Raw genomic sequence first — 57,443 nt, 5'->3', positions numbered from 1 at the left:
TACGATGTGCATTTAGCCAAAATGTTTGAAGTCGCTAATCTCTACTGCGCTACTAGCGATTGGCAGAGTGTGGAGTGGAACTACTTTGCGGGCAATGGCGACATCAACATGGGCCGTTTTGTCATGGGTTGCAACCTGGTGCGAGATGTTGTTAGCGCTTATGGCCAAGGTCGCAAAGAGCAAACATTGATTAGCTTTGGCTATGGCAACAACTCTGCCAAGGAGACTCACAACCTACCTGTGCTCAACATTACTGGAGACAAAATTCCTAAATTCATTAACTTTGCCAAACGCTTCCAACCTGTTGGGGTCGCTCAGCGAGTGGATGCCGAACGGCGTTAAAAGTTGCTTAGCTTTGACAATCAACAAACGATCGAGCGCCGCTGCCAAGGTTTCAACCTTGGCAGCGGCGCTTTCGGAATGCTCTAGGTAGCAGTTTCACCAAGTTAGGCTTTAGCACTTTAGCAAACACTCGATGCTGCAAACTAACCGGAGTGAAGAGCACATTCTCAATACATAGGGTCGGTAGTTCAGACTGACCCAGTACCAGCAAACCACCATTTTCTAGCCCGAAGTGGAAGCGGACCAAGGCTCGAATTTGACCTTCAATATTTAGATAAAACAAAGTATTGCGGCACAGCAACAAGTCAATCTGAGAAAAAGGAGAATTGAGGATCAAGTTGCGTTGGACAAAAACAATAGAACGGCGTAAGTCTTGGCGAAACACATAACTATCATCAGTTCGTTCAAAGTATTTTGCTAAGAAATTAGCAGGCACACCCAGAACCTGCGATTCTGAATACCTACCTCGACGAGCTTGAACCACCGCTTCTTGATCAACATCGGTGGCATAGATACGAACTCGCTGCTTAAACTCTTCTATCCCTAAAGCTTCAGCTAGCAGAATTGCCACCGTATAAGCTTCCTCTCCCGAAGCACACCCAGCACTCCAAACCTTAATCAGCCCATTAGGTGGTTTGCTGCTAATCATGCGGGGAATGACTACAGTTTTTACATAATCCCAAACGAAAGCATCTCTAAAGAAATCCGTGACGTTGATCTCAATCGACTTAAAGAGATCAATAAACTCCTTGGGATGCTTTTTGAGGTAGTTAAGGTAGGCGCTATAGCTTTCAACTTGCACTGCCGACATCCGTAGTTGAGTTCGACGCATCAAACTAGGACGCTTGTAGCCCGAGAAGTCAAACTCGTGATTTTGCCACAGGTAATCCAGCAACTCTTCAAAACTTTTTGCCTCCTCAGTTTCACGGGGCAACTGATTACCCTTCAATCCATCCTCTGACTGTAAATCTTGACGTGTCATAACGATGAGTAACAAACTGGAACAAGAAGTTATAGCTCTTAAGGTAGTTGAAAGCAACAAGAATTTGAAGGGGAGATAACCCTTTGTAAGAATTCTCAGAGAACTGGTGCTTTAGCGCCAAGTTCAAGACGAAAATAGAGAGATTGCCAAAGCTCTAGCCTTCATAGTCACTGTCAATTTCGATGTCCAGCGTGTCTTCATCAATACGCACATAAAGCACATTGGGGCGACAGCAAACTTGGCAATCTTCGATGTAGGATTGCTGTCCCCCAGCGCTAAAGTCTACGAAGGTTAGGTTGGGTTCACCACAAAAGGCGCAAAAGTATTCAGCCGTGTTTTGCATGGATTAGGGCTCAGCGCAAACCCTCATTTTACTGCCGCTGAAACGCTTAACTGTTGCTCTAGTGCGGCTTGGTGCTCCCAGTTAAAGAGCGCTGTGGATGTTGCGAGGTGTTTTAGTAAGGTGGGTTGGGGTAACGGCCCTTTCAAGTGCTGCCACGGTAGCACCAGATCTGGAGTCCAATCCGCATGGACATAAAACTCTAGGTCTGGTAGCTGTCCCCGCAGTTCTTTGAAGGCACGACGATAGCTGCCCAAAGAATCTCCATAGTGGCGAGTGAGTTCTAGCAAATGTGAGAGACGGCGATCGCCCCTGGAGATCAAGGCTTGAATCACTGACCAGTTGTAGCTTTCCGGTCGGAAGTCGATACCTTGCGATCGCAGTTGTTTTTGCAAGAATTGCAGCCGCTTCTCCGCTTGGCGATTTACCCCAAACCACTGGAACGGGGTATGAGACTTGGGCACGAAGGTGCTACAGCCAAAGGTGAGACGCACACCTGGAGCCGCTTTTTTGAGACCACGCAACATCGCCACGGTTTGCTCTAAGTCATCCGGTTCTTCACCGGGAACCCCCACCATACCGTAGAGCTTGAGATTGCTTAAGCCCCCCGCTTTAGCATTAACTGCCGCTTGGGTGATTTCGTCGTTGTGCAGCTTCTTGTTGATGATTTGTCGCAATCGCTCTGAGCCACTTTCTACGGCGATCGTGATGGAGCGAGTGTCGTGCTGAGTTAAGGTTCGCGCGAGTTTCTCGGTGAGAGTATTAGTTCGCACGGACGCAATGCTCAGCCGCACTTGGTCGTATTGAGGTTGGCTGAGGTGATCCAACAAGGCATCAAATTCTGGATGTTGGGTGACAGAAGCTCCTAGCAAGCCCAGGCGATTGGTAACCTTTAACCCTTGCTCGATCGCCGGAATTAAGGATGCTTCCACATCAGCGGTACGGAAGGGCAGCGTTAGATAGCTGGCGAGGCAGAAGCGGCACATTTCGGGGCAGCTCCGCACCACTTCCACCATGTAAATGTTTTCCCAAGCGGCTTTTTCGGTGACAACAGTTGAGGCGGAGAGGGTATTGCCGCGATAAGTTTGCTTTTCGACTTGGGCGGGGATGGTGGAGTCGATTGGCTGAATGGTGGCGATCGCTCCCTCTGGACTTTGGTAAGTTACCTCATACAAGCTGGGAATGTAAATTCCTGGGACTTGAGCTAGGTGTCGGAGTTGAGTTTGGCGATCGCTGCCGCGCACTTCTTTATAAGCGGCAATCAACGCATCCAGTAGAATTTCGCCATCTCCGAGCAGCACTACATCAAAGAAGTCGGCGAAGGGTTCGGGGTTGGCAGTCAGGACGGGGCCACCGCCGAAGACTAATGGGTGGTCATCAGTGCGATCGCTGGCTCGAATCGGAATATCTAAGGATTCTAGCAAGCCCAAAATGTTGACATAGTCCAGTTCCCAAGACACAGAGAAGCCGAGGAGTTCTGGTTGGGCTGGCAGGGGTTCGTGGACATCAGTAAACAGTCGGCTGACTTGCAGATCCGATCGCGATGCCAAAGTTGCCCACACGACTTGATAGCCCAAGCTAGTAATGCCGACGTTGTAGTCGTTCGGGAAGGCAAAGATAGCGGGAATCGCGTCAGGATGGGGGGTGGCAGGGGTGAAGAGGAGGCGTTCGGCGGCGAAGGGTGAATTAGTCACAGAAGGTCGATCGCTTGGATCTGGGTGGGTTGAATCATGTTTGTTCTTTCACTCTAGTCAATTTTGGGTGGCTGGTGAGGGGTTGAATGTTCTACTAAAACCGAACCCTTGGGGGCGCTTGCCCCCAAACCCCCGCTGAGGGACGGTTGCGTCCCTCAGACTCCCTCCAAAAGTGGGTTTAACGGTATTTGATTCACGCGCATTGCTGGGACAGGGGGTCTTTACAGAGGCTTATAGAAGGGGCGATCGCGTTTGGGAAGGTGACTTCAGGGCTTTATGATCAGGTTTGCAAGGAATCAAAGTTTGCGATCGCTGCTAATAGGTATTTGTGATGTCGTTGAGTCCCACTGTTACTGTCACTGTTCCCGCGACAACTGCCAATATTGGGCCAGGGTTCGATTGTTTAGGTGCGGCTTTGACGGTGTACAACCAATTCCAATTTGCCCATCTCTTGGTGGGTCTAGAAGTGGGTGCGCAACAGCGGGTGCAGATCATAGTAGAAGGGTTAGAAGCCGATCGCGTCAAAACGGATGAAAGCAACTTAGCTTACCAAGCTTTTGCCAAACTCTATGAGCACTTAGGCCAAACGCCACCGCCTGTCCAGATCACTATTCAACTAGGGGTTCCCTTAGCTCGCGGTTTGGGCAGCTCTGCCACAGCCATCGTCGGAGGTTTGGTCGGAGCCAATGTGCTGGCTGGTTCACCCCTCTCTGCCACTGAGGTGATGCAACTGGCGATCGCGATGGAAGGCCACCCAGATAATGTGGTGCCCGCGTTGATTGGAGGGTGCCGTTTGGCTGCGACTAACCCGGAAGGTAAATGGGAAATCTGTGATATTCCTTGGCACAGCGATATTGTGCCTGTGGTGGCAATTCCTAATTTTGAACTTTCGACGGCTGAAGCTCGCCGTGTCTTGCCCAGTGACTACAGCCGCGCGGATGCTATCTTCAACACTGCCCACCTGGGTCTGCTAGTTCGTGCCTTAGAAACAGGGAACGGCAAGTGGCTGCGTGCTGCCCTCCAAGACCGTATCCATCAGCCCTATCGCCAAACCCTCATTCCTGGCTACGCTGCCGTACAAGATACCGCGATCGCGGCTGGAGCCTATGGCTTGGTGATCAGTGGCGCAGGCCCTACCCTACTCGCCCTGACCAACAGCCAACAAGCGGCCAATGTAGAAGCCGCGATCGCGAATGCTTGGGTGGAACAAGGGATTACTCCGCTGGTTAAAGCTCTACAAATTGACCTTAAAGGTGCCGTAACAGTTGCCGAACCTGTCAGTTTCTAAGCCACTCTGCTCTAAGTCACTGATGAGACAATAGAGGTGATGAGTTTGCAACCAAATTGTTACATTGAGGCAGGAGGCTAGCCGTTGTTTCGCGGTGAACTCCTACCTAACTGAACCAAAATTGCTTTGATGAGGGTTATGAATTCAGATCCTTTAGCTGTAGAATCGCTATCTGTAGAACCGTCTGCGGAACCGGGAACTGCACCTGCCGCTGACTCTAGCAGTGACTCTGCTCCAACCACTCCCGCAACTTCTCCGCCCCCCAGTTACGTCAAGTTAGCCATGCGGAATATGGTCCGCAAGCGGGGCACATCGCTGTGGCACTTTACTTTAACCACCGTGGGTTTGATCGGGGTTTTGGTTGGCTTGGCCTATTTGACTCGCTAGTCTCGTTAGACAATTGGGTGTGGCTGACTTGATGGTGTGTGGCTGACTAATGGATTGATGAGGAGACTCAAGCGTGCAAGTTGAAGTCAGTGTTCAGGATTGCTTCTACTCATCTCCTGAGGATGAAAGTGTCGATGTAGAATCCGAGCTGCTAGAACTGCCTCTAACTAAGGCGATCGCACCTGGTTCACTTACCTTAGCTCCCATTCCTTTAGAGAAGTGGGAAACCTGGTTTCAGGATTGGCTGGAGTCGCTGAGCCAGATCGCGCCAGAGGAGCAAATTTCTCTGGACTTAGACCAAGCCTACGAGCTGAGCTTGCGGCTCACAGATGACACTGAAATCCAAACGCTGAATGCTCAATATCGGCAGATAGACAAACCAACGGATGTCCTGGCCTTTGCCGCCTTAGAAGTAGACAGTCCCCAAATTGAGGAGCTCCCTTTATATCTGGGAGACATTGTGATCTCTGTAGAGACCGCACAGCGGCAAGCAGACCAGCAAGGCCATGACTTGTCCTACGAGCTAGCTTGGCTGGCAGCACATGGGTTGTTACATCTTTTGGGATGGGACCATCCTGATGATGACCATTTGATGCGAATGTTAAGTCAGCAAGAAGCTCTGCTACAGGTTGTTGGTTTTGCTACTAGAACAGGATAGACTGCTACTCCAAAGGAGAGCCGCTTGCCTAACTTCCCTAACACCTGTGCTTCCGCGCCTATGTCTCCAGATCTCTCAACTCAGACCTCCAACAAAGTGAGTGATAAGGTAATTGCTAAACCAAATCGGGATCTGTCCTGGCGGGTTGCTGGTAACTTGTGGGTCAGCTTTAAATATGCTTGGGCTGGCTTGAGTTACGCCTTCCGCACCCAACGCAACTTCAGAATTCACGTCATCGTGGGCACTCTAGCGGTTGGCTTGGGTGCTTTTTTAAGGCTAAGTGCGGTGGAGATGTCAATTATCAGCCTAACCATTGGGGCGGTGTTGGCAATGGAATTACTCAATACGGCGCTGGAGTCGGTCGTTGACCTGACGGTGAAGCAGTCGTACCATGAACTCGCTAAAATTGCCAAAGACTGTGCGGCGGGAGCGGTCCTTATTTCGGCGATCGCTGCTATTTTGGTCGCGGGTTCACTGCTATTATCCCCACTTCTGACGTTTTTGCAATCTGCTTTACGCTAGAGATTGGCAAACAATTAACAGGTTGGTTCACCAGCCCTAGTTCCTACCTTCTAGGAGTCAATCTTGATTCTTGTTATTGATAACTACGACAGTTTTACTTACAACCTGGTGCAGTATCTGGGTGAACTCGGTGTCGAGCTACCCGTCGCGGCAGAAGTTCAGGTCTACCGCAACGACAAAATTTCTCTAGAGCAAGTGCAGCAACTCCAGCCTGATGGTGTGGTGATTTCCCCAGGGCCAGGTCGCCCAGAAGATGCAGGAGTTTCTCTGGAGCTGATTCGCCAGTTGGGGCCAACTCTACCCATTTTGGGAGTTTGCTTAGGTCATCAAAGTATTGGGCAAGTCTTCGGCGGCAATATTGTCCGAGCCTCAGAATTGATGCATGGCAAAACCTCGCAAGTTCACCACACAGGGCTTGGAGTGTTTCGAGACCTAGAAAACCCGTTCACCGCGACTCGGTATCATAGCTTGGTGATTGAGCCACAAACCTGCCCGGATGCTCTGGAAGTGACCGCTTGGGTAGATGACGGCACGATTATGGGGGTGCGACATCGGAACTATCCTCATATCGAAGGCGTCCAATTTCATCCAGAGAGTATTTTGACTCAGTCAGGTAAGCAGCTATTGCGGAACTTTCTATTGTCGGTGAGCGATCGCCAGTTGGCGGTTAAGGCTTAGTCATTAGCGCTTAGCAGTTAGCGCCGGAAAATCCTGTAGCCTGTTTAGGGGGAGATTGAGCGATCGATGCTCCTCTCAATAGTTAGCGTCAATGGCTAGTGTCAATGGTTAGCGTTGAGCAGTGGCGTTAAGCTTACCCACTCATCGCTAGCAGTTAGCTGCTGGTTACGAGTTGCGCGAGTTGGATGCAAACACAGGGAACGTGAGGAGAAAGATGAAACGGCGACAGTTCATGCGTTACGCGCAAGCAGGTTTGTTGGCTGCTGGGGGTATGGGTCTAGCTTCTGGATTTGAGGCTTATCAAGCTCAGACCAACAATGGCTTGTCAATTAAGTGGTTAGGTCATACTTCATTTTTGTTTACAGGTAGCGGACAGCGCGTCCTCACCAATCCGTTTCGCCAACTAGGCTGCACATCTGGGTATCGTAGCCCCAACGTAAGTACCGATTTAGTTCTCATCAGCAGTCAGTTGCTAGATGAAGGAGCTGTGGAAGAAATCCCTGGCGAGCCTAAGTTGTTGTATCAGCCAGGAGCGTATCAAGTTGCGGGTCTGCAACTCCAAGGCATCAGCATTGACCACGATCGCCAGGGTGGACGACGCTTTGGCACCAATGTAGCTTGGCGATGGCAGCAAGGTGGCATTACTGTGCTGCATCTCGGTGGAGCCGCAGCTCCTATTTCCATTGAGCAAAAGATTCTGATGGGACGGCCTGATGTACTGCTGATTCCGGTAGGAGGTGGCCCTAAAGCCTACAACGCTCAGGAAGCCAAGCAAGCAGTGCAGATTTTGAATCCGAAGGTGATCATTCCGACCCATTACCGGACAACAGCGGCTGATAGCGCGAGTTGCGATTTGACTTCTGTAGATGAGTTTCTTGCCTTGATGGAGGGAGCTAATATTCGCCAAGTGCAAAACGATGGCATCACTATCAAACCGGGTGATCTGCCCCAGGAAGGCTCTGTAGTCCGCGTTCTAAGCTACAAATTTTAGCGTTTCCTCATTTCTGCCAGTCGATTGATAGAGGTGTGATTTGCCACTATACAGGTAAAATCGCAGGTGTAAGCATCGCTGAGGCAGGGCAAGCCTTAGAAGCTCATGCAAACTCTTGATTTTTCTTCCTCCGAGCAGGCAGAGCAGTTTCACCATCTACAGGGTTTGTTGGCCGATCGCTGGCAGGCGATAGAGTCGTTCGATCCGAGCGATGCGGATATTGTCGTGATTCCTTCCCTGAGCTTAGATCAGCGAGAGTTGCTCAAGATTCAGGGGGTACACCACTACGAAGAACGGTTGTTGTTCTCACTGATTCGTCTGCGTAACCCTCGGACTCGGCTGATTTACATCACGTCGCAGCCGCTGCACCCCAGCATCATTGATTACTATCTGCAACTGTTGCCTGGGATTCCCTTTTCCCATGCTCGCGATCGCCTGTTGCTGTTTTCTACCTACGATTCTGCATCCACCTCGCTAACTCAGAAGATTTTAGAGCGTCCGCGCTTGATGGAGCGGATTCGGCAGGCGTTGCGCCCTGACAAGACCTTTATGATCTGCTACAACTCCAGCCCCTTGGAGCGGGATTTGTCTTGTCAGCTCAATGTACCTCTATATGCTCTTGATCCAGATCTGTTGTACTGGGGGACAAAAAGCGGTAGCCGCCAAATCTTTGCTGAATCTGGGGTTCCCTGCCCCGACGGTAGCGAGTTAGTGAAGAGTATAGACGAACTAGCCGAGGTGGCAGCAGAGTTGTGGGAGCGCCAACCTCACTTGCAACGCATGGTGGTGAAGTTGAATGAAGGCTTTTCCGGTGAAGGCAATGCCCTTCTAGATCTCCGTCCCATTCTCAGCTTGGCTCCGGGACAGGCAACTCACGCAGAACGAGTGAGCACTATTGGCGATCGCTTTGAAAGTATGAGCTTTCAGGCGAAGTCTGAGGTTTGGAGTAACTTTAGTAGCCGCATTCCGGAACTAGGAGCGATCGCCGAGGCCTTCATTGAAGGAGAGGAAAAGCGATCGCCCAGTGTGCAAGGTCGCATTACCCCGACAGGCGAGGTAGAAATTCTCTCTACCCACGATCAAATTCTCGGTGGCCCTGATGGACAAATTTATTTAGGTTGCCGCTTTCCCGCCGATGAATCTTACCGTTTAAAACTGCAAGAGTTAGGACGACAAGTAGGCAAGAATCTAGCGGCCAAAGGGGTTCTAGAGCGATTTGGGGTTGATTTTCTCGCGGTGCCACATCACGATCCCCAAACTGAACAAACCCAATGGGACTTGCAGGCGATCGAAATTAATTTGCGTAAAGGGGGGACGACTCACCCCTTCATGACCCTAAAGTTTCTCACCAACGGTCGCTATGACCTCTCTAGTGGCTTGTTCTACAGCCAACAAGGGCGACCTAAGTATTACATGGCCACCGATAACCTACAAAAAGAACGCTATCGCGGGTTGCTCCCCAACGACCTGATGGACATCATCGCCCACCATCAGTTGCACTTTGACAGCAGTACTGAAACGGGAACTGTGTTTCATCTGATGGGAGCGTTATCTGAGTTTGGCAAAGTGGGAGTTACTAGCATTGGCAACTCACTTCAGCAAGCAGAAGACATCTACAACCGAGTGGTCAAAGTTTTAGATGAAGAAACTCAACAGAAACCCTCTGTCAATTGGCCTTCTCAACCGCACGTGCCGATTACTTGGCAGCGATAGGGCAGCGATAGGGCAGCGATAGGGCAGCGATCGCGCTCCGTTAGACTACCCAACCCCTACATAGCCATAGACTTGGCAGATCTTGATGGTTGCACAAACACATCGAGATTCTGCAAGGATTCGCTGATTGGGAGGGCAAAGCCCAGTCCTTCAATGCCTCGACTCACCATTTTTTCGGTCACAATCCCGATGACAGCGCCTTGCTGGTTTAGGAGTGGGCCACCACTGTTACCAGGGTTGATCGCAACATCGGTTTGAATCAGGTCTCGGCTACCAATGGTGCGAATGCCACTGACAATGCCTTTGGTCACCGTGTTGGAATAAGCGATGGGATTGCCAATCGCTACTACTTCTTGCCCCACCTTGACCGCACTAAGATCCGCGATCGCTAAAGCGGGAAGATTGCCAACGTCCCCTTCGAGTTTGACCAGCGCGACATCAAAAGCAGCATTGCGCTTCAGCACTCGTCCCGTTTGGGTTGACCCATCATACAGCTTCACTTTGACTGAGAAAGCGGAACCCACCACATGCTGATTGGTCAAAATCAAGCCAGATGAGTCGATCACAAAGCCCGTACCTCGTCCCGTTGGAGTGCGAATCCAAACTACAGAAGGAATTGTATGGCTAGCAATTTGCTCTGTAGAGAGGGGAAGTTGGGAGCTAGACAGAGCGGCAATTTGGTAAGTCTTGGCCGCAGTTGGCGCTAAATCTCGTCCCACCGCCTGCTGTAGGGAGTTAGCAAAGCTGGGCTGGGCAAGGAGAACCTTAAAGCTGGCGCGAATTGCTTCATAGGTGGCCGCAGGGTTATCAATGCCCTCCACCTCAGCCTGACCTGTAGTTGCCTGTCGCACAATCACTTTATTGGTGTCGCGATCGAAGATTTCCCACTGAATCGTTCTTTGGTCTGAAGTTCTGCTGTTGAAGAAAGAACTGTAAGAATTCAGTTCTACTTTGGTAATCTTGCCCCCCACTAAGAATCTAACGGGTTCAGATTCTTCCATCAGTTGCTCATCAAACACCGAATGCTGCTCTGATCTGCCCACGTTGTAGCCAGCATCCACCAATTCATCCTCAATCGCTTGTAAAGCTGCATCTTCTAGCTGTTCATCTAACTGCCCAGAAGCGGTATAGCGTTGTTGAAGAATTTTGAGAACGCCTTCATGATGCCCGCCAATGACCACACCCGGCAGAATGCGAGAGCGAATGCGAGCGACACCAATACGAGGTAAACCTTCAGGATTGATGCTAATGGCTGCTGACAATGGTTCTGGAGCGATCGCACTTTGGAGCGGTCTAGGGCAATTGCCCTGAGCAAGGCTCTCAGAAGTATTGCTCTGAGCTTGACTCAGCACCGGAGCTGGAGATGCAAAAGCTGGCAACGAAAATGACCAAAGTATGAGTAGCGCAAGTAGTAGGCTCCAAAGTCCTTTCTTCATTGTGATTTTGGCTTACAGGTAGCTGGAGTTTTCCCTAGCGATCGCTCTGGCTCTAGGTTCAATGTGCTCTCGGTTGCAACGACTAAAAAGCAAGATTCACTTCATGCGGTTTCGGTGGGGAAGCAATGGCGCTGAAGTGGCTTTAAGGGGCCGAGAAACAATAACGCTGTGAGTGGTCGCGATCGCGCTAGAGATTTAAGGCGATTCCAAAACTTTTTACACTTGGAAAATCTGGAATGTACTGAGAATAACAAATATTCAAGTCTTTGATCCCATAGCTTTTACGTAATCATCTATCTATAGGTAGAAAAATTAAAATCCTTGCTTCTGCCAAAAGTGAAACCTTAAGAAATTCTTCTTGGAATTAAATCTATCGGAGCAGCCAAACTAAAGAGGTTGTGTTGGATACGCTTTTGCCCCGTACTTGAAGCAGGCTTTTGTTTATGCACGATCGCTCCTCACGCCGTACTTTTCTCCAAGGGTTACTCGCTAGTACTACTGTGATTGGGTTTGATGTTATTAGTCGAGCTTGGGTGACTGCTGCAAACGCCCAATCGAGTCTGAACTTAGCTGAGCTTCCACCATTAGACGGTGCGATCTACACCGATGAGGCAACGCGACAAGCCGCAGCCGATGACTTTGGGCATATTGTGCATCGCCAACCGATCGCGGTCCTCAAACCAGGCTCTAAAACCGACATTGTGAAAGTTGTGCAGTTTGCCCGGACTCATCAACTCAAAGTGGCGGCACGAGGGCAGGGTCACTCCAGCAATGGTCAGGCTCAAGTTGAGGCAGGGATTGTGATCGACATGAGCACCCTCAATCAAATTGTCCAGATTGGCGCTGACCGGGCGAAGGTACAAGGAGGCGTACTTTGGCTCGAACTCTTGCAGGCTGCGATCGCTCAAGGCTTAACCCCTCCCGTTCTCACTGACTATCTAGAACTTTCCATTGGCGGAACGTTGTCAGCAGGTGGCATTGGGGGAGCCAGTCATCGCTACGGCGTACAGGTCGATCAAGTTTTGGAATTAGAAGTTGTCACAGGCCAGGGAAGGCTAGAAACTTGTTCACCTACACAAAATAAACCCCTGTTTGAAGCAGTGCTAGCAGGTTTGGGGCAGTGCGGTATTATCGTGCAAGCAACCGTTCGTCTCATTCCTGCTAGGCAACAAGCCCGCGTTTTCCTGCTCTTCTATGACGATCTGGCAACCTTTACTCAAGATCAACGCCTGTTGATTAGCGAAGAACGCTTTGATTATGTGGAAGGGCAAGTAGTACCGTCCCCGAATGGTGGATGGCGCTACATGATAGAGGCCGTTAGCTTTTATACGCCACCCAATGAGCCGAATCACGTAGCGTTGCTTGCTGGTTTAAGCTACCAAGCTGGTTCAGAGCAAATTACAGATCCCACTTATTTTGACTTCGCCAACCGTCTCGCCCCTGTAGTCGCAACCCTTAAATCGATTGGCGTTTGGTCATTCCCTCACCCTTGGTTAAATCTGTTTGTACCCAGTAGCCAGGTCGATCGCTTTATCGGCGAAGTCGTCTCGACACTAACGTTGGCAGACACAGGTCAAGGCCCAATTTTGCTCTACCCGGTCAAAACCTGGCGCTTTAATCGGCCACTCTTTCGAGTTCCCAGAGAAAACATTGCCTTTCTCTTCGCGATTTTGCGGACTGCGCCACCTGACCCAGCCGTGATTAACCAGATGGTTGCCGCCAACCGTAACCTGTTTGAACGCGATCGCGCTTTGGGAGGCTACCGTTATCCTGTGGGTACGGTTCCGATGACGCCAGCCGATTGGAAGCAGCATTTTCAGCCTAGGTGGGGCAAACTCATCAGTTCCAAGCAAAGCTACGACCCCGACAATATCTTGGCACCTGGACAAGGGATTTTTGTCTAGAGGTTGGTGGGAGCGATCGTTTTGGAGTTAGGCAATTCGCTAAAGTGCGTTTGGATCAATGCCTCGCTCTCGCAACTTTGCTAGCAGGAGATCCTTTTGCCGCCGCTCATCTTCGGCCTGCTGCTGAGCTATCTCTACTTGCTGCTGGGCTACTTCCACCTGCTGTTGAGCAAGTTCTGCGGCCTCCTGGGGACTAGATACGAGTTTCCCGTCGGCAGTGAAGAAGCGCAACTTGTCTTCGTAAATTCCTAGATAAAGTCCAAGTTGCTGGCTCCAGAGCCATCCCTGAGGATTCGGTTCAATGGCTTGATATTGACCACTGGTGAGGAAGAAGCCCGCAAATTCTAGTGTCTCAGGGGCAAACCAAAAGTAGTCTGGTGTACGAAAAGTATCCTGATACAACTGCTTTTTCAAGCCTCGATCGGTTGCAGCAGTGCTACCCGAAAGAATTTCTACAATCACGTTAGGGTACTTGCCGTTTTCTTCCCAAATCACCCAGCTTTTACGAGGCTTACGTTCTGTGCCTAAAACCACAAAAAAGTCTGGCCCTCTAAAATCTCTCGATTTGATTTGCTGAGGGCTGTAGTAGATCGTCAAGTTGCCGCTAGCGTAAAAGTCATTGCGTGCCGTAGGCCCTCCTTCGCGCCACAACCATTCCAAGCACTGAATCAGCAGCACCATTTGCCGCAGATGTAAATCTGTTTCCCAGGGAGGCTCGTCACTCAACAGGTCACTGGGCGGAAAGACAATCTCTTCCCACTCATCATTGGTAGGGGTGAAATCTTTGGCAATGGACATTGCAGTTAGCCAGAGTCCAGTTGATTAGAGTTTAACCTATAGGGCGATCGCGGTTCTATTTTGATTCGGGCGATCGCTCTCGCTAAATAATTTTGTTGAACTGCGTCAAACTTTTGCTTCTGCTGATCAAGTGGGTAACTTAACCGTCTTCAACATCAGTGGAAAGAACTATCGACTGATTACATACATTGACTACCAAACTAAGAAAATTTTTATCCGGCACATCTTAACTCATGCCGACTACGACAAGGGACATTGGAAAAATGACCCGTGGAATCAGTAACACTATTTCCTACATGGAACTACTACAATCTTTTCCTCCTCGACCAATCAAATCTGAGGCGGAAATGTTAGCGGCTCAAACGGTGATTGACTCGTTGATCGATCGCGGAGAGTTAACACCTGATGAACAAGATTACCTCAATCTCTTGGGCACACTTGTGTATGAATATGAGCAAACCCAAGAACTTATTCCTGATATCTATGGAGTAGAGCTGCTCAAGGTATTAATCGAGGAGCAAGACCTTCGCCAGAAAGACTTAGTGCCCATTTTTAAGACAGAATCTATTGTGTCCGACATCCTCAAAGGTCGCCGGAAGCTAACAGTTAATCACATTAAAGGATTGGCAGAATTTTTTCATGTCTCCTCCGCTGTGTTCTTTCCACAATAGAGAGCAGCCGTGAGCTAAGGCTTATCCGTCCAGCCCCAGCGATCGCAGTTCTATTTGCTTCGAGCGATCGCCTCCTCACCCCGTAACTCTCTTGATTACAAAAGACTTAGGTTTCCTGAGATTTGAGAACTCGGTGATCGCGCCAAGACCCAGGTGATACAATCGTTAACCAAGCTAGGGGTGCCTGGAGAGTCAGGCTGAGATCAGACCCTTAGAACCTGAACCTGGGTAATACCAGCGGAGGGAAGCTGTTTATCGAGGAACTCAATATGCGGACAGAATGGATCGCGAAGCGTCGCGGGCAGAGCAATGTGTCTCAAATGCACTACGCCCGTCAAGGAATCATCACAGAAGAGATGAGCTATGTCGCCAAGCGCGAGAATCTTCCAGCCGATCTGATTCGGGATGAAGTGGCACGGGGTCGGATGATTATTCCGGCGAACATCAACCACACCAACCTGGAACCAATGGCGATCGGCATTGCCTCGAAGTGCAAAGTCAACGCCAACATTGGTGCATCCCCCAACTCCTCCAACATGGACGAAGAAGTTGCCAAGCTACACCTAGCAGTGAAGTATGGCGCTGACACGGTGATGGACTTGTCCACTGGGGGCGGCAACTTAGACCAGATTCGCACCGCCATCATTAATGCTTCACCTGTACCAATTGGCACCGTTCCTATCTATCAAGCGTTGGAATCGGTTCACGGCAATATTGAGCAACTCACTCCCGATGATTTCCTGCATATCATCGAGAAGCATGCCCAACAGGGTGTGGATTACATGACGATTCACGCTGGGATTTTGATTGAGCACTTGCCGCTTGTCAGAAATCGGATTACGGGGATTGTGTCGCGTGGTGGTGGCATCTTGGCGCGGTGGATGTTGGCCCATCACAAGCAGAACCCCCTCTACACCCATTTCGACGACATCATTGAGATCTTCAAGCGCTACGATGTCTCTTTCAGCTTGGGTGACTCGCTGCGTCCCGGTTGCACCCACGATGCCTCCGACGAAGCACAACTCGCTGAACTCAAAACTCTGGGTCAACTAACGCGCAAAGCTTGGGAACATGATGTTCAGGTAATGGTGGAAGGTCCGGGTCACGTACCAATGGATCAAATCGAGTTCAACGTCCGTAAGCAAATGGAAGAGTGCTCAGAAGCGCCCTTCTATGTGCTGGGGCCACTGGTGACTGATATCGCACCGGGTTACGACCACATCACCTCGGCGATTGGGGCGGCAATGGCAGGTTGGTACGGCACCGCCATGCTTTGCTACGTCACCCCCAAAGAACACTTGGGCTTGCCCAATGCCGAAGACGTTCGTAACGGTTTGATTGCTTACAAGATTGCAGCTCACGCAGCGGATATTGCCCGTCATCGTCCAGGCGCTCGCGATCGCGATGATGAACTCTCTCATGCTCGCTACAACTTTGACTGGAACCGCCAGTTTGAGTTGTCGCTTGACCCAGAGCGAGCCAAAGAGTACCACGACGAAACCCTGCCCGCCGACATCTACAAAACCGCTGAGTTTTGCTCTATGTGTGGTCCTAAGTTCTGCCCCATGCAGACTAAGGTCGATGCGGATGCCCTCACCGAGCTAGAGAAGTTCCTCGCCAAAGAACCTGTCAGCCCAGGCTAATTAGCCTGTCCAATACATTTATTTGGCCTAATTTTAGGAAAGATGAGAGTCCCTGTGATTTCAGTGGTGATTTCAGTTCTCTCATCTTTTCCTAAATACCAAGGGCGGGTTTAGCTAGAAGAACTTACCGAGGTTGATACGCCATCTACAGAACCTGCCCCTACAGCAACCAGTCATTGACTTGGTTCTGATAACTTTCGAAGGCCATCCCACAGACACAACATGGAAAATACGGCTGGACTGGACTGGATCTTAGGCGGGCTCGCGATCGCCATCCTCGCTGGAGCCTTGCTGATGCTATTTGGCGGTGTCCTGGCAATGAACAAAAAGTAGAACTTCCAAACCACTAAACCACTTTTGGAGGGGGTCTGGGGGACGCAACCGTCCCTCAGCGGGAGTTTGAGGGCAGGTGCCCTCAAGGTCTTGGTTTTCTCAAGCAACCCCTATTTCTCCAAAAACCCCACAAACGGCCTAAAAAACGACACCAACTCCCCCCGACTCACCACCAAAGTTGGAAACGATCGCTCCCCGTAATCTTGGCCTACTTGCAGCGGAAAAATCGACTCCGATTCCAGAGGCACCCAGGTTGCTCCACCCGCCTGTGCGATCGCCCATACTGCTGCAATATCCCAGATTTTTGGAGTTGCCTCTACTGCCCCCAGAGTCGAACCCAGCGCCACAGTCAGCAGATTGTAAGTCGCCACCCCCAACATGCGAATCTTGCAAGGAAAGCGATTTTGCATCACCGCTGTACTACGAGCACACAAGCTAAAAAAGTGATTCCGCGAAGGCTCATCTGCGCTGCTGTGAATTGGCTGACGATTCAGAAACGCCCCAGTCGGCCCACTTAGCCCAGAATCACCATACCAAAACCCATGAAATGATTGCCCTAGTGTCGGCAAATGCACATACCCAAACACAGGTGTCCCGCGATATAGCAATCCCAAAGAAATCCCCCAGAGCGGAATGCCACGAGCAAAGTTGGTCGTGCCATCGATCGGGTCAATAACCCAGCACCATTCTGTTCCCGGAAAAATGTGCTCCACCTCTTCACTCAGCACCCCATGCTCCGGAAAAGCCGCCGCGATCGCCTCTCGCAATTCCTGGTCAGCCCATTGGTCGGATTGCGTGACTAAGCTACCATCAGCTTTTTCTGCCGCTTGCGCTTGACCAAAATCTGCTAGCAACTGTTGACCCACTCTCGCCGTCGTTGCCTCAGCAAAGTCCAGAATCGTCGTCCAAAAATCAGTCATTAATCCAGCTCACCTTCTAGCACCGCTGCGATCGCCTGTTTAGCATTGCTGCGAAATTCTTGCACATTTACCCGCCCCAAAAACCAAACTGCCAACACCATGCCCAAAGCTTGCAGTGCAAACACCAGACCATAAGCAAAAACTAAATTGCTGAACAGTTTCTTGCCTAGGTCGAGTACCGCTCCGCCTGTCACTGTTGCTAGCGCTCTGGCCATTGCCTGAGATAAACCCCAAGCGCCAATAAAAGTGCCTGCCGTTTCTGCTGCCGTGAGATCGAGCATCAAACTGATCGCTCCAGTTGTGGTGATTCCAGAGGCCAAGCCGAACAAGAACAAAGCAGCTTGGAGCAGTTTGGCATTTTGACTAAAGCCCGACGAAATAATCAAAAGAAAACTCAATGCCACCAAAAAGCAACCCCAACGAGTCGTCTTCTGCTTGCCCAGACGCGGCACTACAAGAAAGCCTGTGGAACCAATGCCCAACAGCGTGCCCAGCCCCCAAAAAGCATTCAGCCTCGTGGTTTCTGAGATCTGCATCTGGAATACCTGCGCTCCGTAAGGCTCCAGCACAGGTTCCTGCATAAACAAGCTAATTGTCATTACCAGGAGAAAGGTGAAAAACAGCCCAGTCTGCCGATTGGCGGTCAAAATCTTCAGGGCACGACCAAAGGTAATGCTATCTTCGCGATCGACCAAGCTGGAGCGAGAAGCGTAGCAGGAGTACTTCTTCTCCACCCCCACCGTTGCCAGCAACGCCAAACCAAACACTGCTGCTGGAATAATCATAAATATGCGGTTGATCGACGCTTGTACAGTCGCGATCGGAGCATCCAAGGCCAGTGGTTTCAGCGCCACACTGATGATGATGGCTCCAATCACAATGCCGACCATCAGCATCGACCAAACAATGCCTACTAGCTTAGAGCGGTTATTTTCATCTGAGACATCTACTAATAAGGCGGCAAAGGGGGTCGAGCTAGAACTTAGCGCCAAGCCATAAAGGGCAAAAACTAACCCTAGCAGCCCTACCCAAGCATAGGTTTGAGGAGTCCAGCCTTGAGTTTGCAAGCTAATGCCTAATTGCCACATCACCTGTACTGCTAAGAAAGAGGCGATCGCAAACAAGGCAGCCCCTACCCAGACATAACCTGTGCGGTGATGGCCTAAAAACGGTTTGGAGTCAGACATCTGGCCAAACCAAACTCGCGCTGGAGCCACAAACTGATGCATGGCGATCGCCCCAGCCGTCACTAGAGCGGGAACCTTCAGCTCCTCAATCATCACGCGATTCAGGACGCCCAATGTGAGCAGAGACATAATGCCTAAGCCCATCTGAAACAGCCCTAACCGGAACATGGTCAATAAATTAATCTGAGAGATTGCTGCTGTACTAGCTGATGGCTCTAAGTTTTCGGTTGAAAAATCATCTGTTTCCATATCTGCTAAAAAGTTGATTAGAACAATATTGACCAGCTGGTAACAATAGCTTTCTTTCTCAAGATAGAGGCTTCAAGCTGCCTTTTAGGGGGCGAATACTGAGATCTAGGATTTTTACAGCCCTTAGGTTCTATCTTTAGGCAGAATCAAAACTGTATAGAAATCTTAGAACGCTTACCTCAACGCCCCTCCAGCCTTTTCGTAGAACGTTACACTCTAAGCATGTAACGAAAAGTGAAGGGTTTAAGGGTCAGCGCATGCAAACAATTAAGCTTGGTCCGACCGGACCAGTTGTGCCTGCTTTAGGAATCGGGACATGGGCTTGGGGAGATAAGCTGTTTTGGAACTACGGCAGTCATTATGGCTCGACCGAGGTGGAATCCGCTTTCCAAGCTGCCCTAGAAGCGGGTGTCAACTTCTTTGACACAGCCGAGGTTTATGGGTTTGGTGAGTCGGAAAAGCTGCTAGGGCAGTTTATGCAGCAAACTCAGCAACCTGTGCAGATTGCCACCAAATATGGCCCCGCTCCTTGGCGCATTGGCGGGCAATCTGTCGCTGATGCTCTGACGGAAAGCTTGAAGCGGTTACAAGTAGACCAAGTGGCACTTTACCAAGTTCACTGGCCTTTCGCCTTCCTGATGAGCCAATCCACCCTAATGAATGCCTTAGCCGACGAAGTGCAGCGAGGCAGAATTGCCGCCATTGGCGTGAGTAACTACTCGGCTGAGCAGATGCAGGAAGCACACAGAATTCTGGCTGCGCGGGGTGTCCCTTTAGCCGTGAATCAAGTCCGCTATTCCCTGATCACTCGGCAAATTGAAGCCAACGGCATTTTGGATGCAGCTCGGCAACTGGGTGTGACGATCCTGGCCTATAGTCCCCTAGCTCAAGGCTTGCTGACTGGCAAATACACCGTGGAGAATTACCAAGAGCCTACCGGAGCCCGCCAATGGGATTCTCGCTTTAGCCGCGACGGTCTCCAGAAACTTGCGCCTGTGATCGATCTTCTCCAAGATCTAGGCACCAAGTATGGGCGTACCCCAGCTCAAGTCGCACTCAACTGGCTCATTGCTCAAGGGGGAGTCATTCCAATTCCAGGCGCGAAGAACGCCAAACAAGCCCAACAGAATGCGGGGGCTTTAGGCTGGACGCTCAGCGATGAAGACGTGATGCAACTCAATAAAGTGAGCCATTCTTGGCGCAGTTAGGGACTTAGTTAAGCAGGATCTGGCGATCGCTTTTCAGCCCTGTTTCCAAAGGGAGCGATCGCCCCAATTTCTTTAGAGCTTGGTATCCAATAATACTTTGCCTGACTAACTAATTTGATGGATGTAGGAAAGATCCACTACACCAAAGTTAGTGCTAAGGGCTACATTGAGGTTCTCCAACGCCTGAATTAGCCAATGCACCCCTTCACGAGCACAAGCCTCATAATGATTGAACAAAATAGAGAAGCGCTTCTCAAGATAGGGTCTCACCTTGCGGCAAAGCAACACAATCTTTAGTAGCAAGCCTGTGGCAGTGGTGGCCCCTAAGTTTGTAATTAGATCAACAAACACGAAATGGTTGGGGCGTTGGGCACTTTCTACGACCAAGAAGTTGAGTAAATAAGCACAAGTTCTGATTAGCAGAAACTCATTTAACGGCTGATCATGGTTATCTGGCAAAGTATTTCGCAGATGCAGGTAAAGCTGATTGTTAAATTGCCGCTTGCCATACTCTGGATCAATGGTGTCTACGATGTACTCGTACAAGTCGTCCTTAAAGGTTGCATAGGATCGCGTGTACTTGGTATGTAGCAGAAAGCGTTGAGCTAAATCTCGATAGGAAGCATCCCCATCGACACGACCTGCAAATTGTTGCAGAGCCTGGTAGAGTTCTTCGTCGCTTAATAGGGTGGGATTCTTCACCGCTTGAATTTGGCGGGCTTCTATTAAGGTCGGTGACAAGCGAATGATTTGAGACTGCCGCACTCGATAGGTGACGTACTGCGACAGGTCCACTTCAAATTGTCGCTGCACCTGAGTTTGAATTTGACGGATCGTTTGCTGATGCTCGTAAGAACTATCTTCACTCAGCAAGCAGTGGTCATACAGGTAGGGATAGCGCCGAATCAGCGTTCCTAGAGAGCGGTTATCTTGAGGCTGAGCTTCATTGGTTTGAATAATCACTCGCGCTAAACGGCGCAAGGTAGCACAGTGCTCGCTTTGGCAAAACAAGGCCACGAGTTCCCTTAACCGTCTCACTGATTTGGTGCGAGATACCTCAGTAATCGGGCGGATCGAAGGGGCCTCAAACAGAGCGACCAATTCTAAAATTGCCTGCTGCAACTGCGATCGCGTCTGCCAACGGTTGATCAAAATGTGGCAGCAACGATTTAAGACAAACTTGAATTCTTGTTCTGCCAGCTTAGAGGTAATTAGCTGATCGAGCGCAACGGTAATTTCGCGTTCTGGATAGCCAATGCCATCAATAAAAAGTGACTGAAAGCGCCCTAGTAACTGCTGAGGCGACTCATGCTCAACACAGAAGAGCATGTGGTCATAAAGCTTCTGCTCCTCTGGGGAAATTTCTCGATTGTATTGGCCTATCCAAGTAGTCACGTTAGTTTGCGCTCCCACACCTGGTAAAGGAGGCTAAGCGGGAATTTATGATGCTTGATATTAAGAGCGAATAGAGAATTTCCGTAGATACTGAGGAAAAATCCCGGTTTACAAAAAGGGCTTGTAAACTTCAATACTGCCTTGATCCTAGTACTTTCCCATCCTACTGGGCGAGATCACTGGTCAATGTGACTGAAATCACTAATCGCTTAAAGATTCAGTAAAGTTTTCAGTCCTTTGAAGTCTACAAGTTAACTGCTTTTTTGACCAGACTTCCTGTGTTGTAGCGAGCTACAGGAAGGGCAATTAGCGCTGAAAACCTTGTAGGCACATGATGGAATAGTGATTTTATTTATTCCCATTAGGCAATACATCCACAACTCAGTCTTTTCCGGAAAGATTGACCTAAATTTATCAAAAATTTTTAGAGCCCGGTTGAGGTCACATTATCTGTGGGTAGGAATCTGTGGGTAGGAGCAGGCAACGGTATGATCACAGCTAGTTTAGTTTCAAGCACTGCATCTTATGCCTTGTCGTGTCACCCTATCCCAGCTCGTAGAGATTCTGCACGCCACACCTCTCAACCTCTCTAGCGCAGATTTGGCGCAGCAAGCAACAGGCATTGGTACCGATACTCGCAGTCTTCAACCCGGAGAAGTGTTTGTTGCTTTGCGGGGTGAAAGGTTCGATGGACATAGATTTGTCGGTGCCGCTCTAGACCAAGGTGCGATCGCGGTAATTGTGGATCAAGCTTACGAGGAAACTCCGCCACGGGAAAAGACCGGGGTTTTGCCACTGCTCCAAGTGCCAGATACGTTACAGGCGTATCAAGCGATCGCGCGGTGGTGGCGAGACCAATGTGCAATTCCAGTGGTTGCTGTGACGGGATCAGTGGGCAAAACCACCACGAAGGAACTGATTGGCGCGGTGTTGGCAACCCAGGGACGAGTGCTGAAAACGCAAGCCAATTACAACAACGAAATTGGAGTGCCGAAAACTCTACTAGAACTAGAGCCAGAGCATGACTATGCCGTGATTGAGATGGGCATGCGAGGTCCGGGAGAAATTGCTCTGCTAACGCAAATTGCGCGGCCTGATATTGCGGTGATTACCAACGTGGGGACGGCCCATATTGGACGACTAGGCTCAGAGGAGGCGATCGCGCAAGCCAAATGTGAGCTGCTAGCGGAAATGGCTCCCACGGGAATCGCAATTCTCAATCACGACAGCCCTCTGTTATTGCCGACTGCCGCGACGCTCTGGTCGGGTAAAACTATCAGCTATGGTTTAGCGGGTGGGGATTTTCAAGGACAGTTAGTCGATGTCAATACCCTAACCGTAGAGGGGATAGAGTTTCCCTTGCCCTTACCGGGGCAACACAATGCTCTCAATTATTTGGCTGCTCTCGTGGTTGCCAAATGCTTGAATATTAGCTGGGAAGCATTGCAGGCAGGTTTGGCGGTTGATTTACCCAGTGGTCGTGCCAAACGCCATGAGCTACCAAATGATGTGGTGATTTTGGACGAGACTTACAACGCTGGGCTGGAGTCGATGATTGCGGCTTTGCAGCTGCTGGCTCAAACTCCGGGTCAGCGTCATATTGCTGTGCTGGGCACGATGAAGGAGTTGGGGGAGCGATCGCCGGAGTTTCACCAGCAAGTAGGGGCGATGGCAGCGCAACTGGGCTTAGACTATTTGTTGATTTTGGCTGATCCAGCGGAAAGTGCCGCGATGGTGGCTGGAGCGGTGGGAGTGGCGACGGAAGAGTTTGATGGGCATGAGGCGGTGGTGGAGCGGTTAAGGCAGTTGGTGCAACCGGGCGATCGCTTGTTGTTTAAGGCATCAAGGGCGGTGGCATTGGATCGGGTGGTGGATGGTTTTTGTCAGGAGTTGAAAGTGAATTCTTTGTCGTAGTTAGTTGGTGGTCTGAGTTTAGATTTTGAAATCCGAACCCTTGAGGGCACCTGCCCTCAAACTCCCGCTGAGGGACGGTTGCGTCCCCCAGACCCCCTCCAAACGAAGCTATTTGTGGGTGTTTCGAGCCTGTGTCTTTATTTCTTTTCGAGCTTGTGTCTTTATTTCTGAAGTTGTAACTCTTGGCTCTTGGCTTCTAACTCCTCTCCCCTCACTCCTCTCTTTTCATCCTTCATCCTTCCTCCCTCATCCTTCCTAAATCCCATGACTTTTGCCAATTACCCAATGGCGGCGGAAAAATCGCGATAGGGTGGTTTCTTCTAGGGATAGGTAGATGGGGCGACCGTGGGGGCAGGTGTGGGGGCGGCGGGTTTGTTGCCACTGATCAAGCAGGGTTTGCATCTCTGGCAGGGTAAGGGGGGTGCCGTTGCGGATGGCGCTGCGGCAGGCGGTGGCAATGAGCGCGGATTCTAGGTCGCCGCCTAAGCTAAGTTCCCAGAGGGCGGCGGCACAGTCTTCGCGTTTGGCTAATAGGTCTGGGCCTGTCCGTACTGCCCACAGTTGTTCGCCGAATTGTTCTACTTCTAGCCCTAGGCGTTGTAGTTGTTCGCGCTGGGGGGCTGAGAGTTGGTTAAGAACGACGGGAGGGTCTAGAGGAACTAGATGCCAACGATCGCACAGTTGCTCATACAGGACGCGCTCATGGGCGATATGCTGCTCTATCAACCACATCCCGGCAGGATGCTCGACCACAATATAGGTGTTGCTGACTTGGGCGACGGCTCTGAGTTCTAGAAGCTGCGAAGGGAGGGGTTGCTTGGCTTCGGCTGTATTTGGAGTTTCAGGATTTGAAGTTTCAGGTTCTACAGGAATGGTACGGCTGACTTGATAAACGCCATCGGCTTCGGCTACTTTCAATAGCTGCCCGATTCGCTCTGATTGGTAAGACTCTGTGAGCTGAGCAGGGCTGAAGTGGAGGGCTTGGGCGATCGCTTGGGTGATGGCCTCTTGCCAATTGCTTAAATGATGCAGATATACTTCAGCTTTAGCGGGGTGACGGTTCCAATCGATTTGGTCGGAAGGGACTTGCAAGTGGACGAAGCAAACAGGGTAGCGATCGCGAGGCAGGGTGCGGCGAAAGGCGGCGAGAATGGTTTGCTCTAGTTCTGGAGCCTTGACGATGCGGCCATTGATGGCGACTCGGACCCAATCGGGGCGGCGACGATGGCAACGGTCTGGTAGACCCAGTACGAGTTGGAGGTTTTCTGGGCTGGCAGAATTGGAAGTTGGTGTGTCTAGATTGGGGGCGCTTCTGGGGTTGGTGATCGCTAGAGCATGTAGGTCACTGAGATGGCTACTTCGTAAAATCTGGGCTAAGACGGGCTTGGCATCTTCTCCTGACCAAATCGAGAACCAAGGGCGATCGTTTTGTTCGACTTGCCAGGTGACGTGGGGGTGACAGAGAGCAATCTGCTGAATGGTGAGCTGAATCAGGCGCAGTTGCTGCGTGGGGGAGGGCAGTCCTTCTCGACGGGCGGGCCAGATGCCAAACAAGTTGCTGGCGGTGATGACGGTGCCAGGGGCGATCGCGACAGGTTCGACTCGGACTGGCTCGCCTTGGGTGTTGTAGCTGACTTGCCAGCCTGCTTGATTGCTGTGGAGCCGACTCAAAACTTCTAGTTCTGCCAACTGAGCTAAGCTATGTAATGCTTCACCCCGAAACCCTAAGCTGGTGATCTTCCACAGGTCTTCGCTCACCTGAATTTTGCTGGTACTGTGGGGCGTTGCAGCTTGTTTCAGATCAGTCAAATCCATGCCAGAGCCGTTATCTGCAACTCGGACTCGCCATTGCTCTGGCCAGAGCGCGATCGCGATCCGAGTTGCTCCTGCATCTAGGGCATTTTCGACTAATTCCCGCACAACTGCTGCCAGAGAATCGATCACTTCTCCAGCCGCGATTAAATGAACTACCTCTAGAGGCAGGGTCTGAATTCTGGGTGCCATAGATCCAGTTTAAAGGACAGATTCGTCAGAGTGGAGCTAGGTTTTGAGTACGATCGCCTCGCTTTTGGCGGCATCTGGAAACGGCGCGATCTGCCCAAAGGGAGAACTTTTCGACCTTACTACTCAGGGGGGATCGATTGCTTCTAGCTTGCCATTACAGTTCAAGTGATGTGATTTGATTAAAAAGTTCGTTATGGAAAATATGCAAGATAAAGCTAAAAGTGCTGTAGATAATGCTGCCCATGCTGCGGATAAGGCAACCCACAAGGTAGCAGACGCTATTGACCATGCTAAAGATGCTTTGCCCAATGTCACTCCTACCCCTCCTGGATTGAAAGCTGAGTCTTCGGTGCATGACCTCAAGTCTCGCTTGGAGTGGGGCGAACCTGCTCTGACGATTTTGGATGCTCGCGATCGCGAAAGCTTTAATGCCAGCCATATCACCGGAGCCATGTCTATGCCGATGGACGTGCTGGTAGATTGGGCCAAGTCTAGCCTAGAGCCTAACCGGGACATTTATATTTATGGCAGCAGTGATCAAGAAACCGCTCAAGCTGCACAGGTACTCCAAGGTGCTGGTTTCTTTAACGTTGCTCAAATAAAAGGTGGATTGGAAGCGTGGAAAGCAATAGATGGCGCAACGGATGGCACCATTGATTCCCAAACTCCTCCTGGCCCCGAAGGCTACAACGTGATCTCTGCGATCGCCAACCATACTCAGAAGCAAGAAATCGATTTCCAATAATTAAGCATTGAATCCTTGCTGCGTCTAGGGTCTTGCTTGAAGCGATGGATTGATTCGGGGCTGCCTTTAGGTGATGCCCCATTTTTGATTTTTGGTGCCTGCCTGCTAGATGCAAGGCAATAGATTAAGTCAAGGCTTTAAAGTCAAGGTTTCTACATAAAATTTTGCAGCTTACAAAATCAGTTGTTAGATTGCAAGCAAAGCCACTTGCCATTCACCCTCATGGACGCGTTCTTTAGCCTTCTCCCTCGGCCTCCAGCGCTACGCTCCAAGTCCCGCGTTTACGATCTCAAAGCTCGCCTAGATTGGGGTGAACCCGCACTGACCATTATTGATGTGCGCGATCGCAGCCAATTTAACCTCAGTCACATCACGGGTGCCATCTCCATGCCCCTGCCCGAGCTTCCCGCCCGCACCTTGGATTGCCTAGAATTCAATCGCGATTTGTACATCTACGGCGACATTGACGAAGAAGCCGCCGAAGCCGCCGCTAAGCTGCGAACCGCCGGATACCACAATGTCTCAGAGTTGCGGGGTGGATTGCCTGCCTGGAAAGCAGTAGGTTATCCGATTGAAGCAACACTAACAACCTTTCAAGCTGGAAAATCGTCATAGCCAATAATGTTGACCTCTCCCCAAACCCCTCTCCGACACGGCGAGAGGCTTTGAATTTGGCTCCCCTTCCCTACTAGGGAAGGGATTGGGGGGTTAGGTTTCAATACGATTTGCACTCAGCAAGTCACGCCCCCTAGCTGGCTAGAGGTTAGTGTTCAAACAAATCTTTATATTGCAGCAAATCTAGGGTAACAATGGTTGGCAAACAGTTAAAGCACTGCTGGGCTAACTCCCACCGCTCTTCTCGCTGCAACATGGCTGTGAGCTTTTGACGCACGCTCAAGAGATAGCGCACATCATTGGCAGCGTAGCGCAGTTGAGCGTCAGATAAATTGGCTGCATTGCCCCAATCTGAGCTTTGAGCACTTTTGTCCAATTCCACACTCTCTAACTCTTGCACCACATCTTTCAAGCCATGGCGTGGAGTGTAGGTGCGGGCTAGTTTACTGGCAATTTTGGTGCAGAAAACGGGTGAAGTTTGAATGCCTAAATTATGCTTCAGCGTAGCGATATCAAACCGAGCAAAGTGAAACACCTTTGTCACCGTTGGCGCTTCTAGCAATTGCTGGAGATGGGGAGCCTCAGTTTGGCCCCGCTCGATTCGCACCCCTGCCCCGCGACCTTGTGAATCGCAAAGTTGCACCAAGCAAAGCCGATCACGGTGGGGCAGCAGGCCCATCGTTTCTGTATCGACGGCGATCGCTTCGACGGGTAAATATTGCTGTAACGCTGCTTCAGGTAAATCGCGATCGTAAACCTGAAAGTCTTCAAAATCCATCGCTCAACTGCTCATAAACAAAGTGCCCTGAACCGCAGCAGCAGCAGGGCACCTCATTATTGTATGAGTTACGAGAACTTGAGACTATCCGTTAACGGGAACGGATAAAGATTTGGGTCAAGTAGTATTCGCCTTTGGCGTTTTTGGCGACACCGATGCCGCTGACGTTGTAGTTGCCTTCAATGTTGGTGCGGTGTCCATTACTTTTAATCCAGCCTTGCACTGCTTTACTGGCAGGGTCGTTAAAGCCTTGATTATAGGCCACGTTTTCAGCCGCACCTCTGTATGCCACTGTTTTGGCGATCGCCGCGACTCTCGGCTGAAATCCATTATGGCTAAAGGGCACTTTACCATTAGCCATGCTTTGGCTATGTTTGCGAGATTGCTCCGCGATCGCCGCGTTCCAAGTTAAGGCAGGTAAGCCCTTGGAGGCACGGTACTTGTTGATTTGGTCAAAAGCAGATTTCTCAATGGCACTGAGAGAACTAGCAGTCGTTGGTGTCTGAGCAATTAGTGGGGTGTGTGAGTTCGCAGGCTGAAGCGTGCGACTAATAGGTTTGGTGACAGCAGGGGCAGGATTTTGAGTGGTGAGGGCTCCTGCCAATCCGCCTGTCATCACGACAGCACTGCAAGCAATCCCAGTCAGAAGGGGTCGCATCATGAAACATGGCTCCTATGTGATCTAGAGCAAGTTAAAAAGGGTAGATGAGGTGCGTAGAAACCTGAAAAGTCAAGCTTTGAGGAGAGAAAAGTTTCTCAAGCTGACACCCAATCTATTCGGACTTGCAACTAGAACAATGGTTCCCAAATTAGCGATCGCTTGCGAGGGCGTAGCCCTTATCGCGCCTCTCAAGATAACCCACCGTAGGGGCGAAGCATTCGGGCAAGAGTCTTTGCAGTTGTCCAAAGTACTGTTATCGAATGCTTTGCCCCTACGCCATGCAGAATTGTTGGGTTGTTATTCCCTAGGAATTCTGTTCATCTAGCTTCAAGTATTTGATCACGCTCTGTACGTCCTTGTCACCTCGACCAGAGCAGTTAATCACAATGCGGGGGCTACCTTCGAGTTGAGGGCAAAGGTGCTCTAAGTAGGCGATCGCGTGAGAGGTTTCCAAAGCGGGAATAATTCCTTCTAGCTTAGAAATCAATTGAAAACCTTCCAGCGCTTCTTGATCCGTAATGCTGTAGTACGCTGCCCGACCGCTGTCCTTGAGGTAGCTGTGCTCAGGGCCAACGCCAGGGTAGTCTAAACCTGCGCTAATCGAATGTGGCTCAATTACCTGGCCGTCCTGGTCTTGCAACAGATAGCTCATCGCCCCGTGCAATACCCCTACCCGTCCGCGAGTTAACGTCGCCGCATGTTTCTCCGTGTCCACACCTTCCCCAGCCGCTTCAATACCAATGAAGCGCACACTGGATTCATTCACAAATTCGTGGAATAGACCCATTGCATTCGAGCCACCGCCCACACAAGCCAACAGAATATCAGGCAAGCCACCCCACTTTTCTTGGCACTGCGCCCTAGTTTCTTGACCAATCACCGCTTGGAAGTCGCGCACAATCATTGGGTAAGGATGGGGGCCAGCGACCGAACCGAGGATGTAGTGAGTATTCTCCACATTCGTCACCCAGTCCCGAATCGCCTCCGAAGTCGCATCTTTGAGCGTGCCTGTCCCCGAAGCCACCGGACGCACTTCCGCACCCATCAACCGCATCCGGAACACATTCAGGGCTTGCCGCTCCATATCGTGCACCCCCATATAGATGATGCACTCCAGACCAAACCGAGCGCAGACTGTCGCTGTCGCCACCCCATGCTGCCCCGCGCCAGTTTCAGCAATAATCCGCTGCTTACCCATCCGCTTTGCTAGCAGCGCCTGAGCCAAAGAATTATTGATCTTGTGGGCACCCGTGTGGTTTAAGTCTTCGCGCTTCAGATAAATCTGCGGGCCACTCCCATCCGGGCGGGCATACCGAGTCGTTAACCGTTCCGCGAAGTAAAGCGGGCTGGGTCTTCCTACGTAATCCCGCATCAGTCCTTGTAGCTCCTGCTGGAACTCCGGATCATTGCAATACTGATGAAACGCCGTTTCTAACTCACTCAGCGCTGGCATCAGCGTTTCCGGCACATACTTACCCCCAAACTGACCAAATCGCCCCAGGGCATCAGGCCGCTGAGCAGACGTGATCACTTCAGCAAGATTATCGATCGCAGATTGATGGGTAGAAGAGAGAGGAGTACGTGTCACAGAGCTAGCGCAGTGATGGGATAGGTTTCATTATAGGAAATCCCACTAGTTCTGAAACAGCGATCGCGGGAAAATGGACAAGCGATCGCTCAAGCCTTGAAGCAAGCTGAGATTACTGTTGCCGTTGGTAATCCTCGTCAAGTGTAAAACCTTGCCAAAGCAATCGCAAAAGCAAACTCGCAAGGGGCGATCGCAAGAGCAACAAGCCAGTCCAAAAATGAGAAGCTTGTTTACAAATTCAACACAGGAACCTTCGTCTTTTAGTTCTGTCTCTTGGTAGGGTATAGGACTGGCCTACAGGAAGAGCAAAGGGCTATAGCTCCTACAGTACATTGCAGTTCAAGCAAAATACGGGACGGAAGTACGGAGATCCCCTCCATCTTGTTTCTCCGGAAGTGCCGATGTTGCTTGTATAATTCAGCCATCTTTTCTGAAAAAACATTTCAAAACTTAACACTTGTTCTTGCATTTTTTAACAAAGGATCATAAAAGCAGCTATGGAAAGTAGAAGATTGACCCGATTGATCAAGTTCTTGCGAGAGGAGCTAGCAGTGCCCGCTGCGGCGATCGCCATTGGTTTACGCCATCGGGAGCAAGATATGAGCCAGTTACCCATGATTCTTTGGCAGTACGGGTTAATCACCCTCGACCAGCTCAATCGTGTATTCGACTGGATGGAAACGGCATAGCGGATAACCACCCCTTCAGCAGGTTTACCCAGACGCTCTTTGACTTCTAGAATTCAAGCAATTGCTTTAAGAGAATCAAGAGCATTCACAAATGCCAATTAAAAAAGATCAGCCTCAACCCCCCCGTTCTCGCCAAATTAGCAATATTTTGCTATTGCTATCAGGCTTATTTTTGTTGGCAAACCTAGTTTTTCCCAATTTATTTGCCCCTCAAGTTCCGCGAGTCCCTTATAGCTTGTTCATTCATCAAGTTGATGAGCAAGAAGTTGCCAAGGCAGCGGTGGGCCAAAATGAAATTCGCTATCAGCTGAAAGGAGAAGGCGACCAACAGGGTCAAGTCCTCAGCACAACTCCCATTTTTGACCTCAACCTGCCCAAGCTTCTAGAAGAAAAAGGGGTTGAGTTTGGTGCAACGCCACCGTCTAAAAATGGCTGGATTAGCACCCTCATCAGTTGGGTGATTCCACCGCTGATTTTCATCGGTATCTGGCAATTCTTTATTGCCCGGAGTGCTGGTGGCTCTCAAGGAGGTGTACTCTCCATTGGCAAGAGCAAAGCCAAAGTTTATGTCGAAGGTGAATCTGCCAAAATCACGTTTGGGGATGTGGCAGGCGTCGAAGAAGCCAAAACTGAACTGGTAGAAATTGTCGATTTTCTCAAAAGTCCCGATCGCTTCCTGCAAATTGGTGCTCGCATCCCTAAAGGCGTGTTGCTGATTGGCCCTCCGGGTACAGGTAAGACCTTGTTAGCTAAAGCAGTTGCGGGTGAAGCTGGAGTGCCTTTCTTCAGTATCTCTGGCTCTGAGTTTGTCGAAATGTTTGTTGGCGTCGGTTCTTCTCGGGTCCGCGACCTATTTGAGCAAGCCAAGAAACAAGCCCCTTGCATCATCTTTATTGATGAATTAGATGCGATTGGCAAGTCCCGCGCCTCCGGTGGTTTCTACGGTGGCAACGATGAGCGGGAGCAAACCCTTAACCAGTTGCTGACTGAGATGGATGGCTTTGCTGCGGGTGGAGCCACTGTAATCGTACTAGCCGCCACTAACCGTCCTGAAAGCTTAGATCCAGCATTACTGCGTCCGGGACGTTTCGATCGTCAAGTGTTGGTCGATCGCCCAGACTTATCAGGTCGGGAAGAAATTCTTGGAATTCACGCCCAGAAAGTGAAGCTAGGCCCAGATGTAGACTTACGGGCGATCGCGACTCGGACTCCTGGTTTTGCGGGGGCAGACTTGGCTAACTTAGTCAACGAAGCTGCGCTCTTAGCCGCTCGTCAAAATCGTCAAGCCGTCGCCCAAGAAGACTTTGCTGAGGCGATCGAGCGTGTAGTAGCGGGCTTAGAGAAAAAGAGCCGCGTCCTCAACGAAAAAGAGAAAAAGATTGTGGCCTACCACGAAGTTGGTCACGCTTTAGTCGGTGCTCTCATCCCTGGCAGCGGTCGCGTGGAAAAAATCTCGATTATTCCTCGTGGCATGGCAGCGCTGGGTTATACCTTGCAGCTCCCTACCGAAGATCGCTTCTTAATGGATGAAGGCGAACTGCGCGGTCAAATTGCTACGTTGTTAGGCGGTCGCTCCGCAGAAGAAATTATCTTCGGTAGCATTACCACAGGCGCTTCCAATGACCTCCAACGTGCTACAGACTTAGCTGAGCGCATGGTTACCACCTACGGTATGAGCAGAGTTCTCGGCCCGCTCGCCTATGACAAAGGTCAACAGGGCATGTTCCTAGGGGGCGAAGGTATGAATCCTCGCCGCATGGTCAGCGAGAAAGTGGCTGAAGAAATCGATCGCGAAGTTAAGGATATTGTTGAAACGGCTCACCAACAAGCCCTCGATATTTTGAACCAAAACCGAGACTTGTTGGAGGCGATCGCCACTCAACTGCTAGAAACAGAAGTGATTGAAGGAGAGACGCTGCACAAGCTCTTAAGCCAAGTCAAATCAGCTAGCGACAAAATCCCTGCTGGCATTGCTTAAGCCCTTGCTAAGTAGCATCTAACTAGTGCAATTAGTGCAAAAGAGGCTGAATTACCTAAGTGCGGTAGTTCAGCCTCTTTTGCGGATCACTCACTTCAGCAAGCAGCATTGAACAACTCTAGAATTTCACGACAAAAGCCTTTTAGTTCTTCAGCGATCTCTGGCACTGGCTGTTTGGCTCCTTCAAAGCTCCAGTTTTCTACGGTGGAAAGTCGCCACTGTTTACCTTTATGGTCAAAACCCACGGCCTCTACCCCGATCGCTCGGCGGATTTTTGTTATAGGGTCTTGATAGAACCGAATTTGTACCAAAATACTGCGGCTTTGAAACAGACGGCTACGACCCGGAAAGTGAAAACCAATATCGATCGAATCGGGGTCTACTAACTCTCTCGTATCGGAATCATTCGCCCAAGGCTTGAGATCAGCTCTAGCATCAGGAAATTTGGTCTTAAATAAGTTAACCACCGTTGCGATTTTGCTGGCGGTTTCAAGGTTCAGGGCCTGCTCGGCTGCGTTCACTTGAACCACTCCTTCCGACGTACCAAAGGGATTATAGGCAATGGGATTTGGCAAGTAATTGTGCCCAATTGTTCAACAATGGGCAGACTGAAGTTGGCAAAACCACGATGCTAGATTTATTCGCATCATTGCAGATTAGCAGTTCAGCGCTGAACTATCAGGAGTTCGACCACATGGCTACACCCTGTCACATCATCGTAGAAGGTAATCCAGCCATCATCTACGCTAGTAGAGAAGGAAGTCCCGCAAAGATTCTGCCTCGGCTTCAGCCTTTTCTATCAAAATTTTGGCAGGAAAGAGACATCTCTGGAGAATACTGTGATACTCCAGAGTGCTTGTTAGCTCAACTGGTCGTGAGATTTGGATTTGAAATGTGCGAGGATGACTTCTCCCATCTCCGGGTAGGGCTGACCTATCGTCCTGAGGTGGAGTACCTTTACTACATTGCTGCTAACCGCACCATGAGTGTTTGGACTCCCCGCTCAGATTACCGCCAGACCCCTAGCCTAGGACTTCAAGGTTGCCAACCGCTGGTTAATGAGCTGTGTTAGCTCTGCTCAAAGATAATTCTGGCAGCATAGCCGCTGATGTACTTTTTCTGACCAAAGGTGCAGGGTTCTAGAGGCGTAGCAAGTTTACATTTAAAAATAAAACTACTTGCCATGTTTTCTGAGTCTCCTTCAGTTAAAAAACTCTACGAGCGACTTTCTCATAAAGTCAAGGTCGTTTCTCAAGATATTGAAAACAAAGTCCAAAAGGCCATTGGCGATCCTGCAAACTCTGACTCTATCAATAAGAATCAGCCAACTCATTTAGATGAAATGCTGATCCTACAAACTCTGAAAACCATTGAGGATAAAGCCAGGAACAAGATGGAGAAATCTGATCAGTCTTGGCAGTAGGGGCGATCGCTGCTAGTCAATATTTTCATGCCAATATTTCCATGCCAATATCAATTATTTCTAGGTTTGGCGCAAAGGAATCTCAATTACAAACTTAGTTCCTTGGCCTGGAACCGAAACACAGCGCAAGGTTCCTCCATGCCTATCTGTGATGATTTGGTAGCTAATTGATAAACCTAACCCTGTGCCTTTACCGACAGGCTTGGTGGTAAAGAAGGGGTCAAATAGCCGTGGCTGGTCAGCTTCAGCAATCCCAAAACCATTATCAGCAATTCGAATTTCAACAGATTGAGTACCGAGCGGGCGGGTGCAGATTTCAATCTTGGCTGCCTGCAACTGCTCAGGAGATTGGGTCTGATCACCTTCCAAAGCATCGATCGCATTGGTTAGCAGGTTCATAAAGACTTGGTTGAGTTGCCCCGCGTAGCACTCTACCAAAGGTAAATTTCCATAATCTTTAATCACTGCAATTTCAGGGCGATCGGATTTAGCCTTGAGCCGATTCTGTAAAATCATCAAGGTACTATCAATCCCCTCGTGGATGTCCACAGCCTTCATTTCTGCTTCGTCCATCCGGGAGAAGTTTCGCAGAGACAACACAATTTTTTGAATCCGATCGGCTCCTACCTTCATGGAGGCTAGGAGTTTTGGCAAGTCTGCCAGCAAAAAATCAAGATCGATTGCCTCCACTTCGGCGGCAATTTCAGGAGTCAGATCCGGGACCTGCTGCTGATAAAGCTTCAACAACCGAGTCAGGTCTTGAATGTACTCTCCGGCATAGCTGAGATTGCCGTAGATAAAATTCACCGGGTTGTTAATCTCATGGGCTACCCCTGCCACCAATTGACCCAAGCTAGACATCTTCTCGCTTTGCACGACTTGAGCTTGCGTTTGCTGAAGTTCTCGCAAAGTCTGCTCTAGCTCTTGGGCCTTGGCTCGCAGTTCTGCTCCAGTCTTTTGCACTTCCTCGAACAAACGGGCATTATCGAGAGCCGTGGCAATCTGCCCCGCCAAAGTATTAAAGGTTTCCAAGTCCATCTGGCTAAAACGGTGGCTCCGCTTGTCCTGGACGTTGAGTACCCCTAGCAAAGCGCCTCGCGTGATCAGAGGCACCACAACTTCAGACCCTACACTCAGTAGATGGACCCCCGCTAACTCAGAGGCACGGTTCGCTTGATCAAGGCAAATAATCTCTTGGGTGCGAGCGGCAGTGGCAATCAAGCTTTCGGAATCATCTAAGGCAATCTGGGTTGGTTGTCCTAGTCTCGTAATATCTTCCTGGCTAGACTCAACTTCTTTGACCAAAACTTGTTTATCGATGTTGAGCAAGTAGATTTGGATGTAGTGCAGGTTGAAGCGACTTTGCATCAGAGCGATCGCCTCCCGTAACAGAAGTTTTGGATCTAGGATGACTTGTGACAGTTCACTCATAGCCCCCGTGACTTGCTGGCTCACTTCTAACTCATGGGTGCGCTCTGCTAAGTTTTCCAGCAGCTTGCCCACCTGCTCGGCCATTTGGTTGAACCTATCCGCCAGCAGGCCAATTTCGTCTTTGGTTTGGATGGTACTCCGAGCTTTGAGATCACCTGTGGTAAAGCGGGTCACGACACCCGTCAGCCCTAGCAATGGTTTGGTCAAAAACTGACTGAGCGCAATTGCCGCCGCAATCACCAAGACTGCGATCGCGATCGCCAACAGCAAGGTGGCCCGAATTTGGGCTTGGATGGGTGCGAGAAATAAACTCTGTGACTCTACAAAAACCACCGACCAAGGCTGAGTTTTCAACTTAGCGACGGCAGCTGAACTCAGCTCAGAGTTGTTAGCGACTAAAAAGGTGGTAAAGAAAGCAGATTTATTAGCGTTCTGAAGCCCCTGAGCAAACTCAGGTAAGTTTGTCGCTAGCTCGGTTGGGGGAACCTGTGGCAATCGTCCTGCGGCTTGTAGCGATCGCACTTTTGCGGGTGGTAGGGGTGTAACGGCCTTAAAAATTAGCTCTGGAGCATACCCTTGCGCTAGACGAACTTGATTTTCATCCAACAAAATTGCGAACGAGGCTTTGTCACCCGCGACCAGATCGCTATTCTGCGCGACTAGCCGTTGAATCACGTTGGCATTGTAGCGAACTCGCACCACACCAATGATGTTGCCTGTGGCATTACGAACCGGGCTACTAAAATACAAACTCGCCACTTTGGCATTGGCAGCATATTGCACGGGCGAAACGTAAGGTAAGCCAGTTTTGAGGGATTGCTGAAAATAATTCCAATTGGCTTCACTGTTTCCCACATCTGCCGTGTAGGTGTCTACAACATTTTGTCCCTGTTGGTCGAGCAAGGCATAAGACAAGATATTCAGCGTGTCTTTGCGGCCTAGCGCCAGTAAAGTTGTTTCTACCTCAGCCCGAATCGCGGCTCGCCTCTGAGTTGGCAAAGCGAGATATTGAGACAGAATGGGTAATTGCGCTTCCACCCGAACCGCATCAAGATTCGTTTTAATAAATGAATCTAGACTGAGAGCAGTTTGGGAAGCAGCTCCTAAGAGAGCCAGATTGGCATTGTTGGTCAATGCTTTTTGGGTCGTCCGCTGATTTAGCAGCGCCAAAACCAAAAGCGGCAAGAGCGCCACGCCCAAAAAAGACCAGATCAATTTGCTACGCAGACCTAAAAATTGCAGCTTCATTGCAAATGTCCCTCTCCCAAAGCTTGTATAAAGGAAGGAACAATTAGCTTGTCAATATCCGGTGCAGCACTCAGTCCTCCAGTACGAATAAAAAAGTCAGCGTACAACTGGGCAGTGTGATACAACGACTCTGTGGTTTTGCCTGGAGTCAATGCCTTTAAGTTGTCTGCCACAGTCGCGAGATGAATTCCCTCAGTTGAAATCTCTTCTGGCTTCAGCTTGAGCACTTTTGCCAGCAAGACGTTGCTCTCTTGAGGATGAGCTTGCCAATAATCTACCGCTTGGAACCAACCCCGGACAAAGGCTTGTACTTGTTGAGGGCGATCGCGCACAACATTAGCGTGAAACACAAGAGTATCCGGAATTAGCCCTGGGGTGTCCTGACTGCTAAGTAAAACCTGCCCTCCCGCTTTCATCACTTGTGAGACGTAGGGCTCCCATGAATGTCCCGCCTGAATATCACCTTTCTCCATGCGGTCTGGCACCATTTCCCCTTCAATGTTGACCAGGGTGACATCAGCCGCAGTGAGGTGCTGGAATCCTAGCAGCGTTGTAATAAATAGCTCTCCAAAGTCACCCAGCTTTACCCCGATCCGCTTGCCCTTGAGGTCGCTCAAATTCTTAATCTCAGGCCCAACCACTAACATATCTGCTCCAGCAGACTGATCACTAACCAAAACCAGCTTCACATCCGGGTTTTGCCCAGCGATGCTCATGAGGCTACCTAGGGTGACTGTGACTCCATCGGAATGCCCCGCACTGAAGTTAGAGACTGACTCTAAATAGTTGCTGGAATAGATTGGCTCAACTTGCACTCCCTGCTGGGCAAAGAAACCTTTTTCTTGAGCCAGAATCAGGGGAAAGTAACCTGGCCAAGAGGTATAGCAACCAATTTTTAAGGGGGACTGCTCTGACTGGGATGTGACCGTGGTAGCACTATGGCAGGCCACAATCAGCAGAACACTCAATAGAGCAAGACAGAATAGGCGAAGAAACCGAGATGGCATACTGACCAGGCCGATGGGGTGTTTGATAGCAGTTCTACTGTCTCTCATACTGGATTCTGGCAAATTGATTCTGGCGAGTTGAGTTTTTTGATTCATTTAGCGAGGCTTCGCCCCATCTCAACCCATCTGCCAGAGATCTCTTTATCGGATGGCGGAATCAGCGATCGCCAACCATCCTACCAGTCGTGCTAAGAACCAAAGCCGACCTACTACTTAATTTTCCCCGTGTCTAAGGGCGATCGAAGTCACAAACTGGAGAATTTTTATCCGCCATCTTGCTGATTCTCAGTAAAACTGCGGTCAGACCCTCACCTTAATGATGGCAGCTTGGTCCCGCAAACCTTAAGCGGGCAACACTTGAACGTGAGCAAACTTTAATTGATCTGACCGATCGCTTGGTCATAGTGACTCCGAGCGACATACACACTTTTCTGGTCATTCTCACAAGCAGCTCGATACGCTGCAACTGCCGCTTGCACCGCAGATCCACAGTGGGCAAAGTAGTCAAAATGCCCTTCTAGGAATCGCTCAGGTACTTCAGGGCTGTCATTTCAGCATCAACTGTAATTTCTGCTTGCAAGCGATCAATATGCTCCAGCAGATCGAGTCGTAACTGTTCGCCTAGGGCTGTCTCCTGGTACTGGCAGACCGCATCAACCACAGCCAACCCCAACCGAAACTGTTCTAGCAAATCGGCTTGGATCGCTCGGTTGCGCTCATCGGAAGATCCACGAATATCCGAGATGCCATAAAGAGGATAGACATTAGCAAACACCACAGGCTCTGGTGGCAGCCCCCAACTTTGCCGCTCCGCTTCTTGGAGAAACCGCCATTCCACAGCGGGATGGATGTTATGAATCGTCGTCATACAAAGATGAAAATTGCAGCCCCAGACTGTAACTTCCTAGACTTTGACCAGAGTATTCCCAGAGTATCCCCACCGAATTCTCCAACCTACCTGGAACGAAAACGATTAATCTGGATAGATGGGGAAGCAGCAGCTTGCTCACAAGCGCACCTCGGGATTGAAGACTCATTATCTGACAGCCATTAAGTTATGTTTGACGCGCTCGCTGAACGCTTAGAATCTGCTTGGAAGACACTGCGGGGTCAGGACAAAATTTCTGAATCGAACGTTCAGGAAGCCCTACGAGAAGTTCGTCGTGCCCTGCTGGAGGCAGATGTTAGCCTCCAAGTAGTGAAAGATTTTGTGGCAGAGGTGCAAACCAAAGCCCTAGGCGCAGAAGTAGTGACTGGGGTAAGGCCTGACCAGCAATTCATCAAACTGGTTTACGACGAGTTGGTGTCCGTCATGGGGGAAACCAATATTCCCCTAGCAGAAGTAGACCCAGCCCCCACCGTAATTCTAATGGCAGGTTTGCAGGGAACGGGTAAAACTACCGCGACCGCCAAACTCGCGTTACATCTACGCAAAGAGAACCGCAGCACCCTCCTGGTCGCTACAGACGTTTACCGCCCCGCCGCGATCGACCAGCTCGTGACCCTAGGGAAACAAATTGACGTACCCGTGTTTGAGCTAGGCAAAGATGCCGACCCAGTTGAAATTGCGCGACAAGGGGTCGAAAGAGCTAGAGCAGAAGGCATTAACACCGTCATCATTGACACCGCAGGTCGTCTACAAATCGACCAAAACATGATGGCGGAGTTGGCTCGCATTAAAGAGACCATTCAGCCTCACGAAACCTTGCTAGTCGTGGATGCCATGACAGGGCAAGAAGCCGCCAACTTAACCCGCACCTTCCACGACCAAATTGGGATTACAGGTGCAATCCTCACCAAAATGGATGGCGACACCCGTGGTGGGGCTGCCCTCTCCGTGCGACGCATCTCTGGTCAACCCATCAAATTTATTGGGGTCGGGGAAAAAGTTGATGCCCTGCAACCCTTCTACCCCGACCGGATGGCTTCCCGGATCTTGGGCATGGGGGACGTACTAACCCTGGTAGAAAAAGCCCAAGAAGCAGTAGATCTGGCCGATGCCGAGAAAATGCAGGAGAAAATCCTCTCGGCTAAGTTTGACTTCACAGACTTCCTGAAGCAAACCCGATTGCTGAAGAATATGGGCTCCTTGGGTGGCATCATGAAGCTCATCCCTGGCATGAATAAGCTGAGCAGCGATCAACTGCAACAAGGGGAAGCCCAACTCAAGCGGGCTGAATCCATGATCAACTCCATGACCTCCGCAGAGCGCAAAGATCCTGATTTGCTAGCAGGTTCCCCTAGCCGTCGCCGTCGTATTGCCCGTGGCGCTGGGTATGCGGAGTCAGATGTGGCCAAGTTAGTAGCCGATTTCCAGAAGATGCGAACCTTGATGCAACAGATGGGACAAGGCCAACTCCCCATGCCCGGTATGTTTGGTGGGGGGCCATTTGGCGGTCCTGGCTATGGTGGCAATCAACCACCTCAACCCGGTTGGCGTGGTTATCCCGGTGGTGCCCCTACTAAGAAAAAGAAGGAGAAAAAAAAGAAGGGCTTCGGAAATCTGTAGTCATTGCAGTAGCATTTGGCGGTTAGTGAGCACAGCAATTTTCGATTGGTTGAACCACACCATTTCTATAGGGGCAGGTCTTATGCCTGCCTTTTTTCACCATCAATCCTCGCAGCATCTTTGCGAAGGTGCCGATCGGGGGCACCTCTACGTTTCTATTGTTGCAATTGTTTCCAGTGGGTTTGGAGGTCTTGAATTGTAAATACTGCTTGGAACTTCAAACCTTCTCGCTCATATAGTTCAGCTCCCCCTTGCTGGCGATCGACTAGAGAGATTACCTGCTCAACTGAGTACCCCGCATCCCGCAGCCGCTCCACAGCTTTCATTGCAGAGCCTCCCGTCGTCACTACATCTTCTAAAACCACGACAGAGCTATTAGCAGGTAAGGTTAAGCCTTCGATATAAGCTTGGGTGCCGTGACCTTTGGCTTCTTTACGAATGATCAGAGGCGCGATCGCCCGTCCCTCGTAGGCTGCCACGACGCTCACCGCTGTCACAATTGGGTCTGCCCCTAGCGTCAAACCAGCTACAGCTTGGGTATTCTGTGGTAGCAATGGTAGTAAAATGCGACCAACTGCTACGGCTCCTGCGGGGTGGAGCGTCACCTGCTTACCGTTGATGTAGTACGAACTTCGCTGTCCCGAAGAGAGAACAAAATCGCCTTCTTTATAGGCACCTTCACAAAATAGATCTAGCAACTGCTGACGTACCGTTTGTAAATCAGCATTGATGATGGAAGAAAGTGAACCAGTTTGGACTAGAATTCCGTCAGTCATGGTAAGAGCAGGTAAAGTTTAAGAACCGTAAGATGTAGCAGATCACCAAGGTCTGCAGCTAATGATCTTAAACTCAAGGGTGAGTTAGTATTTAACCGAAAAAGTGAGGAGTACTGCTATGGGTATGAGGTTTAAAGGTCTAGTTAGTCTATTAGTGCTTGCTACCGCGTCAACAGTCTTTACCTCTGCCGCAGTGGCGCAAGAAGGGGCGCAAGAGCAGGTAACAGTCAGCGATCGCATCAGTACTGAATCGTTGAATGAAGCTTTCAATCGCGCTCTTTACACGAACTCAGGCAACTTTTTTAGAGAGCAAGGATTACTCAACCAAGCCAATACGATTCTAGGGCAAGGGTCAATCGTTCGTAACTCTTTTGCTGAGAACCGCATTGCACGTGACGCCCGGCTCGTAAATATTCTGTATCGAGATGCCCTAGAGCAGCAAGCCTCTAGCGGTCCCGTAATTCGGACTCCAGATTTGCCAACTCCCTACGATACGTCCGTACTAATCAACCCCAGCATTTATGTCAACCGTCTGACCTCTGATGCACTGCCTACAGCGGGCGAGTTTCAGTTTGAAACCGTACCTCCTCGCTAAGCTATAGCAGTACTGATAAAGGTTAAGACGGGGTGCAGGGGTTTCACCCCTGGCTGGGGGCGAAGCCCCCACACCCCCTTTGCCCTAAACTTGATGCGTAGCACTATATAGCCCTGAGAGGACAATAGCTGAGGTTTAGGAAGATGATGAGTTGCCAAATTCGCTCCCTTAAATCAAGGCCTAGTCCTCACCCCCTTCTCTTTAAGGGAGGGGGAGCTAAATTTAATAGTTGATGAAGTAATCCAGGGTGCAGGAGTTGAACCTGCCTAACGCGAATTATGAGTTCGCTGCCTCAACCGATCGGCCAACCCTGGTGAAGCTTTTTGATTGTATCCTGATACCTAGCTTGCCGTAAGGAAGCAGCTAGTATCTTCTATTCATATTATGGAATAATCTTTCCTTCTATTCACATCTGTTTTGGCTTCTTCTGAAAAATTTTTCTGTGGCATAAGTCTTTGTAATTGCATACCCCGATTATCAGCAATGAAATTAAATGTGAATGTGGCACTTACCTTAGTTCTGCTGACCTTGATGTTTGGCGCAGGGTTAGTCAGTGCTGCGTGGGGATTTGCTCTTGGTCGTCAAGCCTTGAAGGGCATTACTCAACCCGATGTCCGACCTACGAGTAAATTAGTTGGGCGAGACCAGAAGAAGCCACTGCGTCGGGAAGAGGTGATGATTCTGAAAGAGGAAGACATCTTAAAGCGGGTTAAAGGCCGTATTGAAGGCACAATTAAGGACAATGATGCGCCTGCAAAAAAAGATGGGAATAAGGCGTTAGATGAGGAGGCGGCAGCTGAAGCAAAATCCCAGGTGGCGATCGCTCAGCCTGGATTGCCAGTGGTGGGTCAAGACCAAGATGTCCGCATGGAAGTCAATACTGTGCAGACCCAAGGGGGTTCATTGCTGCTAAACGTCAAAATGCGGAACCAAGGCAAGCAAAATGTACGATTTCTTTACAGCTTTTTGGATGTAACAGATCAGCGGGGCCGAGCCTTAAGCGCTACGGCGGAAGGGTTGCCAGAAGAGTTGCCACCCACCAGTGGTCCTTTTTCTGGTACTGTAAGTATCCCTATCTCTTTGTTAGACGGAGCTGATAAGCTTTCGTTAACTTTGACGGACTATCCAGACCAAAAACTACAGCTAAAGCTATCCAGTATCCCCATCCCCAGGTGAGTTCTGGAGGCGCTGTAGCCTGTTGATCCTGTTTTACAGATGATTGCCCCTATTGTCTTTGCGCTGGCGACGAGTGATTCTTTACCTGTCACGGGGCGAGAGGCCCTAGTGCGCTTGCTGTCAGTGCTACTGCTGATCGCCATTAATGCTTTTTTTGTCACCGCTGAGTTTTCAATTGTCTCAGTGCGGCGATCGCGCATTAATCAGTTGGTGGGCGCAGGGGATGTGCAGGCCAAGACCGTACAAGATTTACAAAGAAGTATTGATCGCCTACTCTCTACAACCCAATTAGGCATCACTTTGTCTAGCTTGGCGTTGGGTTGGATTGGCGAGAGCACAATGGCTGTTTCAATGGCAGCTTGGCTTGGCCAGTTACCCGTATCTTCCGCTCTACGGCAAACGCTAGCTCATTCTTTTGCGGTGCCAATTGCCTTTCTGCTAATTGCTTATTTGCAGATTGTGCTGGGGGAACTGTGCCCGAAGTCGGTGGCGTTGTTGTACTCAGAGCAACTAGCACGATTTTTAGGCCCACCGAGTTTAGCGATCGCTCGCTTCTTTAATCCTTTTATTTGGGTTTTAAACCAATCGACTCGCTGGCTGCTGCAATTAGTCGGGATTCAATACACTGGGCACGGTTGGTACAACCAGGTTACTCCAGAGGAGCTGCAATTGATTATTGCCACCTCTACGGAGTCCACCGGGCTGGAGGCAGAAGAACGAGAACTACTCAATAACGTGTTTGAGTTTGGGGAAGTTTTGGCAGAAGAGGCAATGATTCCACGAACGAGTATCGCTGCTATTCCCTACGATGCCACCTTTCAAACGCTATTAGAAGAAGTAGCGACATCCGGGCATTCTTATTACCCTTTAATGGGAGAGTCTTTAGACGATATTCGTGGCATTATTTCGTTCAAGGAGTTAGCCGAACCTTTAGCACAGGGGTTGCTCACGCCTGAAACTCCGGTTAAGGCCTGGATTCGTCCAGCTCGGTTCGTACCAGAGTACATGCCCTTAAATGAGCTGTTGCCCCTGATGCAGCGATCGCGCCAAGCCATGGTGATGGTAGTAGACGAATTTGGTGGCACCTCCGGTCTGGTGACGCTGACTGATTTAGTGGCTGAAATTATTGGGGAAACGCCGGAGTCTGAGAGTAGTGAGGATTTAACCGTACAAGCCTTGGATGACCGCACATTCTTAGTTCAAGCCCAGATAGACATTGAAGAAATCAATGAATTGCTAAATCTGAGCCTGCCACTCACAGATGATTACCAAACGTTGGGCGGCTTTCTGATTGACCAATTGCAAAAGATTCCAGCCGAAGGTGAGGTGCTGCTCTACAAAAATCTGGAGTTGTCGGTGGTGTCTGCTGAAGGCCCTCGCCTAGATCAGATTCGGATTCAACGGCTGGAAGAACCAGAAACGGAACAGTTCTTGGAAGAACTCAATGAGGTGATTATTGCGTCTGAAGCAGCTGTAAACGCTGAAACTTCTGATACTGCATTCGATGAATCTAGTTCAGAACGTCCTAACCAAGAGTTTGGCTTAGATCAAGACAATCAAACTTTGTAGGGGAGCGGATCAACTTGCCCCAGTTCGGCAAAAGCGGCTAGACGCAAGCGGCAAGAGTCACAGACGCCACAAGCTATTGCTTCGCCCGTATAGCAAGACCAAGTTTGCTGCCAAGGTACCCTTAAGCGATCGCCCAACTGGATAATTTCAGTTTTCTTCAACTGGATTAGGGGAGCGACGATTTGAATGGGTTGTCCTTCACGGCCTTGCTTCGTGCCTAGGCGAAAAACTTCTTGCATTGCTTGCAAATAGTCGGGGCGGCAATCCGGATAGCCAGAGTAGTCAAGGCTATTTACCCCTAGATAAACTCGTTCTGCTTCTATAGCTTCGGCATAGCCAAGCGCGAAACTTAAAAAAATAGTGTTGCGGGCAGGTACATAGGTAACCGGAATGTGAGAGGCCATCTCTCCTAAAAAGCGATCGCTCGGTACTGCAATGCTGTCGTCTGTGAGGGCAGAGCCACCCCAAAGGCGCAGGTCAAAACTCACGACTTGATGTTGGATAACGCCTGCAACCTGAGCGATCGCCGTTGCCGAGTCTAGCTCCCGACGATGCCGTTGTTGGTAGTCAAACGAAATGGCATAAACATCACAGCCATCAGCTTTAGCTTGATAGAGCACCGTAGACGAATCTAATCCGCCGGACAACAAAATGACCGCTTTGACTGCCACCACCTACACCTCACGTTTAAGGCCACTTTTCCATCATTCAGCATTCACTGATTTTATGGAACTGGGGCGGCTTCAATTGCAGCAGTCGAAATAGAGTCTGGTGTAGCGTCAGGAACTTCCACCACAATCATATAACCAGAGAAATTCTTGCCACCTGCCGTTGTTAATGCGTCCAAAATCTTAGGCATATCAGCTTGTTGTAAGTGGCCTGTTTCGTCATAGATTTCCAAAGCAGAGAGACAGCCAATGGTGGGGTTCCAATCGGCACTGGCTGGGTAGCGCTCCTTACCGCTGAAGAAGTTGGTTGCCTCTCCACTGCCATGAATCCGGAACAGCGATCGCCCCGCTTTCCCAGCCCAGTAAGTTTGCTGGATGGGAAAATAGTTGCGCCAAGACGGTGGCAAGAGAGATTGGTAGGCGGCTAACGTACCCATAAACCGTCTCTGACCAGGAAGAAACGATCGCACGCCTGACTCAAAGGGCACAAATAGTTTGACTAAGGCAAACTGACCATAAGCGCCAAAAAAATCAAAATCTGGTTGCGGCACCACGCCTTCAATCCGGTAAATCCCTTGTGGCGTTTCCCCTCGTTCAAAGTTCCACGCCAAATTATGAAGCGATCGCGACAACAGAGGCACCGACCATAGCTGCCCCGATTGCCGCACAAATTGTCCCGATTGATCCTTTAGGACTGCCCGACAGAGTAAGCCGCGATCGCGAGGACACAGCACATAGAGATGTAGTTGTTGCGGCGCGATCGTCCACTGCAATAGATCTCGTAACGGCGGTATAGCAGGAGGATTAACGCGCTCTGCTACGTCTCGCAAAGTAGTTTGCAGAAACACATTCTGCGACCACCGGGGAAAACGCTGCTGCACGCGATCGCTGAGTGATTGCAACTCTGCTGGAGACAAACCTCCTTGGGCCAGGACAGACAAAGCCATCGCGACCCACTGCGGATCAGAACTGCGCTCGATCGTTTGGCGAAAGGACGACTCTAAGCTGCCATAGCGAGTAGGAAAATGTAGATAAAGCTGCGTCCCTACCTGCATCGCCATATCCACCGTCCGCATCTGTGGCTGCGAGAGTTTAGGGCTATGGGTTAGGGCCAAAATTCTCTGCAACGCTTGGGCAACCTCGACTGGTTGTGGTTCCCGCAGAGCAGTAGCCCAAAGCACTGTGCGCCAATGTCGCTCATTCGCATCGGTGATTGGATAGCGGTTGAGGTCATAGTTTTCTGGCTGGACTAAGCGAACTTGCTTTTGGCGTTGCTCTACCCTGGCAGCGGCAGTGGCTTTGGGGACTGGGTTGGCAGGGGCAATATTGGCAGGGGCGATCGCGCTAACTCCAGTCAGCCAGCTCCAAAGCATAACCCAGGCCACAAGGAGCGATCGTTGTTTCACTCGACACAGCCACTGTGACAGGAAAAAAGAATGCATTCGTACCTTTAGACATAGCCAGAGACTGCCAGATTCTACTACGACAGATACAAAGACCGATAGAAAAACACAATCTGCACAAAACTTTGCTTGAGTTTCAGGAACCTAGATTAAACTTTGGAATTCTTCATAAAGAGAGCCGCTGTGCTACTATCTGGATGGTTTGAAGCGGCTTAGTGTAGCCAATCTGCTTGATCCCTGTGGTGGTGGAGGTATAGGAGTGCAGGACAACATGTCATCGACGCATTCGAAGGTCAGTTCGCAACGCAACCAACCGGAACCCATTCGCGTGGGGGTGATTGGGGTTGGCAACATGGGACAGCATCACACCCGCGTCTTGAGTTTGCTAAAAGATGTCGAACTGATTGGTGTGTCCGATGTCAATGTGGAGCGCGGGTTAGATACAGCCAGTAAATATCGAGTCCGGTTTTTCGAGGACTACCACGACTTGCTTCAACACGTAGATGCAGTCTGTGTGGCAGTACCAACCCGACTACACCATGCCGTGGGAATGGCCTGTTTGCAAGCAGGCGTACATGTGCTGATCGAAAAGCCGATCGCAGCCAGTATTGCCGAAGCTGAGTCTTTGGTAAATGCGGCGGCAGATTCTCATTGCATTTTGCAAGTGGGGCATATCGAGCGCTTTAACCCAGCCTTCCAAGAACTCAGCAAGGTGCTAAAAACCGAAGAGTTGCTGGCCCTAGAAGCACACCGCATGAGTCCTTACTCAAACCGAGCCAACGATGTATCTGTGGTGTTGGATCTCATGATCCATGACATTGACTTACTGCTTGAGTTGGCAGGCTCTCCAGTGGTGAAGCTAACGGCCAGTGGTAGTCGCGCCTCTGACTCTGGCTACCTGGATTACGTGACTGCAACTCTGGGCTTTGCCAATGGCATTGTGGCAACTCTTACCTCCAGCAAGGTAACTCACCGCAAAATCCGTCGCATTGCTGCTCATTGCAAAAACTCTCTCACCGAAGCCGATTTCTTGGGCAACGATATTTCCATTCATCGCCAAACTACAGCCGACTACATGACCGATTACGGTCAGGTGCTGTATCGCCAGGATGGTCTCATTGAGAAGGTTTACACCAGCAATATTGAGCCACTACACGCCGAGCTAGAGCATTTTGTGGCTTGTGTGCGGGGTGGCAACCAGCCTTCTGTGGGCGGAGAGCAAGCCCTCAAAGCCCTGCGATTAGCTAGCTTGATTGAACAAATGGCCTTAGATGGTCAAGTGTGGCACTCGCAGGAACTAGAATTGGATTGCAAGAACTCCTCCGCGATCGCTGTATAACCACAATCCTTAAACGGGCGTAGGGTGTGTGAGCGGTAGGGTGTGTGAGCATCAGATCACGCACCGCTCTGATCAATATTTAAGATCCGTCCATTACGGCTGCATTTAAGATCCGTGAGTTACAACTGCGCCTAACACACGCTACGGGTTTGGTTGTAAGAACATTTCTTGGTGCGATCGCCGGATCGTTTTGCTCACCAGTTGATTGCCAGTAGGGCTGAGATGGATGTGATCCCGATACAGGGTTTCTGGCTCAGCCACCGCATTAAAACTGGGAAGAAAATCAATGTAGATAATCTGTTCGCGCTCGGTGAAGTCTACTAGCCGCTGTCGAGCCTTTTGCTCATAATCACGAGGGCCACCTTTGGCACTGGTTTCTCGTAATAAAGGTGTCATCGCCAGCAACAGTTGTCCACCCTGACTTTGAACGAAGCTATGAATCTGCTGAAGAGCCGCTAAGTTGAAGCCCACGCGATCGCCAGATTCTGCTTGTACGGCTTTGAACTTGGCCTTGAAATCTGGATTGGGAGCAGGTGGAAAAAGGTAGCGCCCCAAGACTTCTGCCAAGGCTAAAGGTGGTTTGCGATCTGGGTAATTAATATCGTTGCCCACTTGTAGTGAACTAGGAGCCGTAGCAAACAGATCATCCGTGTTCAGTAGCAAGACAACAATTTGAGCCTCGAAGCTGCCAAAGCGCTGCAAATAAGCTAATTCATTGCGCGGTCCCCAAGAGTTAGCTGAAGCATTCAACACTTCTACCTGCTGCCAACGGGTGTCCTGCAAGTCTGGCTGTAATTGCTGCTGCAACATTTCAGAGATGATGCCAGTTTGGTCAGTCCACCAACCACCATTCGCCACCGAATCACCTAGCAGCAAGATCCGCAACGTGGCTGGCGCAGGGGTAGGAGCGATCGCGGGACTCCGCATGGAATATTGGTTAATAGCGATGCGATTGCCAAAACGGCGGGTCTGTTGATTCGGTGCTAGCAGATAACCAATATCTGAGTCGGCGAGATAAATCAAAGGGTTGCCAAAGCCGAAGAGTAAGCGTAAGCCAAGTTCCAATAGAATCGGCAGCCCCACGAGCCCTGCCAAAAGCAGTCCTGCAATGTTCACGGTGGAAAGTTCTATTTGCAACACGAATGATTCTAAGTGAGCCAAGCTTAACCAGACCCAGCATAGACCAGAAAATCTTGAGCTGCCTCAATCTCCGCCTCGATGAAATTAATCTGCGATCGCTTTGACGTAAAATTGCTCGGGTTTTGCAATGGCTGAGTCACTGCTACATTCACTGGGCTCAGTCATGCAGGCTTCCAGATGTTAAGTTCTGGAAGTTTTTGTTTGAGTGGGTAAGGTCAATATCTAGGAATTACGTCATACTACATATCGTGCTACAATCTGTAAATTCATTTTGATCGTCCGCTCGTCGCGCTGCTTGATAGCCCTCAGAGTGTTTCAATATTTAGGCTGTTTCGAGCGTTCGTACTAATAAGTCATTTGCTCAGGTAACTTGATTAGCCATTTGCTCAGGTAATTTGAGCGAACTTTTCAGGGCCATTATTGAAATTGAGCCCTGAACCAGTTATTTTGCTGTTTTTCTAGGAAAAGTCATGGCCACCTTTCAGGATGTCCTGGGCTATTACCGTCGCTATTGGCCGCTGTCTGCCTTCAGTATTGCCGCTTCCAGCACCTTTGAAATTATTGACCTCGCAGTACCTTATGCGATTGGCCAAATTTTGAATGTGCTCTCCAAGCAACCGCTGGACAACTTCATGCAAGATCTCGTGGCGTTAGTAGCGAGTTTAGGCCGTTTACCCAACAACCAATTCTTAGCGCTGAGCGTGCTATTAGGTGTGATCTTTGCGGTCACAGTGCTTAGAGCCCCGATTCAGCCGTGGGCTGCATCTTGGTTTCATTGGGACATTGCCCTCCGTAGCCGTCGCGACCACTCCAAGCAGGTGCTGCGAAAAATTCTGACACTGCCATTGGAGTTTTATGACGAAAACAACCCAGGTCGAATTGCAGGTCGGGTGGCAAGAGGTTTGGCGAACCATACTTGGAGCTACCCCGAAATTGCAGGCCAACTGATTCCCAAGCTCTTTCGCGTGTTGGGCATCTTCGTGATGATTTGGATAATTGAGTGGCGAATCGCGATCGCCTTCTTAATTTCCTTCATCTTCATTCTCAGCTTCACCTTTGCTCACTTGAAGCGCTTGATTCAGCGCGAAGCCATTCTCGATCGCTATCAAGAGAATACTGAGAGCCGAACCTCGGAAATCATTACCAACATCAAAACGGTGAAGGCATTTGCCACAGAAGCAACCGAGCTCAAGCGGCAATCGCAACGCTTAGACCGGGAGCTAAAGGTGGTAGATTACCGCATTCACCGAGGCTATATTCACCTAGGAACTTGGCAGCGCCTAGTCGTGCAAAGCTGCGTGTTCTTTATTCTGGCATTTACGCTTGTGGCCACCGTCAGCGGCAAAATTTCTTTGGGTCATTTTGTCACCACGCTAACGATTTCTAGCATGGCTTACTCAGAGTTAGAGCCGATTAGCAATCTCGCAGAGACCTTTGCCCGCCGTTATGCCTCTATGCTGCGCTTCCATGAGTTTGTGCAGTTGCCAACCGGGGCAGATGCGGGCAGTTTGACGACTTCTAGTGAGCAAGCTGCTTACTCTTTTACAGGCAAGGTGGAGTTTTCGCAGCTGGCCTTCGGCTATGACCGCGATCGCCCCGTTCTACAAAACATTAACTTGTTGATCGAACCCTACCAAACCGTAGCTCTCGTCGGGCGCTCTGGTTCCGGGAAATCAACCTTAGTCAAGCTGCTGTTTCGCTACTTCGAGCCGACTCAAGGCCGTGTGTTGATGGATGGAGAAGACATTACCACCTTAGATGTGACTCAATACCGGAAACGGCTGGCGATCGTGCATCAAGAAGTTGATATTTTTAATGGCACCTTGCTAGATAACCTGCTTTACGGCAACCCCCAAGCGAGTTTCGAGCAGGTACAAGAAGCTTGTCGGATTGCTCAGTGCGAGGAGTTTATTCACCACTTACCGCAAAGCTACAAAACCATTGTGGGAGAGCGAGGAATGCGGCTATCGGGAGGGCAGCGACAGCGAGTGGGCATTGCCCGTGCCCTTTTAGCGGAACCAGATGTTTTGGTCTTTGACGAAGCCACCTCCAGCCTCGATTATGAATCGGAACGTGCGATTCAACTGGCCATGCGATCGATTTTGGGCACCCGCACCACGATCATTATTGCCCACCGCTTAAGCACAGTGCGAGAAGCCGATCAGATTGTGGTGCTCGATCAAGGGCAGATTGTGGAAATGGGCAACCATGCTGAACTCTTGCGCCAAGCAGGAATTTACCGTCGCTTGCACTCTCTGCAAGAAACTGGAGAGCTTATTTAGCCTAGTTGCTTATTTAGCCTAGTTAAGGAGGATTGAACCAGCTCATGGGAAATCATAGGCGATCGCAAATTGCCACCCAGCACTTTTAATAGAGTGAAGAGAAAAGGGGAGGTTATCATCAACTAAATAGCCTCCCCCTTGCTTTAAATCCTTCATTAATACTTCGCCCTAGGGCAGCTTGTGATTGCTTTATTTCCTCAAATTCATACCTTGGCAACCGCCAAACCTGGCCCTCTTCTAGGAGAGGTGTGGCTTGATGTAGCCATTTTGCTAGTAATGCTGCTGCTATCAGCCTGCTTTTCTGGCTCTGAAACAGCCATTACCGCCCTCGACAACCTGAAGCTAAGAGCTTTGATCAAAGAGCAAGGCGATCCCAATCGCATGTTTCGTTTGGTCTTAGAAAAGCGGGGTCGCTTCATCACCACCCTGCTAGTTGGCAATAACTTAGTCAACAACTTTACAGCCATTCTGACCAGTAATTTATTTGCCATCTGGCTCGGAAACGCTGGGATTGGTGTGGCAACGGCTGTGGTGACATTTTTAGTGCTAATTTTCGGTGAGATTACGCCTAAATCATTAGCCATTAACAACGTGATGCCAGTGTTTAGGGCGGTGGTGCGGCCCATCTACTGGCTCTCCGTGGTGTTGCTACCCGTGATCTATTTCTTCGAAGCGATCGCGCAAAGCGTAGTGCGGCTATTCCAGGGCAATGCAGCCCAGCAAGGAGAATCGCTGCAAGACCTACAACTCATGATCGAAATTTTGGGGGGCAAAGGTCAACTTGACCTACATAAGCATCAACTACTGAATAAAGCCTTGATGCTCGATCGCGTCAGTGCGCGAGATGTAGTCAAGCCAAGAGTTGACATGCGAACCATCTCCCAGGATGCCACCCTCCAAGACCTAGTCAACTTCTGCTTAGAAACAGGCTACTCCCGCATCCCGGTGCAAGAAGAGTCGAAAGATGAAATTGTTGGGATTGTGCACTTAAAGCGAGCTTTGCAACAGTTGAGACAACTGCAAAAAGCAGGTCGAGATCATGGCTCAGTCACAGAAGCAATGGACCCCCCCATCTACATTCCAGAAAACAAGCGAGTCACTGACCTACTGAAGGAAATGCTGCAACAGCAGTTTCACATTGCGATCGTAGTAGATGAGTACGGTGGAACCGTTGGTCTAGTGACCTTAGAAGATATTCTGGAGCAACTGGTAGGGGAAATATACGACGAAAGTGATTTTCCAGCCCGAGCCAAGGCAGCTAAAAAGCTGGGCCTTCTACCTGTTTCTCGTTCCGGTCGTAATGTTAACGGCAGAGAATGAGCCTGTAACTACCCTTCGGTGACAGCTACAGGATTTTTTCAAAAAGCCCTTGATTTCCCAATCCGTTATGCTAATATAGTTTTCCGTGGGTGAGCGGGTCGGTGCCCGAGTGGTTAATGGGGGCGGACTGTAAATCCGCTGGCTACGCCTACGCTGGTTCAAATCCAGCCCGGCCCATCCACGGAACGCATAAAGCAATTTTTGTTTTGTGCGTTCAAACCTGCCCGTGTGGCTCAGTGGTAGAGCACACCCTTGGTAAGGGTGAGGTCACGAGTTCAATCCTCGTCACGGGCTCTTTAACAAAATACTAACAAAAACCGACAGCAGTAGTTTTCTCTGTCGGTTTTTGTTTGTCAGTAGGTCGTAGTTTAGGGGGTTCGCCTACGAGGTCTATCTGTAACGGCCCTCAAACCAGCAAAATTCAAAAAGCGCCCCAGGTAGGACTCGAACCTACGGCCGTCTGCTTAGAAGGCAGATGCTCTATCCACTGAGCTACTGGAGCGAGTAGCCGCTGAGTTGGTATTCAACACAACGCAAGACTGTAAGTTACTCACAGCCCTAAGCTAATAGTACCAGAAGGTGCTGCTCTTGAGCCGTCGTAGCCCTCGTAAAGCTCAGATTTAAGGGTTTAGGACCAAGATCGATTTCGACACACTAACTTAAGTAAATTTTAGCGGTTTTGGGGAAAGCTATAGTCGAGCCGCGCGATCGCTCAACCGGGCAACCCCTGGAGCAGATTAGATAGTAAATGTACGCTAAAAACCAGATAATGAAGCGTTGGCTGAGATAGTGTGTTAAGCAGCACGATCGCCACCTGTGACCTTTGCATAGTACGATGTCGTCACTCAGAAATGCATTGTCTCCAAGCCATCATTTCTGCACTAGTATGCTGTATATCAAAAAAGTCACTCGATTATTGCACGCACAGCATCCTCGACCCGGATAGGAGTCAATTGGCAGTGTCATGTTTATTCTAAAAAGGCAGGATGTTGACATCTCCAGCATTCAGCATCCCAAGCGGGATCAACAGATTCTGATTCTCCACTATCAGGGGCAGACCTTTCGCTTGATTAGTGTTTTTAACGCGACTCAAGAAGAAGAGGCAAAAGCCTTTTGGCGAGATCTGACTGATAACCGTGGGAAAGCTTGTGTGCTCCTAGAAGAACCAGAACGCTACAGTGTCTGGGGCAAAGTTCGGATAGATCAGCTGGCAAATGAGGGGGCTGGGGCAGGGGATGCAACTGCTGCGTTCTTTACCCAGGCAGGCCTGTTGATTTTGCAGGCTCTGTATATTGATGTTGAAGACTTGCTGGGCAGTCGGCAGGCAGGTCTGTTTCAGAAAGATCTGGCAGAAGTGTTGCGGCAGTGGCGGTTTCCCCAAGCGGAATCTCCAGAAGCAATTAATTATTTGCTGACAATGGACCCTGTGACGGCCCTGCAACTTCCGCCTTGGCAAGAGCATCACCTCAATACGCTGATGCAGGAACTTCATCGTATCGGCAAGGCATACTTTGGTAATGCCAATTTTACAGAGCGAGCCCTAGATGCGCTGCAAGATATGTCCAGCGGAGACCGCAACCAATTTCTGCAATGGCTAGAGCAGTCTCCCGTAGGAAAATTGTGGCGCTAGCCTTAAGAATGTTTGATAACAAGCCCATAACCGATGGGGATATGCGACGCTTGCATAAAATCTTAGTCTCGCTGCCCTGTTCTACCTGTCTGATTGCCAGTTACCCGGTTTTGACCTTCCATGAGCAGCCCTTCAAATAAGTCAGTTAGTCCTAAATCTCTTCTGTCAGTACAAACAATTGTTCTCGGTGCAATAAGCTGGGCTGTGTTAGCCCTTCTCTTCTTCTTACTATTCAGTATTTCAGCACCCGGAGAAGCTCGGCCTGCTTGGTATGCCATTGGGACTTATATTTTTGAGGAAGTTGCCTATATCGGAGCCGCTGTGCTGTGCTTAAGAAATTGGCGAAGCCCACAAATTGTCAGTGGTCGCAATGTTTGGTTGGGCATTGGGTTAGGGATGCTGTCTTATTTCCTAGGCAACTTGGTGTTGGGCTATTGGGAATTGGGCTTGAACCAAGAGCCTGCGGTATCACCGGGGGACTTGTTTTTCGTAGCAACTTACCTTTTTCTGGGTTGGGGCATGCTGCTAGCGGTGCTCTCCAGACGCTTGAACTTAGAGAATTGGCAGTGGGTAGTTGTCGGGGCGATCGCAGTCATTGGTGGGCTATTGGCTTGGCTAGTTGCGGCTCCAGTCCAGGATGCTCAGTCGCTCCTGATGCCACCTGCGATCGCTCAAACCGCTCCATCACCCCGAACGACTACACAACCCAGAGCCGTAAAAGCTCCGCCAGTTAAACCTGCTAAACCAGCGGCCCCAGCGTCAACCCCTCTTGCGACTCCCTCAGCGGCAACGCCAGCCGCTACTGGACAAAAGACTCCTCCCGCTTGGGCAACGAGCCTAGAGCAAACCTTGGCTCCTCTAGAACCTATTTTGGCTTGGTTCTATGTCGTCAGTGATCTCGCTTTGCTGATTATTGCCACCGTTTTGCTATTAGCTTTTTGGGGTGGGCGATTTTCGCAGTCTTGGCGGATGATTGCAGCCGCCGCTTTTTCGCTCTACATCGCTGATATTTGGTTCCAGTATGCGCAGAAAAATATCCCAAATTACCAAACGGGCAGTTTGCCAGAAGTCTTTTGGGTATTTAGCGGTGTGCTGTTTGGAATTGGAGCAGCGCTAGAATTTGACTTGTCAACGCGATCGCGGCGACCGGGTGGACGGAGACGAGCTTAGTTAAGAAACCTAAGTTCAGACGGAACTGGCCCTGAACTGTCCTGAGGGCGATCGCATCTAGAATTTATGTCATCCTGTCGGCAAGGTACGACATAGAATAGATGAAGATAGTTCTGTGATGAACAGCACATTCAACCTCGGTAGCTGAGCACCGATAAGGCGGATACTTTTCAACTGAGCGATCGCTCAGTTGAAGCGCTAAATATTAGTAATCACTTTCTTGCTGTGGATGGCTAAATGATTTAGCCAGTGGTTTTTCTTTCTGAAGCGGTGGCATGACTCCAAGAAAACTGTCTGAGTCGGATAAACAAAACATCTTGCATCTGTATCGGCATCCAGGAGAGACAACTTCGACCCTGGCGGAGCGCTATGGAGTCAGCAACACAACTATTAGCCGTGTGTTAAAGAGTTTGCTGCCTGAGCGAGAATATGAAGCCCTTGTGCAACAAAAGCGAGCAGCTCGTCCACAAGCAGGGTTTGCCGAATTCGCTGCTGAGCTGGCGTTTGAAGATGAGCCTATAGAAGCAAGTGAAGTTGCTCAGCCCACCGCTCCAGTTGCAGAATTCGACGCTGTTGCAGAAGGGGTTGCAGAACCAACACCAGAAGTGGTTGCAGAGGTGGAGGATCAGCCTGCTGAAATGAGTGAAGCGGCGATCGCGGAGTTGAGCGCTTCTGAAGATGCGATCGAAACGGTTCCTGTAGAGACGTTTCCCCTAGAGGCAGTTGCTGTAGAAGCACTTCCTGTAGAGGCAGTTGCTGTAGAAGCACTTCCTGTAGAGGCAGTTGCTGTAGAAGCAGTTGCTCTAGAAGCTGTGGTAACTCCCGTCACCAAGCCTGCGATCGCGCCACCCATCAAGCGACGACAGCGTAAACGTTCTTCTGCGGATGATGAGGCGACATCTGCTGAGTCTCCTTCCGAGAAACCGGAGGTGATGGAATCGCAGTTGCAGCTTTTGGATATTCCCTCTGCGGCTCCCGAAGGTGAGAAAAAACAAACTAAAATACCCCCCGTTGTCAGAGCGACTGTTGCTCCGCCCATTGACGGGGTAGGTGCTGAAATTGCCAGAGAGGTCTTGTCAGAAAATCTGCAAGCGCAAGCAGCAGAGTTAATGGATTTAGAGGATGAAGACGACGACCTGGATGACGATGACCTAGATGATGACGACCTGGATGATCTAGACGACGATGACGACGATGAAGGAGACTTGGATGATGCTGGCTCCTTCATGGATGGTCAACTGCCAACCAGAGCATTTGTCCGAGTTTTGCCCCTAGCAGAAGCCTCAATTCCTAAAACGTTCTACCTGGTGGTGGATCGGATGGCAGAGCTAATTACTCGACCACTCCGAGAATTTGGGGATCTAGGACAAATTCCTAGCGAAGATATTCAAGCCAAAACTTTGCCAATTTTTGACAATCATCGCGTGGCTCGTCGCTTCTCAAAGCGCAATCAGCGGGTGATCAAGGTTCCCGATGGCAGAATGTTACCGAAAGTGAGTGGCTACTTACAAGCGAAGGGAATTACTCGTTTGCTGATTGATGGGCAGGTGTACTCCCTCTAACCCGCTTCGAGTTTGGCATTTTGCTCCGCACCTACTAGCTCACACTGATTACCTCACACTTAGTTACCTCCCACCGAGGCAAACTCAAGTGTGCAGTTTTCGGTGTAGCTCCTCTGCGACTCGCTTCAGGCGGCGTAGCTGAGCTTGCATATCTTCTTGCGTCCAGCTAGCGGCGAAGGTATTGAAGCCAAACCGCACCAGTGAGTTGGGAATTTCGAATTCAAAGCGGTTGAGCAGGTAGGTGCCCCGATCATTGGGGTTGCACTCCCAGCGATCGCGCCCGTGAAAGAAACCATCGAACTCCCACACCACTAAACCTGGTTCTCTTGCAGCCACTACACTATTCAGCGAAGGCTGCAAGAACGGGATCTGAATAATAAAACGGCTGCGACTACCCACATCGGTACTCCATTCGCCTAGAGATTCACACCGCAAAGCTGGATTCAACCAACGATGCATTAGGTTTAGGTCTGTAATACAGCGCTCTACAGCGGTAGCACTAGCACTGATTTGAATAGACTGCTCGAAACTCTGCTGCAATGGCATTCTGCTGCGCGGGTTTGTCTTTTGTGGGTTGGGTTTTTTTGAGGTGTAGATAGAGCGCATCCTATCGGTAATGCGGGGTGGCATAAATATCACGGAGGAGCCAGCCAAGCAAGCGGCCACAAAAACTCCTCACTCGTCTACTCTAGCGAGAACCAACCACCTTCAGCAGGGCAGCCGTATAGTTGGCTTACCCCCTGCCTAGAACTCAATACCCACCAAGTTTTTTGGGATGGCTGGGAGCCTTGTCTCTTTAGAGCAAGGAGGAAAGCCGACTCAAGCGGCTTTAGCCGCCTAGAATCCATAGCTGTAACCATCAGCCCGATGAATAACCTCCAGAT

Annotated in this window: 51 protein-coding genes, 4 tRNA genes and 1 riboswitch (1 of these 56 running past the window's edge); of the genes, 32 read left to right on the top strand and 23 right to left on the bottom strand. The window is 50.1% G+C overall.

What is annotated here, in order from left to right; genetic code table 11:
* Positions 1 to 342, top strand: partial view of a hypothetical protein gene (locus tag KME12_17475; GenBank protein MBW4489576.1) — the 3' end only. It extends 711 nt beyond the left edge of the window; only the last 342 of its 1,053 coding nucleotides appear in the window; its start codon lies beyond the left edge, outside the window; the stop codon is at positions 340 to 342.
* A 52-nt stretch (positions 343 to 394) separates the two neighbouring features.
* On the opposite strand, the gene KME12_17470 is transcribed toward KME12_17475, so the two are convergent.
* The 3 genes from KME12_17470 to KME12_17460 form a co-directional block, all read right to left on the bottom strand.
* Complete coding sequence (locus KME12_17470) at positions 395 to 1,324, bottom strand: protein-glutamate O-methyltransferase CheR (protein MBW4489575.1); 930 nt, start codon at positions 1,322 to 1,324, stop codon at positions 395 to 397.
* Positions 1,325 to 1,478: 154 nt separating this feature from the next.
* Positions 1,479 to 1,667 (bottom strand): CPXCG motif-containing cysteine-rich protein, encoded by a 189-nt coding sequence (locus tag KME12_17465; protein MBW4489574.1) that lies wholly within the window; start codon positions 1,665 to 1,667, stop codon positions 1,479 to 1,481.
* 23 nt (positions 1,668 to 1,690) lie between these two features.
* Positions 1,691 to 3,358 carry a B12-binding domain-containing radical SAM protein gene (locus KME12_17460; GenBank protein MBW4489573.1) on the bottom strand — a complete coding sequence of 556 codons (1,668 nt, stop codon included), beginning with the start codon at positions 3,356 to 3,358 and terminating at the stop codon, positions 1,691 to 1,693.
* 331 nt (positions 3,359 to 3,689) lie between these two features.
* Between KME12_17460 and KME12_17455 the strand changes: the two genes are divergently transcribed.
* The 7 genes from KME12_17455 (at position 3,690) to KME12_17425 (ending at position 9,595) form a co-directional block, all read left to right on the top strand.
* A complete protein-coding gene (locus tag KME12_17455) occupies positions 3,690 to 4,646 on the top strand; it encodes a homoserine kinase (protein ID MBW4489572.1) in 957 nt (318 codons plus the stop codon).
* A 138-nt stretch (positions 4,647 to 4,784) separates the two neighbouring features.
* Positions 4,785 to 5,033, top strand: coding sequence for a DUF3285 domain-containing protein (locus KME12_17450; protein ID MBW4489571.1), 249 nt, complete (start codon positions 4,785 to 4,787; stop codon positions 5,031 to 5,033).
* A 148-nt stretch (positions 5,034 to 5,181) separates the two neighbouring features.
* On the top strand, positions 5,182 to 5,691 hold the full coding sequence (gene ybeY / locus KME12_17445) for an rRNA maturation RNase YbeY (GenBank protein ID MBW4489570.1): 510 nt from the start codon (positions 5,182 to 5,184) through the stop codon (positions 5,689 to 5,691).
* A 60-nt stretch (positions 5,692 to 5,751) separates the two neighbouring features.
* A complete protein-coding gene (locus KME12_17440; protein ID MBW4489569.1) occupies positions 5,752 to 6,213 on the top strand; it encodes a diacylglycerol kinase family protein in 462 nt (153 codons plus the stop codon).
* A 63-nt stretch (positions 6,214 to 6,276) separates the two neighbouring features.
* Positions 6,277 to 6,891 (top strand): aminodeoxychorismate/anthranilate synthase component II, encoded by a 615-nt coding sequence (locus KME12_17435; GenBank protein MBW4489568.1) that lies wholly within the window; start codon positions 6,277 to 6,279, stop codon positions 6,889 to 6,891.
* Positions 6,892 to 7,105: 214 nt separating this feature from the next.
* Positions 7,106 to 7,882: an MBL fold metallo-hydrolase gene (locus KME12_17430; GenBank protein MBW4489567.1), complete on the top strand. Its 777-nt coding sequence runs from the start codon at positions 7,106 to 7,108 to the stop codon at positions 7,880 to 7,882.
* 105 nt (positions 7,883 to 7,987) lie between these two features.
* Positions 7,988 to 9,595 (top strand): carboxylate-amine ligase, encoded by a 1,608-nt coding sequence (locus KME12_17425; protein MBW4489566.1) that lies wholly within the window; start codon positions 7,988 to 7,990, stop codon positions 9,593 to 9,595.
* Between the two features lie 56 nt (positions 9,596 to 9,651).
* On the opposite strand, the gene KME12_17420 is transcribed toward KME12_17425, so the two are convergent.
* Positions 9,652 to 11,031 (bottom strand): trypsin-like peptidase domain-containing protein, encoded by a 1,380-nt coding sequence (locus KME12_17420; GenBank protein MBW4489565.1) that lies wholly within the window; start codon positions 11,029 to 11,031, stop codon positions 9,652 to 9,654.
* 443 nt (positions 11,032 to 11,474) lie between these two features.
* Here KME12_17420 and KME12_17415 point away from each other — a divergent pair, with 443 nt between their 5' ends.
* Complete coding sequence (locus KME12_17415; GenBank protein MBW4489564.1) at positions 11,475 to 12,935, top strand: FAD-binding protein; 1,461 nt, start codon at positions 11,475 to 11,477, stop codon at positions 12,933 to 12,935.
* 39 nt (positions 12,936 to 12,974) lie between these two features.
* Here the strand turns inward: KME12_17415 and KME12_17410 are convergent, their stop codons facing one another.
* The gene (locus KME12_17410; GenBank protein ID MBW4489563.1) at positions 12,975 to 13,733 is read right to left on the bottom strand and encodes a Uma2 family endonuclease; all 759 of its coding nucleotides are present in this window, start codon (positions 13,731 to 13,733) and stop codon (positions 12,975 to 12,977) included.
* A 100-nt stretch (positions 13,734 to 13,833) separates the two neighbouring features.
* On the opposite strand from KME12_17410, the gene KME12_17405 reads away from it, so the two are divergent.
* From KME12_17405 to thiC, 3 genes are all read left to right on the top strand, one after another.
* A complete protein-coding gene (locus tag KME12_17405; GenBank protein ID MBW4489562.1) occupies positions 13,834 to 14,016 on the top strand; it encodes a type II toxin-antitoxin system HigB family toxin in 183 nt (60 codons plus the stop codon).
* Positions 13,997 to 14,404: a transcriptional regulator gene (locus tag KME12_17400; GenBank protein ID MBW4489561.1), complete on the top strand. Its 408-nt coding sequence runs from the start codon at positions 13,997 to 13,999 to the stop codon at positions 14,402 to 14,404. The genes KME12_17405 and KME12_17400 overlap by 20 nt, the downstream gene beginning before the upstream one ends.
* Positions 14,405 to 14,570: 166 nt before the next feature.
* A riboswitch (TPP riboswitch) is annotated at positions 14,571 to 14,667 on the top strand.
* Positions 14,668 to 14,673: 6 nt separating this feature from the next.
* Positions 14,674 to 16,047 carry a phosphomethylpyrimidine synthase gene (thiC, locus tag KME12_17395; GenBank protein ID MBW4489560.1) on the top strand — a complete coding sequence of 458 codons (1,374 nt, stop codon included), beginning with the start codon at positions 14,674 to 14,676 and terminating at the stop codon, positions 16,045 to 16,047.
* Positions 16,048 to 16,490: 443 nt separating this feature from the next.
* Here thiC and KME12_17390 read toward each other — a convergent pair whose 3' ends face one another.
* Positions 16,491 to 17,300, bottom strand: coding sequence for an inositol monophosphatase family protein (locus tag KME12_17390; GenBank protein MBW4489559.1), 810 nt, complete (start codon positions 17,298 to 17,300; stop codon positions 16,491 to 16,493).
* On the bottom strand, positions 17,300 to 18,655 hold the full coding sequence (locus KME12_17385; protein ID MBW4489558.1) for a BCD family MFS transporter: 1,356 nt from the start codon (positions 18,653 to 18,655) through the stop codon (positions 17,300 to 17,302). Before KME12_17385 ends, KME12_17390 begins: the two co-directional genes overlap by 1 nt.
* Before the next feature lie 338 nt (positions 18,656 to 18,993).
* Here KME12_17385 and KME12_17380 point away from each other — a divergent pair, with 338 nt between their 5' ends.
* On the top strand, positions 18,994 to 19,944 hold the full coding sequence (locus KME12_17380) for an aldo/keto reductase (GenBank protein MBW4489557.1): 951 nt from the start codon (positions 18,994 to 18,996) through the stop codon (positions 19,942 to 19,944).
* Between the two features lie 105 nt (positions 19,945 to 20,049).
* Here KME12_17380 and KME12_17375 read toward each other — a convergent pair whose 3' ends face one another.
* On the bottom strand, positions 20,050 to 21,339 hold the full coding sequence (locus KME12_17375; GenBank protein MBW4489556.1) for a hypothetical protein: 1,290 nt from the start codon (positions 21,337 to 21,339) through the stop codon (positions 20,050 to 20,052).
* Positions 21,340 to 21,864: 525 nt separating this feature from the next.
* Between KME12_17375 and KME12_17370 the strand changes: the two genes are divergently transcribed.
* Positions 21,865 to 23,253 carry a UDP-N-acetylmuramoyl-tripeptide--D-alanyl-D-alanine ligase gene (locus KME12_17370; protein MBW4489555.1) on the top strand — a complete coding sequence of 463 codons (1,389 nt, stop codon included), beginning with the start codon at positions 21,865 to 21,867 and terminating at the stop codon, positions 23,251 to 23,253.
* A gap of 255 nt (positions 23,254 to 23,508) precedes the next feature.
* Here the strand turns inward: KME12_17370 and mutL are convergent, their stop codons facing one another.
* Positions 23,509 to 25,257, bottom strand: coding sequence for a DNA mismatch repair endonuclease MutL (gene mutL, locus KME12_17365; GenBank protein MBW4489554.1), 1,749 nt, complete (start codon positions 25,255 to 25,257; stop codon positions 23,509 to 23,511).
* A 202-nt stretch (positions 25,258 to 25,459) separates the two neighbouring features.
* Between mutL and KME12_17360 the strand changes: the two genes are divergently transcribed.
* On the top strand, positions 25,460 to 26,002 hold the full coding sequence (locus KME12_17360) for a rhodanese-like domain-containing protein (GenBank protein ID MBW4489553.1): 543 nt from the start codon (positions 25,460 to 25,462) through the stop codon (positions 26,000 to 26,002).
* Between the two features lie 222 nt (positions 26,003 to 26,224).
* Positions 26,225 to 26,617: a rhodanese-like domain-containing protein gene (locus KME12_17355; protein ID MBW4489552.1), complete on the top strand. Its 393-nt coding sequence runs from the start codon at positions 26,225 to 26,227 to the stop codon at positions 26,615 to 26,617.
* A gap of 148 nt (positions 26,618 to 26,765) precedes the next feature.
* On the opposite strand, the gene KME12_17350 is transcribed toward KME12_17355, so the two are convergent.
* The 3 genes from KME12_17350 to trpB all read right to left on the bottom strand — a co-directional run bounded on the left by KME12_17350 (position 26,766) and on the right by trpB (position 29,644).
* A complete protein-coding gene (locus KME12_17350; GenBank protein MBW4489551.1) occupies positions 26,766 to 27,395 on the bottom strand; it encodes a ribonuclease H-like domain-containing protein in 630 nt (209 codons plus the stop codon).
* 91 nt (positions 27,396 to 27,486) lie between these two features.
* Complete coding sequence (locus KME12_17345) at positions 27,487 to 28,011, bottom strand: CAP domain-containing protein (protein ID MBW4489550.1); 525 nt, start codon at positions 28,009 to 28,011, stop codon at positions 27,487 to 27,489.
* Positions 28,012 to 28,360: 349 nt separating this feature from the next.
* Entirely contained in the window at positions 28,361 to 29,644 is a 1,284-nt protein-coding gene (gene trpB / locus KME12_17340; protein MBW4489549.1) for a tryptophan synthase subunit beta, read from the bottom strand.
* 497 nt (positions 29,645 to 30,141) lie between these two features.
* Between trpB and KME12_17335 the strand changes: the two genes are divergently transcribed.
* Together KME12_17335 and ftsH4 are read left to right on the top strand one after the other, a co-directional pair.
* Entirely contained in the window at positions 30,142 to 30,333 is a 192-nt protein-coding gene (locus KME12_17335) for a DUF2949 domain-containing protein (protein MBW4489548.1), read from the top strand.
* 91 nt (positions 30,334 to 30,424) lie between these two features.
* Positions 30,425 to 32,311, top strand: coding sequence for an ATP-dependent zinc metalloprotease FtsH4 (ftsH4, locus tag KME12_17330; protein ID MBW4489547.1), 1,887 nt, complete (start codon positions 30,425 to 30,427; stop codon positions 32,309 to 32,311).
* Between the two features lie 95 nt (positions 32,312 to 32,406).
* Here ftsH4 and KME12_17325 read toward each other — a convergent pair whose 3' ends face one another.
* On the bottom strand, positions 32,407 to 32,832 hold the full coding sequence (locus KME12_17325) for a hypothetical protein (protein ID MBW4489546.1): 426 nt from the start codon (positions 32,830 to 32,832) through the stop codon (positions 32,407 to 32,409).
* A gap of 173 nt (positions 32,833 to 33,005) precedes the next feature.
* On the opposite strand from KME12_17325, the gene KME12_17320 reads away from it, so the two are divergent.
* Both KME12_17320 and KME12_17315 read left to right on the top strand, forming a co-directional pair.
* Entirely contained in the window at positions 33,006 to 33,383 is a 378-nt protein-coding gene (locus tag KME12_17320) for a histidine kinase (protein MBW4489545.1), read from the top strand.
* A 57-nt stretch (positions 33,384 to 33,440) separates the two neighbouring features.
* Complete coding sequence (locus KME12_17315; protein MBW4489544.1) at positions 33,441 to 33,734, top strand: hypothetical protein; 294 nt, start codon at positions 33,441 to 33,443, stop codon at positions 33,732 to 33,734.
* Between the two features lie 60 nt (positions 33,735 to 33,794).
* Here the strand turns inward: KME12_17315 and KME12_17310 are convergent, their stop codons facing one another.
* The 3 genes from KME12_17310 to KME12_17300 all read right to left on the bottom strand — a co-directional run bounded on the left by KME12_17310 (position 33,795) and on the right by KME12_17300 (position 38,288).
* Entirely contained in the window at positions 33,795 to 36,413 is a 2,619-nt protein-coding gene (locus tag KME12_17310; GenBank protein ID MBW4489543.1) for a GAF domain-containing protein, read from the bottom strand.
* Entirely contained in the window at positions 36,410 to 37,516 is a 1,107-nt protein-coding gene (locus KME12_17305) for an ABC transporter substrate-binding protein (GenBank protein ID MBW4489542.1), read from the bottom strand. Before KME12_17305 ends, KME12_17310 begins: the two co-directional genes overlap by 4 nt.
* Positions 37,517 to 37,937: 421 nt before the next feature.
* Positions 37,938 to 38,288: a hypothetical protein gene (locus KME12_17300; GenBank protein ID MBW4489541.1), complete on the bottom strand. Its 351-nt coding sequence runs from the start codon at positions 38,286 to 38,288 to the stop codon at positions 37,938 to 37,940.
* 189 nt (positions 38,289 to 38,477) lie between these two features.
* Here KME12_17300 and ffh point away from each other — a divergent pair, with 189 nt between their 5' ends.
* The gene (ffh, locus tag KME12_17295; protein MBW4489540.1) at positions 38,478 to 39,929 is read left to right on the top strand and encodes a signal recognition particle protein; all 1,452 of its coding nucleotides are present in this window, start codon (positions 38,478 to 38,480) and stop codon (positions 39,927 to 39,929) included.
* Between the two features lie 155 nt (positions 39,930 to 40,084).
* Here ffh and KME12_17290 read toward each other — a convergent pair whose 3' ends face one another.
* Positions 40,085 to 40,705, bottom strand: a complete 621-nt coding sequence (locus KME12_17290; GenBank protein MBW4489539.1) for an orotate phosphoribosyltransferase — start codon at positions 40,703 to 40,705, stop codon at positions 40,085 to 40,087.
* A 118-nt stretch (positions 40,706 to 40,823) separates the two neighbouring features.
* On the opposite strand from KME12_17290, the gene KME12_17285 reads away from it, so the two are divergent.
* Positions 40,824 to 41,300, top strand: coding sequence for a hypothetical protein (locus KME12_17285; protein ID MBW4489538.1), 477 nt, complete (start codon positions 40,824 to 40,826; stop codon positions 41,298 to 41,300).
* 241 nt (positions 41,301 to 41,541) lie between these two features.
* Here KME12_17285 and KME12_17280 read toward each other — a convergent pair.
* Positions 41,542 to 41,614, bottom strand: a tRNA-Ile gene (locus tag KME12_17280).
* A 169-nt stretch (positions 41,615 to 41,783) separates the two neighbouring features.
* Here KME12_17280 and KME12_17275 point away from each other — a divergent pair.
* On the top strand, positions 41,784 to 42,476 hold the full coding sequence (locus tag KME12_17275) for a hypothetical protein (protein ID MBW4489537.1): 693 nt from the start codon (positions 41,784 to 41,786) through the stop codon (positions 42,474 to 42,476).
* A gap of 39 nt (positions 42,477 to 42,515) precedes the next feature.
* The gene (locus KME12_17270) at positions 42,516 to 44,045 is read left to right on the top strand and encodes a hemolysin family protein (GenBank protein ID MBW4489536.1); all 1,530 of its coding nucleotides are present in this window, start codon (positions 42,516 to 42,518) and stop codon (positions 44,043 to 44,045) included.
* On the opposite strand, the gene queC is transcribed toward KME12_17270, so the two are convergent.
* Together queC and KME12_17260 are read right to left on the bottom strand one after the other, a co-directional pair.
* Positions 44,033 to 44,716: a 7-cyano-7-deazaguanine synthase QueC gene (gene queC, locus KME12_17265; GenBank protein ID MBW4489535.1), complete on the bottom strand. Its 684-nt coding sequence runs from the start codon at positions 44,714 to 44,716 to the stop codon at positions 44,033 to 44,035. The genes KME12_17270 and queC overlap by 13 nt on opposite strands.
* A gap of 53 nt (positions 44,717 to 44,769) precedes the next feature.
* A complete protein-coding gene (locus KME12_17260; GenBank protein ID MBW4489534.1) occupies positions 44,770 to 46,155 on the bottom strand; it encodes a hypothetical protein in 1,386 nt (461 codons plus the stop codon).
* Positions 46,156 to 46,387: 232 nt separating this feature from the next.
* On the opposite strand from KME12_17260, the gene KME12_17255 reads away from it, so the two are divergent.
* A complete protein-coding gene (locus KME12_17255; protein ID MBW4489533.1) occupies positions 46,388 to 47,455 on the top strand; it encodes a Gfo/Idh/MocA family oxidoreductase in 1,068 nt (355 codons plus the stop codon).
* 141 nt (positions 47,456 to 47,596) lie between these two features.
* On the opposite strand, the gene KME12_17250 is transcribed toward KME12_17255, so the two are convergent.
* Entirely contained in the window at positions 47,597 to 48,571 is a 975-nt protein-coding gene (locus KME12_17250) for an SGNH/GDSL hydrolase family protein (protein ID MBW4489532.1), read from the bottom strand.
* A 494-nt stretch (positions 48,572 to 49,065) separates the two neighbouring features.
* On the opposite strand from KME12_17250, the gene KME12_17245 reads away from it, so the two are divergent.
* The 4 genes from KME12_17245 to KME12_17230 all read left to right on the top strand — a co-directional run bounded on the left by KME12_17245 (position 49,066) and on the right by KME12_17230 (position 52,491).
* Positions 49,066 to 50,877 carry an ABC transporter ATP-binding protein/permease gene (locus KME12_17245; protein ID MBW4489531.1) on the top strand — a complete coding sequence of 604 codons (1,812 nt, stop codon included), beginning with the start codon at positions 49,066 to 49,068 and terminating at the stop codon, positions 50,875 to 50,877.
* A 276-nt stretch (positions 50,878 to 51,153) separates the two neighbouring features.
* Complete coding sequence (locus tag KME12_17240; GenBank protein MBW4489530.1) at positions 51,154 to 52,197, top strand: hemolysin family protein; 1,044 nt, start codon at positions 51,154 to 51,156, stop codon at positions 52,195 to 52,197.
* Positions 52,198 to 52,292: 95 nt separating this feature from the next.
* A tRNA-Tyr gene (locus tag KME12_17235) sits at positions 52,293 to 52,374 on the top strand.
* A gap of 45 nt (positions 52,375 to 52,419) precedes the next feature.
* Positions 52,420 to 52,491 (top strand) — tRNA-Thr (locus KME12_17230).
* Positions 52,492 to 52,626: 135 nt separating this feature from the next.
* On the opposite strand, the gene KME12_17225 is transcribed toward KME12_17230, so the two are convergent.
* Positions 52,627 to 52,699: transfer RNA gene (locus tag KME12_17225), tRNA-Arg, on the bottom strand.
* A gap of 462 nt (positions 52,700 to 53,161) precedes the next feature.
* On the opposite strand from KME12_17225, the gene KME12_17220 reads away from it, so the two are divergent.
* The 3 genes from KME12_17220 to KME12_17210 all read left to right on the top strand — a co-directional run bounded on the left by KME12_17220 (position 53,162) and on the right by KME12_17210 (position 56,559).
* A complete protein-coding gene (locus KME12_17220) occupies positions 53,162 to 53,827 on the top strand; it encodes a hypothetical protein (protein MBW4489529.1) in 666 nt (221 codons plus the stop codon).
* Positions 53,828 to 53,947: 120 nt separating this feature from the next.
* Positions 53,948 to 54,997 (top strand): hypothetical protein, encoded by a 1,050-nt coding sequence (locus KME12_17215; GenBank protein MBW4489528.1) that lies wholly within the window; start codon positions 53,948 to 53,950, stop codon positions 54,995 to 54,997.
* Positions 54,998 to 55,272: 275 nt separating this feature from the next.
* Positions 55,273 to 56,559: a hypothetical protein gene (locus KME12_17210; GenBank protein MBW4489527.1), complete on the top strand. Its 1,287-nt coding sequence runs from the start codon at positions 55,273 to 55,275 to the stop codon at positions 56,557 to 56,559.
* Between the two features lie 84 nt (positions 56,560 to 56,643).
* Here KME12_17210 and KME12_17205 read toward each other — a convergent pair whose 3' ends face one another.
* Positions 56,644 to 57,105: an SRPBCC family protein gene (locus KME12_17205; protein ID MBW4489526.1), complete on the bottom strand. Its 462-nt coding sequence runs from the start codon at positions 57,103 to 57,105 to the stop codon at positions 56,644 to 56,646.
* Positions 57,106 to 57,443 lie beyond the last annotated feature (338 nt).

The sequence above is a fragment of the Trichocoleus desertorum ATA4-8-CV12 genome, assembly GCA_019358975.1.
GTDB lineage: Bacteria > Cyanobacteriota > Cyanobacteriia > FACHB-46 > FACHB-46 > Trichocoleus > Trichocoleus desertorum_A.
This window is presented reverse-complemented; position numbering and strand designations above follow the sequence as displayed.

What these genes read in the sequence shown, in the direction of transcription:
- KME12_17360 (MBW4489553.1), top strand. Translation starts at nt 25,460, where the DNA reads ATGCAAGATAAAGCTAAAAGTGCTGTAGATAATGCTGCCCATGCTGCG.
- KME12_17350 (MBW4489551.1), bottom strand. Translation starts at nt 27,395, where the DNA reads ATGGATTTTGAAGACTTTCAGGTTTACGATCGCGATTTACCTGAAGCA.
- KME12_17210 (MBW4489527.1), top strand. Translation starts at nt 55,273, where the DNA reads ATGACTCCAAGAAAACTGTCTGAGTCGGATAAACAAAACATCTTGCAT.
- KME12_17390 (MBW4489559.1), bottom strand. Translation starts at nt 17,300, where the DNA reads ATGACTGATTTTTGGACGACGATTCTGGACTTTGCTGAGGCAACGACG.
- mutL (MBW4489554.1), bottom strand. Translation starts at nt 25,257, where the DNA reads ATGGCACCCAGAATTCAGACCCTGCCTCTAGAGGTAGTTCATTTAATC.
- KME12_17385 (MBW4489558.1), bottom strand. Translation starts at nt 18,655, where the DNA reads ATGTTCCGGTTAGGGCTGTTTCAGATGGGCTTAGGCATTATGTCTCTG.
- KME12_17420 (MBW4489565.1), bottom strand. Translation starts at nt 11,031, where the DNA reads ATGAAGAAAGGACTTTGGAGCCTACTACTTGCGCTACTCATACTTTGG.
- KME12_17415 (MBW4489564.1), top strand. Translation starts at nt 11,475, where the DNA reads ATGCACGATCGCTCCTCACGCCGTACTTTTCTCCAAGGGTTACTCGCT.
- KME12_17285 (MBW4489538.1), top strand. Translation starts at nt 40,824, where the DNA reads ATGGGTATGAGGTTTAAAGGTCTAGTTAGTCTATTAGTGCTTGCTACC.
- KME12_17370 (MBW4489555.1), top strand. Translation starts at nt 21,865, where the DNA reads ATGCCTTGTCGTGTCACCCTATCCCAGCTCGTAGAGATTCTGCACGCC.
- KME12_17205 (MBW4489526.1), bottom strand. Translation starts at nt 57,105, where the DNA reads ATGCCATTGCAGCAGAGTTTCGAGCAGTCTATTCAAATCAGTGCTAGT.
- KME12_17335 (MBW4489548.1), top strand. Translation starts at nt 30,142, where the DNA reads ATGGAAAGTAGAAGATTGACCCGATTGATCAAGTTCTTGCGAGAGGAG.
- KME12_17440 (MBW4489569.1), top strand. Translation starts at nt 5,752, where the DNA reads ATGTCTCCAGATCTCTCAACTCAGACCTCCAACAAAGTGAGTGATAAG.
- KME12_17305 (MBW4489542.1), bottom strand. Translation starts at nt 37,516, where the DNA reads ATGAATCAAAAAACTCAACTCGCCAGAATCAATTTGCCAGAATCCAGT.
- KME12_17465 (MBW4489574.1), bottom strand. Translation starts at nt 1,667, where the DNA reads ATGCAAAACACGGCTGAATACTTTTGCGCCTTTTGTGGTGAACCCAAC.
- KME12_17380 (MBW4489557.1), top strand. Translation starts at nt 18,994, where the DNA reads ATGCAAACAATTAAGCTTGGTCCGACCGGACCAGTTGTGCCTGCTTTA.
- KME12_17310 (MBW4489543.1), bottom strand. Translation starts at nt 36,413, where the DNA reads ATGAAGCTGCAATTTTTAGGTCTGCGTAGCAAATTGATCTGGTCTTTT.
- thiC (MBW4489560.1), top strand. Translation starts at nt 14,674, where the DNA reads ATGCGGACAGAATGGATCGCGAAGCGTCGCGGGCAGAGCAATGTGTCT.
- KME12_17345 (MBW4489550.1), bottom strand. Translation starts at nt 28,011, where the DNA reads ATGACAGGCGGATTGGCAGGAGCCCTCACCACTCAAAATCCTGCCCCT.
- KME12_17290 (MBW4489539.1), bottom strand. Translation starts at nt 40,705, where the DNA reads ATGACTGACGGAATTCTAGTCCAAACTGGTTCACTTTCTTCCATCATC.
- KME12_17425 (MBW4489566.1), top strand. Translation starts at nt 7,988, where the DNA reads ATGCAAACTCTTGATTTTTCTTCCTCCGAGCAGGCAGAGCAGTTTCAC.
- KME12_17400 (MBW4489561.1), top strand. Translation starts at nt 13,997, where the DNA reads ATGACCCGTGGAATCAGTAACACTATTTCCTACATGGAACTACTACAA.
- KME12_17260 (MBW4489534.1), bottom strand. Translation starts at nt 46,155, where the DNA reads ATGCATTCTTTTTTCCTGTCACAGTGGCTGTGTCGAGTGAAACAACGA.
- ffh (MBW4489540.1), top strand. Translation starts at nt 38,478, where the DNA reads ATGTTTGACGCGCTCGCTGAACGCTTAGAATCTGCTTGGAAGACACTG.
- KME12_17355 (MBW4489552.1), top strand. Translation starts at nt 26,225, where the DNA reads ATGGACGCGTTCTTTAGCCTTCTCCCTCGGCCTCCAGCGCTACGCTCC.
- KME12_17275 (MBW4489537.1), top strand. Translation starts at nt 41,784, where the DNA reads ATGAAATTAAATGTGAATGTGGCACTTACCTTAGTTCTGCTGACCTTG.
- KME12_17450 (MBW4489571.1), top strand. Translation starts at nt 4,785, where the DNA reads ATGAATTCAGATCCTTTAGCTGTAGAATCGCTATCTGTAGAACCGTCT.
- KME12_17240 (MBW4489530.1), top strand. Translation starts at nt 51,154, where the DNA reads ATGCTGCTGCTATCAGCCTGCTTTTCTGGCTCTGAAACAGCCATTACC.
- KME12_17430 (MBW4489567.1), top strand. Translation starts at nt 7,106, where the DNA reads ATGAAACGGCGACAGTTCATGCGTTACGCGCAAGCAGGTTTGTTGGCT.
- KME12_17255 (MBW4489533.1), top strand. Translation starts at nt 46,388, where the DNA reads ATGTCATCGACGCATTCGAAGGTCAGTTCGCAACGCAACCAACCGGAA.
- KME12_17300 (MBW4489541.1), bottom strand. Translation starts at nt 38,288, where the DNA reads ATGACGACGATTCATAACATCCATCCCGCTGTGGAATGGCGGTTTCTC.
- KME12_17455 (MBW4489572.1), top strand. Translation starts at nt 3,690, where the DNA reads ATGTCGTTGAGTCCCACTGTTACTGTCACTGTTCCCGCGACAACTGCC.
- KME12_17410 (MBW4489563.1), bottom strand. Translation starts at nt 13,733, where the DNA reads ATGTCCATTGCCAAAGATTTCACCCCTACCAATGATGAGTGGGAAGAG.
- KME12_17470 (MBW4489575.1), bottom strand. Translation starts at nt 1,324, where the DNA reads ATGACACGTCAAGATTTACAGTCAGAGGATGGATTGAAGGGTAATCAG.
- KME12_17245 (MBW4489531.1), top strand. Translation starts at nt 49,066, where the DNA reads ATGGCCACCTTTCAGGATGTCCTGGGCTATTACCGTCGCTATTGGCCG.
- ftsH4 (MBW4489547.1), top strand. Translation starts at nt 30,425, where the DNA reads ATGCCAATTAAAAAAGATCAGCCTCAACCCCCCCGTTCTCGCCAAATT.
- KME12_17270 (MBW4489536.1), top strand. Translation starts at nt 42,516, where the DNA reads ATGATTGCCCCTATTGTCTTTGCGCTGGCGACGAGTGATTCTTTACCT.
- KME12_17320 (MBW4489545.1), top strand. Translation starts at nt 33,006, where the DNA reads ATGGCTACACCCTGTCACATCATCGTAGAAGGTAATCCAGCCATCATC.
- KME12_17215 (MBW4489528.1), top strand. Translation starts at nt 53,948, where the DNA reads ATGAGCAGCCCTTCAAATAAGTCAGTTAGTCCTAAATCTCTTCTGTCA.
- KME12_17220 (MBW4489529.1), top strand. Translation starts at nt 53,162, where the DNA reads ATGTTTATTCTAAAAAGGCAGGATGTTGACATCTCCAGCATTCAGCAT.